At 30.5% G+C, this 48,005-nt stretch carries 41 protein-coding genes, 2 other RNA genes and 1 riboswitch; of the genes, 32 read left to right on the top strand and 11 right to left on the bottom strand.

The features are described from left to right. Nucleotides 1-539: 539 nt before the first annotated feature. A riboswitch (cyclic di-GMP riboswitch) is annotated at nt 540-623 on the top strand. Between the two features lie 118 nt (nt 624-741). Further along, nucleotides 742-945 (top strand): hypothetical protein, encoded by a 204-nt coding sequence (locus L1S46_RS22255; protein ID WP_012058142.1) that lies wholly within the window; start codon nt 742-744, stop codon nt 943-945. A 211-nt stretch (nt 946-1,156) separates the two neighbouring features. Continuing rightward, nucleotides 1,157-1,330 carry a hypothetical protein gene (locus L1S46_RS22250; RefSeq protein ID WP_012058143.1) on the top strand — a complete coding sequence of 58 codons (174 nt, stop codon included), beginning with the start codon at nt 1,157-1,159 and terminating at the stop codon, nt 1,328-1,330. Nucleotides 1,331-1,420: 90 nt separating this feature from the next. Here L1S46_RS22250 and L1S46_RS22245 read toward each other — a convergent pair whose 3' ends face one another. Next, complete coding sequence (locus L1S46_RS22245; protein WP_238900994.1) at nt 1,421-1,969, bottom strand: biotin transporter BioY; 549 nt, start codon at nt 1,967-1,969, stop codon at nt 1,421-1,423. Nucleotides 1,970-2,016: 47 nt separating this feature from the next. Further along, nucleotides 2,017-2,967 (bottom strand): biotin synthase BioB, encoded by a 951-nt coding sequence (bioB, locus tag L1S46_RS22240; protein WP_238900993.1) that lies wholly within the window; start codon nt 2,965-2,967, stop codon nt 2,017-2,019. 379 nt (nt 2,968-3,346) lie between these two features. On the opposite strand from bioB, the gene L1S46_RS22235 reads away from it, so the two are divergent. After that, nucleotides 3,347-3,811, top strand: coding sequence for a hypothetical protein (locus tag L1S46_RS22235; protein WP_238900992.1), 465 nt, complete (start codon nt 3,347-3,349; stop codon nt 3,809-3,811). A gap of 134 nt (nt 3,812-3,945) precedes the next feature. Beyond that, nucleotides 3,946-4,668, top strand: coding sequence for an SIMPL domain-containing protein (locus L1S46_RS22230; RefSeq protein WP_238900991.1), 723 nt, complete (start codon nt 3,946-3,948; stop codon nt 4,666-4,668). A 104-nt stretch (nt 4,669-4,772) separates the two neighbouring features. Here L1S46_RS22230 and ssrS read toward each other — a convergent pair. Then, nucleotides 4,773-4,965: non-coding RNA, 6S RNA (gene ssrS, locus L1S46_RS22225), on the bottom strand. 379 nt (nt 4,966-5,344) lie between these two features. Between ssrS and murQ the strand changes: the two genes are divergently transcribed. The 4 genes from murQ to L1S46_RS22205 all read left to right on the top strand — a co-directional run bounded on the left by murQ (nt 5,345) and on the right by L1S46_RS22205 (nt 9,735). Then, complete coding sequence (gene murQ / locus L1S46_RS22220; protein ID WP_238900990.1) at nt 5,345-6,259, top strand: N-acetylmuramic acid 6-phosphate etherase; 915 nt, start codon at nt 5,345-5,347, stop codon at nt 6,257-6,259. Nucleotides 6,260-6,273: 14 nt separating this feature from the next. Further along, nucleotides 6,274-7,635, top strand: a complete 1,362-nt coding sequence (locus tag L1S46_RS22215; RefSeq protein ID WP_238900989.1) for a PTS transporter subunit EIIC — start codon at nt 6,274-6,276, stop codon at nt 7,633-7,635. A 142-nt stretch (nt 7,636-7,777) separates the two neighbouring features. Continuing rightward, nucleotides 7,778-8,851: a MupG family TIM beta-alpha barrel fold protein gene (locus L1S46_RS22210; protein WP_238900988.1), complete on the top strand. Its 1,074-nt coding sequence runs from the start codon at nt 7,778-7,780 to the stop codon at nt 8,849-8,851. A gap of 38 nt (nt 8,852-8,889) precedes the next feature. Further along, nucleotides 8,890-9,735, top strand: coding sequence for a MurR/RpiR family transcriptional regulator (locus L1S46_RS22205; protein WP_012058151.1), 846 nt, complete (start codon nt 8,890-8,892; stop codon nt 9,733-9,735). Between the two features lie 503 nt (nt 9,736-10,238). On the opposite strand, the gene aguB is transcribed toward L1S46_RS22205, so the two are convergent. Both aguB and L1S46_RS22195 read right to left on the bottom strand, forming a co-directional pair. Then, complete coding sequence (gene aguB, locus L1S46_RS22200; protein WP_012058152.1) at nt 10,239-11,117, bottom strand: N-carbamoylputrescine amidase; 879 nt, start codon at nt 11,115-11,117, stop codon at nt 10,239-10,241. Nucleotides 11,118-11,139: 22 nt separating this feature from the next. Further along, nucleotides 11,140-12,183: an agmatine deiminase family protein gene (locus L1S46_RS22195; RefSeq protein ID WP_238900987.1), complete on the bottom strand. Its 1,044-nt coding sequence runs from the start codon at nt 12,181-12,183 to the stop codon at nt 11,140-11,142. A 332-nt stretch (nt 12,184-12,515) separates the two neighbouring features. On the opposite strand from L1S46_RS22195, the gene L1S46_RS22190 reads away from it, so the two are divergent. Next, the gene (locus L1S46_RS22190; RefSeq protein ID WP_012058154.1) at nt 12,516-13,721 is read left to right on the top strand and encodes an MFS transporter; all 1,206 of its coding nucleotides are present in this window, start codon (nt 12,516-12,518) and stop codon (nt 13,719-13,721) included. A 275-nt stretch (nt 13,722-13,996) separates the two neighbouring features. Here the strand turns inward: L1S46_RS22190 and ffs are convergent. Beyond that, nucleotides 13,997-14,262: signal recognition particle sRNA large type (ffs, locus tag L1S46_RS22185), an RNA gene on the bottom strand. A gap of 230 nt (nt 14,263-14,492) precedes the next feature. On the opposite strand from ffs, the gene aspD reads away from it, so the two are divergent. Further along, nucleotides 14,493-16,130: an aspartate 4-decarboxylase gene (gene aspD / locus L1S46_RS22180; protein ID WP_238900986.1), complete on the top strand. Its 1,638-nt coding sequence runs from the start codon at nt 14,493-14,495 to the stop codon at nt 16,128-16,130. A 49-nt stretch (nt 16,131-16,179) separates the two neighbouring features. Here the strand turns inward: aspD and L1S46_RS22175 are convergent, their stop codons facing one another. Together L1S46_RS22175 and L1S46_RS22170 are read right to left on the bottom strand one after the other, a co-directional pair. Continuing rightward, nucleotides 16,180-16,698, bottom strand: coding sequence for a hypothetical protein (locus L1S46_RS22175; RefSeq protein WP_238900985.1), 519 nt, complete (start codon nt 16,696-16,698; stop codon nt 16,180-16,182). Between the two features lie 266 nt (nt 16,699-16,964). After that, a complete protein-coding gene (locus L1S46_RS22170; protein ID WP_238900984.1) occupies nt 16,965-17,510 on the bottom strand; it encodes a PadR family transcriptional regulator in 546 nt (181 codons plus the stop codon). Between the two features lie 209 nt (nt 17,511-17,719). Between L1S46_RS22170 and L1S46_RS22165 the strand changes: the two genes are divergently transcribed. Then, complete coding sequence (locus tag L1S46_RS22165) at nt 17,720-19,714, top strand: FAD-dependent oxidoreductase (RefSeq protein ID WP_238900983.1); 1,995 nt, start codon at nt 17,720-17,722, stop codon at nt 19,712-19,714. Nucleotides 19,715-19,987: 273 nt separating this feature from the next. After that, nucleotides 19,988-21,094 carry a DUF3810 domain-containing protein gene (locus tag L1S46_RS22160; protein ID WP_238900982.1) on the top strand — a complete coding sequence of 369 codons (1,107 nt, stop codon included), beginning with the start codon at nt 19,988-19,990 and terminating at the stop codon, nt 21,092-21,094. Between the two features lie 34 nt (nt 21,095-21,128). Here the strand turns inward: L1S46_RS22160 and pknB are convergent, their stop codons facing one another. Further along, a complete protein-coding gene (gene pknB / locus L1S46_RS22155) occupies nt 21,129-22,610 on the bottom strand; it encodes a Stk1 family PASTA domain-containing Ser/Thr kinase (protein ID WP_238900981.1) in 1,482 nt (493 codons plus the stop codon). Nucleotides 22,611-23,033: 423 nt separating this feature from the next. Between pknB and L1S46_RS22150 the strand changes: the two genes are divergently transcribed. The 15 genes from L1S46_RS22150 (at nt 23,034) to L1S46_RS22080 (ending at nt 40,017) form a co-directional block, all read left to right on the top strand. Next, nucleotides 23,034-23,402: a hypothetical protein gene (locus L1S46_RS22150; protein ID WP_012058161.1), complete on the top strand. Its 369-nt coding sequence runs from the start codon at nt 23,034-23,036 to the stop codon at nt 23,400-23,402. A gap of 166 nt (nt 23,403-23,568) precedes the next feature. Further along, entirely contained in the window at nt 23,569-24,027 is a 459-nt protein-coding gene (locus L1S46_RS22145) for a hypothetical protein (protein WP_012058162.1), read from the top strand. A 365-nt stretch (nt 24,028-24,392) separates the two neighbouring features. After that, nucleotides 24,393-25,571 carry an iron-containing alcohol dehydrogenase gene (locus L1S46_RS22140; RefSeq protein ID WP_238900980.1) on the top strand — a complete coding sequence of 393 codons (1,179 nt, stop codon included), beginning with the start codon at nt 24,393-24,395 and terminating at the stop codon, nt 25,569-25,571. Nucleotides 25,572-25,771: 200 nt separating this feature from the next. Beyond that, complete coding sequence (locus L1S46_RS22135; RefSeq protein ID WP_238900979.1) at nt 25,772-27,049, top strand: FAD-dependent oxidoreductase; 1,278 nt, start codon at nt 25,772-25,774, stop codon at nt 27,047-27,049. Between the two features lie 276 nt (nt 27,050-27,325). Beyond that, on the top strand, nt 27,326-27,685 hold the full coding sequence (locus L1S46_RS22130; RefSeq protein WP_238900978.1) for a hypothetical protein: 360 nt from the start codon (nt 27,326-27,328) through the stop codon (nt 27,683-27,685). Between the two features lie 276 nt (nt 27,686-27,961). Next, complete coding sequence (locus L1S46_RS22125) at nt 27,962-29,116, top strand: PucR family transcriptional regulator (RefSeq protein ID WP_238900977.1); 1,155 nt, start codon at nt 27,962-27,964, stop codon at nt 29,114-29,116. Between the two features lie 225 nt (nt 29,117-29,341). After that, on the top strand, nt 29,342-30,667 hold the full coding sequence (locus tag L1S46_RS22120) for an aminotransferase class III-fold pyridoxal phosphate-dependent enzyme (protein ID WP_039772922.1): 1,326 nt from the start codon (nt 29,342-29,344) through the stop codon (nt 30,665-30,667). A 13-nt stretch (nt 30,668-30,680) separates the two neighbouring features. Beyond that, complete coding sequence (locus tag L1S46_RS22115) at nt 30,681-31,832, top strand: iron-containing alcohol dehydrogenase (protein WP_238900976.1); 1,152 nt, start codon at nt 30,681-30,683, stop codon at nt 31,830-31,832. A gap of 72 nt (nt 31,833-31,904) precedes the next feature. Beyond that, nucleotides 31,905-32,738 carry an ABC transporter ATP-binding protein gene (locus L1S46_RS22110; RefSeq protein WP_238900975.1) on the top strand — a complete coding sequence of 278 codons (834 nt, stop codon included), beginning with the start codon at nt 31,905-31,907 and terminating at the stop codon, nt 32,736-32,738. Between the two features lie 2 nt (nt 32,739-32,740). Then, nucleotides 32,741-33,517 (top strand): ABC transporter permease, encoded by a 777-nt coding sequence (locus L1S46_RS22105; protein WP_012058170.1) that lies wholly within the window; start codon nt 32,741-32,743, stop codon nt 33,515-33,517. Between the two features lie 12 nt (nt 33,518-33,529). Next, a complete protein-coding gene (locus L1S46_RS22100; protein ID WP_238900974.1) occupies nt 33,530-34,297 on the top strand; it encodes an ABC transporter permease subunit in 768 nt (255 codons plus the stop codon). Nucleotides 34,298-34,452: 155 nt separating this feature from the next. Continuing rightward, nucleotides 34,453-35,514, top strand: a complete 1,062-nt coding sequence (locus L1S46_RS22095; RefSeq protein ID WP_012058172.1) for an ABC transporter substrate-binding protein — start codon at nt 34,453-34,455, stop codon at nt 35,512-35,514. 239 nt (nt 35,515-35,753) lie between these two features. Next, nucleotides 35,754-37,121, top strand: coding sequence for a dihydropyrimidinase (hydA, locus tag L1S46_RS22090; protein ID WP_238900973.1), 1,368 nt, complete (start codon nt 35,754-35,756; stop codon nt 37,119-37,121). 143 nt (nt 37,122-37,264) lie between these two features. Further along, the gene (gene preA, locus L1S46_RS22085) at nt 37,265-38,764 is read left to right on the top strand and encodes an NAD-dependent dihydropyrimidine dehydrogenase subunit PreA (RefSeq protein ID WP_026015687.1); all 1,500 of its coding nucleotides are present in this window, start codon (nt 37,265-37,267) and stop codon (nt 38,762-38,764) included. A 32-nt stretch (nt 38,765-38,796) separates the two neighbouring features. Next, nucleotides 38,797-40,017, top strand: a complete 1,221-nt coding sequence (locus L1S46_RS22080) for a Zn-dependent hydrolase (RefSeq protein WP_017209570.1) — start codon at nt 38,797-38,799, stop codon at nt 40,015-40,017. Nucleotides 40,018-40,126: 109 nt separating this feature from the next. Here the strand turns inward: L1S46_RS22080 and L1S46_RS22075 are convergent, their stop codons facing one another. Next, nucleotides 40,127-40,561 carry a CBS domain-containing protein gene (locus L1S46_RS22075; RefSeq protein ID WP_238900972.1) on the bottom strand — a complete coding sequence of 145 codons (435 nt, stop codon included), beginning with the start codon at nt 40,559-40,561 and terminating at the stop codon, nt 40,127-40,129. A 280-nt stretch (nt 40,562-40,841) separates the two neighbouring features. Here L1S46_RS22075 and L1S46_RS22070 point away from each other — a divergent pair, with 280 nt between their 5' ends. Beyond that, the gene (locus L1S46_RS22070; protein WP_238900971.1) at nt 40,842-41,798 is read left to right on the top strand and encodes an NAD(P)-dependent oxidoreductase; all 957 of its coding nucleotides are present in this window, start codon (nt 40,842-40,844) and stop codon (nt 41,796-41,798) included. Between the two features lie 156 nt (nt 41,799-41,954). On the opposite strand, the gene L1S46_RS22065 is transcribed toward L1S46_RS22070, so the two are convergent. Then, nucleotides 41,955-42,779, bottom strand: coding sequence for an MBL fold metallo-hydrolase (locus tag L1S46_RS22065; protein WP_238900970.1), 825 nt, complete (start codon nt 42,777-42,779; stop codon nt 41,955-41,957). Between the two features lie 154 nt (nt 42,780-42,933). On the opposite strand from L1S46_RS22065, the gene L1S46_RS22060 reads away from it, so the two are divergent. From L1S46_RS22060 to L1S46_RS22045, 4 genes are all read left to right on the top strand, one after another. Then, nucleotides 42,934-43,497, top strand: a complete 564-nt coding sequence (locus L1S46_RS22060; protein ID WP_238900969.1) for a GNAT family N-acetyltransferase — start codon at nt 42,934-42,936, stop codon at nt 43,495-43,497. A 492-nt stretch (nt 43,498-43,989) separates the two neighbouring features. After that, the gene (locus tag L1S46_RS22055) at nt 43,990-44,637 is read left to right on the top strand and encodes a Fe-only nitrogenase accessory AnfO family protein (RefSeq protein WP_238900968.1); all 648 of its coding nucleotides are present in this window, start codon (nt 43,990-43,992) and stop codon (nt 44,635-44,637) included. Between the two features lie 45 nt (nt 44,638-44,682). Further along, nucleotides 44,683-46,248, top strand: coding sequence for a hypothetical protein (locus L1S46_RS22050; protein WP_238900967.1), 1,566 nt, complete (start codon nt 44,683-44,685; stop codon nt 46,246-46,248). Between the two features lie 221 nt (nt 46,249-46,469). After that, a complete protein-coding gene (locus L1S46_RS22045) occupies nt 46,470-47,573 on the top strand; it encodes a PrsW family glutamic-type intramembrane protease (RefSeq protein ID WP_238900966.1) in 1,104 nt (367 codons plus the stop codon). Nucleotides 47,574-48,005: the final 432 nt, after the last annotated feature.

Below are 48,005 nucleotides of genomic sequence, written 5' to 3'. Positions count from 1 at the left end.
ATGAGCTGTTAAAGGTTCTTAGCTGTAGGTTGTTCCATTTTAGCTTGTCAAACTGAAAGTTGGAGCATGCTAAGATGGGACACAACCTGCTGCTTAGAACCTTCAGCGATATTTTCATAGCTTTTCGGAATCAAAATATTTATGATTTCAGCGATTTATATGCATAAGACCAGGTCTTAGTTAGGCTATCTATATGAGAATTATAAAATTAACAAGGGTAACTTATTACAATACGTAATAAGTTACCCATAAACGATTTTATATAGAAGGATAAATAATTAATAAGAAATTATCTTATTTCCCTATTATATCTGATAATTATTACAAAATTATAACAAATATGTTAATTCAATATAAACATTATATTAAAATAAACTTAAATATGATATTTAAGGACAGTAAAAAAAGTTTTTTATAAATTTAATAATTACCTTTAAATATGTAATAAATATTGTAAGGTAATTATTGCATTTAATGTTGATTTTTCTTATATTATTGTTATAATATATACATAGAAAGACATAAAGTAACATAAATATACAAAGATTGGGAACTATGAAGAATTCTCTGTATTTGGGCATCTTGAGAATTTAGAGTTAATGATGCAACCCACCAATCAAAACTAATTAATTTTTTTAATTAGTTTTGATTGGTTTTTTATATTTTGGAATTAAATGTAATAGAGCTAAAAGTAAATAAGATAGTTTTTTTTAAGTTAATATATATGAGAGGTGATATGCTATGAAGATACATAATGAAATCATGAAAGTTATAAATGATAATTTGGAAAAGTGTTCTAAATTCGAATTTGTTGCAGAGTTAAGAGATTTAACTTTAGCAGATATGTATTATATTGAAAAGATATCGAGTATTGATAGTATAAAAGCGAAGTTCAATTATAAAATAATAAATAACACTTATATAAAGATTAATTATTCACGTTAACTAGTATGTAGGAAGAGGAAAGACATGACACTAACTATTAAGATTAAATTAGGTAAAATAAAGAAAACAGAAGACGATGATAATAAAATAATTACAGACTTTTCTCATAAAGAGGTTTAATTAATAAGAATCATGGACATTAGAAATATTGTTTATGATTCTTATTTTTTTGTTATAATAATATAGTAGATTTGACGAGGAGAGTAATGGTATGAATAAAAAGGTATATGAGTTATTAGAAGAGATAAAATTACATTCAGAGAAAATTAGTGATTGGGAGCAAATGACAAATATATTTGCTAATGCTATTAAAAGAAAAGGATTGAATAATGAAGAGGTTGAAGAGATAAGTGAGAGAATATTTAGGGAAGTCAGAAAAAAGTAGAAGTGAATTTAATTGATTTATAATATAAAGGAGTTTCTTTAATTTTATAATATAAAGAAGCTCCTTTTTCATTAATACATATATTTTTAACTAGTATAATCCAGCGCTTTTAATTCTTTTTCTAATCTGAGGCCCTATTAGTGCTGCAACTACCATCTTTGCAAGGTCACCAGGAATAAATGGAAGAACACCAATTGCTAGAGCCTTATTAAATGGTAGATGTGCAACATATGCTAGCCATACTGTTCCGAATATGTAGGTTACTAGTGTACCTATCAGCATACCTAAAAAGCACATAAAAATTTTATTAGGAAATTTGTCAATGAATATTCCACTTATAAATGCCATAAAAGCGAAGCCAATTAAATATCCACCTGTTGGCCCTGCTAATTTAGTAAATCCCCCAGAGAATCCTGAAAAAACTGGCAATCCCAATGCACCTATGAGAAGATAAATAAGATAAGTAATTGTTCCTTCCTTTTTTCCTATTATATATATAGTAAGGTAAATCGCTAAATTTGTTAATGTAATTGGTACTATACCAATAGGAATTGAAAATGGTGCAGATGTACATATAAAAGCACTCATTATTCCGATTGTTGTCAACTGACGCGCGTTAGTTCTACGTATATTTTCCATAATTTTAAATCTCCTCTATATAGTATATTTCTTTTCTATAATTCTTTTTAAATTGAAAAACCGAGTGTTTGCAACATTATTTTATCTTGGCATGTATTGTTACCTATAGTAGTTAACATATCGCCAGTTATCGTTGCATTAGCTCCAGATTGAAAAATTTCTATTCCGCCATCTTCAAAATAAGTTCTTCCGGCAGCCATACGAATATAAGCTGTTGGATTTATGTAACGAAAAATTGCAATTGTTTTTAAGATATCGTCATTAGAAATCCTTTTTAAATTTTCTAATGGAGTACCTTTGATAGGCATTAATACATTTATTGGTATAGATATAACTCCAAGCTCTGATAAGCTTATAGCCATGTCAATTCTGTCATACCAAGTTTCACCCATTCCTATAATACCACCGGAACAAACTTTTAAACCTGCATTTTGCGCTAGTTTAATTTCTTTAATCTTGTCATCATATGAATGAGTAGTACAAATATTATGAAAGTTTCTTTTAGAAGTTTCTATGTTTGCATGGTACATTGTGACTCCTGCTTCTTTTAAAAGTACAAATTGTTCTTCGCTTAAAAAACCGTGAGATGCACATAAGTTGATAGAACATTCTTTATTCATCATTTTGTATGCTTGTACAGCTTTATCAAAATCGCTCCCAACTAAAGCTCTTCCTGCTGTAACAATAGAGTATCTATGTACACCATTAGCTTCATTTTTTTTGCAGTCTTTTAAAATTACATTAGGATCTAAAAAATCATATTCTTTAATTTCTGTTTTGTGGTGGTTTGATTGAGCACAAAACTTACAGTTCTCGCTGCATTTTCCACTGCGACCATTAATAATTGTACAAAGGTCCACGCTTTCTCCGCATAGTGTTCTACGAATTTTATTAGCACCATCACAAATTTTCTTTAAATCACAAGTTAATAAAAATTCTAAATCGTCAGATCTAGTTAATCGTCTTCCGTTAATAATTTCTTCTGCTAATTTTTCCATATAATTTTACCACGCCCCAATTTATTAAATAATTTCAAGACAAGTATATAATTAATATTTAAGATTGTCAACTCGATATGAAAATATGGTTAACAATATTGACTGTGCTTAATATATTCATATAAAACCAATGGATTAACAAAATATTTTATAAGTATATATAATATATTGAAATTAAGTTTCTATATTATGCTCTTAATTGAGCACTTGGTTTGCTAGAGATTCAAATGTTGATTTATTATTTTAATCTATATAAGAAATTGCATAGCACTAATAAAAATAAAGTTTAGTTTAATAAGAACAAATTTTAATAGAATAGAGTAATGTAATATGTAGAGTATTCGAATAGATTAAAATATGGTTATGAGTAGGTGCTAGAATGACTATTGATTTTGATAAAGTTATGCTTAATATAAAACAAGGGTATTATAAATATATTGGTTCAGGTTCTGGCAGGAAAGTATTTGATTTAGGAAATGGATATGTTTTGAAGATAGCAAAAAATAAAGCTGGAATAGCACAAAATAAAGCTGAATATATTATTTCGGATAATGATCAGACTAAGTTATTTGCAAAAGTTATACAAGTTTCAAGTGACTTTAGCTTACTTATAATGGAAAAAGCAAGCGAGATAAGTGATATTTTATATGTATGGAAGTATTTTAATGTATCGAATAAGGATGAATTTTTAAAAACTCAGGAATTGCAGAAAATGAAGAAAAATTATAGGTTGTTATTGGGGGATTTTTGTAGGAAAAGCAGTTGGGGAATGATTGATGGAAAGCCAGTCATCATTGATTATGGCTTTACAAGAGAAGTGGTGGAAAAACATTATTCTTTTTAGGATTTTGAATTCAGTAAAGTATATTTGAGCCTTAAATTTTAAATAAGTTTAAGGCTTTTTCTAAGTATAAAGCATTGTTATATTGATATATATAGTTTAGAGACATTTCAAGTGATTTATCATAATATGAATTAATGATTAATTTTTTTGAAAGGAAAAATAGGATGCATACTTTAGGGCAGGGAGGTATCTATAGTTTAAATGATTTTAACAATGATCAATGTTCACCTAATAGGCTAAAAGTTATTGGAAAAGGAACGGTAAGTGTAAAACCAGATTTAGCAGAAATAGTCGTTGGAGTTATAACTGAAGATTTGCAATTGGAAGTTGCGCAGGAGGAGAATGCTAAGATAACTCAAGAAGTTATAAATAGTATAAGAGCATTGGGAATACCTCTTAAGAATATACAAACCGAAAATTATAGCATACGGCCAAATTATGATTACATCAATGGGAAGCAGGTTTTTAGAGGATATGAAGTAATAAACAATTTGAAGATTTTAATTAGTAATATTAATAATGTAGGTGAAGTAATTGATACTGCAGTAAGCAATGGTGCAAATTCATTAACTGGGATTATTTTTATCGTCTCAGATGAAACAAAGTATTATTATGAAGCGTTAAGAAGAGCTCTACAAGATGCTCAAAATAAAGCACGAGTTGTAGCTGATCAACTTAAAGTAAAGTTGAATACTATACCAATTCAAATAAATGAACAAAATGAGACCACTAGTACACCACTAGTAATGACTCTTAAATCTACCAGTAATACTACTCCTATTGAAGCAGGAGAAAATATTATAAATGCAGATATAGAGGCTATATTCACATATGTGGATAATAAAAATAATTACTAAAAAGAGCAGATATTAATTTGAGTTCTTAAACATTTATTTTAGTTTTAATTCATGAAAATAAAAAGCCAATGCTTAATATTAAGCATTGGCATAGAATGTCCTATATAATATCCAAAATACCGGTACTCTAATTTTGACCCCTATCCTTCGATAGGTGGGTGCTCTCACAGATGATTCAATCGCCTTCAAAGCCGTAAAAGGACTCATATGAAAGTACATTTCCACATCTAGATAATTGAACTCCCGTATTTTAAGTGTAGGTTCAAAATAAGAGCTTAACGAATATTCTAGAATTTATAATCAATATATAAGCCTGCTTGAACAACTTAATATCATTTGTTCTTAGGCCGTGAAGATATAATAACATATTTAAATTTCTTATGCAAGAGGTTTTTATGATAATTTAGACTAATGTCTATAGATAATTTGTAATAGTATTTACACAAGGAATTTAAGTTGTTTTATTAAGGGGGGTTAGAATTAATATAACAATATCTTATAAAGAAACTAGTTAAACCTGCAGAAATAGAGAATATATGATACAACTAAATATTACTTTAGAAACAAAATAATATTATTTATAAAATATATTGAAACAAAATTTCAAAGGTGATATGATATATATATCAAGTGAAAACGTAGTCAAAATTAAATGTTTTATATGGAGGCGGTAATTGTGGAGAGTTTAAATTTGAAAAATCTAACAACTGAAAGTAGAAATGAGACGACAATAAATATAGATAAAGTATCAACTTTAGAAATGGTGAAAATCATGAATGATGAGGACAAAAAGGTAGCAAACGCTGTAGAAAAAGAGCTTCCTAAAATAGCAAAAGCTATAGATATGATAGCTGAAAGAATCCATAGAGGAGGAAGGTTAATTTATATAGGTGCAGGAACATCAGGAAGGCTTGGTGTATTGGATGCCTCAGAATGTCCACCAACATATGGAGTTTCGGAAGAGTTAGTGCAAGGAATTATAGCTGGGGGGAAAGAAGCTATATTTAGAGCAAAAGAGGGAGCAGAGGATTCAAAAGAATTAGCAGTGGAAGATTTAAAGAGTAAAAATATAACAGAGAATGACACAATAATAGGACTTGCAGCCTCTGGAAGAACCCCTTATGTTATAGGAGGATTAAGGTATGCTGATCAAATTGGTGCGTTAACAGTTTCAGTGACTTGTAACGAAAATTCAGATGTTGCAAAGGAAGCTTATATTTCAATTTCACCAGTAGTTGGTCCGGAAGTTGTAACAGGTTCAACAAGACTAAAGTCTGGGACAGCTCAAAAGCTAGTATTAAATATGATATCAACTGGTGTCATGATTAAGCTTGGAAAAGTATATGGAAATCTAATGGTAGATTTAAGAGCTACAAATGAAAAGCTAATTGAAAGAGCTAGAGGAATAGTTTGTAAAGCAACGGGTATAAACATGGAAGAGGCAACAGAAGCACTAAATAAAACAGATTACGATGTCAAACTAGCAATATTTATGATACTTTCAAAGCTAAATAAAGATGAGGCGAGAATTAAATTAGACAAAAATAAAGGTTATATAGCTAAAGCGTTACAAGAAATAGATAATAAGTAAAGGAGAGGAGATTTATGACAAATAAAGAGATTGCTATAAAATTAGTTGAATTAGTTGGAGGTAAAGATAACGTAAAATCAGTTACTAATTGTATGACACGCTGTAGATTTGAACTAAATAACTTTTCAAAAGCTAATGTAGAAGAAATTAAGAAATCAGAAGGGGTTCTTGGCATAGTTGAGACTAAAGAACAACTACAAGTTATTTATGGGCCAGGAAAGGTAAATAAAGTAACTGAAGAAGTAAAGAAAATTGTAGGAACAAAGGTAGTTATAGGCGAAGATGCAGTAGCTGAAACAAAGGCTAAATTGAAAGAAAAAAATGATACTAAGTTTAAAAATATTCTTAAAAAACTCGGAAATGTTTTTATTCCTTTAATTCCTTTATTTGTGGCTTGTGGCCTTGTGCTTGCAATAAATAATATTGCTGGAGTGTATTTTAAAGATGCCTATACAAAAACGACAGCTGCTCAAATTATAGGACTTATAGGAAATGGAGTATTTTCTATATTATCAGTTTTAGTTGGTGTAAATGCAGCAAAAGAGTTTGGTTCACAAATGCCAATGCTCGGTGGAGTATTAGGCGGAATTCTTTCATCAGCAACTCTTGCAAATATAACTCTTTTTGGACAAAAATTAACTCCAGGCCGTGGTGGGGTTATATCTGTAATATTAGTGGTAGTGTTAGCCTGTTTTATTGAAAAAGTATGCAGAAGAGTTGTACCAGATGTATTAGATTTGTTTGTTACTCCATTAGTTACACTTTCAGTTTCAGCATTAGCAGCATTGTTTATCCTTCAACCAGTTGGAGGCGCTATTTCAGATAGTATAGGATTCTTAGTTGCAAAAACAATAGCATCAGACAATACTTTTGTAGCAGTTATATCAGGAGCCGTATCAGGAGGTCTATTCTTACCACTAGTTATGACAGGAATGCATCAGGCATTAACTCCAATACATGCAGATTTAATAGCGAATGTTGGTTATACTGTATTATTACCTATATTAGCAACAGCTGGAATGGCACAGGTGGGGGCAACTATAGCTGTACTAAGAAAAACAAAAAATGAAAGACTAAAGAAAATTGCTAAAAATGGATTAGTACCAGGATTTTTAGGAATAGGAGAACCATTGATATATGGAATAACTTTACCACTTGGTAAACCATTTGTTGGAGCTTGCTTAGGAGCTGCAGTTGGTGGTGCAGCAATGGCTATATTTAAAGTAGGAGCAGTTGCCATGGGGGTATCAGGACTACCTTTAGCATTGTTAATTGCAAATGGGAAAATTGGAGTGTTCTTAATAGGAGTATTGGTCTCATATGCAAGTGGATATCTATTTACTAATATTTTAGGTTTTGACGACCCAATTGAATAATTTTAAAAAGACCCGAAAGGGTCTTTTTAGTTAATGAATAGCAGAATAAAATTATAGTAGCTATATAAATAAATTATCATTATATGTGAATTATAAAAAACTTTTATTTAATTTCATATAAATCTAGCAAAGGGGCATTATTATGAATTATGGATTTTCTGTTTATTTTGGATTGGATAATACTAAAGAAGAAAATATAAAATTGTTAAAGGATGCACATAATCTTAATATTACAAGGATATTTACATCCCTTCATATACCAGAGGCAAATTATGATGTTTTAAAGTTGGAAGTAATAGAATTCTTTAAGTTAGCAAAAGAATATAATATGGATATAATAAGTGATATCTCACCTAATACCTTTAAGTTCTTAGAATTAGAGAATATGGATTTAAAAGGATTGGGGAATATGGGAGTTAAGACTATTAGAATAGATTTTGGGTATACCGAAGAAGAAATAGCGAGAATGAGCAAAAATCATTATGGAATTAAAATTCAATTAAATGCATCAACAATTACTAAGAGATTTTTTGAGAGACTAGATAATTATTCACCACACTATGAGAATATAGATGCACTTCACAATTTTTATCCAAGGGTGGGAACTGGAATTTCTGAAAAATGTATGAAAGAAAAAAATACTATTTTGAGTGAGAGAGGAATTAAAGTTTCTGCTTTTGTGCAATCGAATAATAGAAGAAGAGCACCTTTAAAAGATGGATTACCAACATTAGAGGATCATAGAGGGAAAAATGTAAGAGAAGCTGCTAACCATTTATTTGCATTAGGAAATCAATGCGTTTTCATTGGAGATTCGCTTCCAAGTGAAAAAGAACTAGAAGATTTATCATCATTAGATCCTAATGCAGTTGAGCTACTAATAGGGTTAAAAGATTATAATGATATAACTCTAAAATTGCTAAAAGAAACTTATACCCACAGAATAGATGAGGCTAGAGATGCAATAAGAGCAGCTGAAAGTAGATTACTTCTTAATGGAGAAACTATAGAACCATTTAATACAATAGACAAGAATTTCGGTGATATTACATTGGACAATGTAAAATATATGAGATATATGGGAGAATTACAGATTCTTAAAACAAATCAAAAAGCTGATATTAGAACAAATGTCATAGCTTCAGTTGCGAAAGATTACTTATATCTATTGAAATATATAGATGGTGGTAAAAGATTTTATTTTAATATAAAATAATTGTAAGAGTAAAACCAAGTACGATAAGGTGTGAGATTATGAATGTATTACAGTATATTAAGCAAAATTATGACAGCTTTACAGATAGAGAAAAGTTAATAGCAGATTATTTAATAGAAACTAAGGAACGGATTATATCAATGTCTGCAAGAGATATAGCAGAGGCCACCAAAACTTCAGCTCCAACAGTAGTAAGATTTGCTAAAAAAATAGGGTTTAATACTTTAAATGAATTGAAGCTCAAATTATCTATTAATATTAGCAAAGAAGAGGAAGCAGGAGCTATACAGTTTCAATATTTAGACAACGATTTAGGAACAAAAAATATTATCTATGGAATAAAACAATCAGTAGATTCAATTATGGAACAAACGGTCAGCTTACTAGATGAAGAATGTTTAGATAAAGCAATAGAATTACTTATAAGCGCTAAAAATATCTATATTTTTAGTGTAGGGGTATCAGGGCTTGTTGGTCAGGACTTCTATTATAAACTAAGCAGGATGAATAAGAGATGTATATGTAATACAGATACTCACCTTCAAATAACTTCATCTGTATTATTAGAAGAAGGAGATGTAGCACTAGCAATATCATATTCAGGAGAGACTAAGGAAGTCATTAAGTGTGTAAAAAATGCAAGGAATAGAAAAGTTCCAGTTATAGCAATAACAAAGGCTAGTGTAAATAATACTATAGCTGATATTTCTGATATAGTAATTCGTATACCAGCTGTAGAAAAATCCATAAGAGAGGGAGCAATTAGCTCGAGAATTTCTCAATTAGCAATAATAGATATGTTATATATTGGGATGATTAGAAACAACATAAAAGAAGTAGAGGAGAAATTAATTTCTACAAGGAAAGCAGTTAAAGAACTATAGAAGTAAAGACTATATAAGAATTAAAACATATTTACATTTAAAAGTGAAAAAGTATTTAAATTTAACAATTTAAAAAGGTATAAAGAAAACAAGTTATAAAGGGAAAAATATATAATTTTAACAAGAAAACAATTTGAGAATATAACAATTTATAGGAAAAATCAGGGATATAGAGCATTTATATCGAAGAAGCAATTGCAAAACAGCAATTTATAATGCAGAATAAAAGGCTATGAAATGTAATAAGTAAGAAGATGTGTGGTAAATAGCTTATAAAAATATTAATAAAGAGGGACATAGTGAGGAGAAGGAAAATTCAAATTATAAATATCATAAGATTAAAATAAAAGCTATGGTTATAAGAGTGTTTGATATCTTATAATCATAGCTTTTAAAATAATGAATTTTTAAAAATATTTAGAGGGAAAGTTAAAATGCTTTAAAAAGTATTTAACTCTTATTATTTTTTAAAAAATTTTAGAATCTAATAATCAGAATGGTAGCTATTTAATTATTAGATCTCCATCATATGATGTAATTATTTTATATAAATCAGGACGACGATCTCTGAATATTCCCCATTCAATACGTTGTGTCTCCAATTGATCTAAATCAAATTCAGCAACTAATACTGTTTCTTCTGTACGATTAGCTTCAACAAGTTTATTTCCTTGAGGACCTGCTATAAAAGAAGAACCATAAAATGTTATTTTAGAATCTTCATCTTCTTCAACTCCAACACGGTTTGATGCAATTACAGGAACTAAATTTGCAGCAGCATGACCTAACATGCAAGCTTGCCAATGGTCTTTTGAATCAATAGAACCGTCTTGTGGCTCAGAACCAATAGCAGTAGGATAGAATATCATTTCAGCTCCCATTAAAGTCATGCATCTAGCAGCTTCAGGATACCATTGATCCCAACATATACCTACACCGATTTTTCCGTAGCGTGTATTCCATACTTTAAATCCGGTATCTCCAGGATTAAAGTAGAATTTTTCTTCATATCCAGGACCATCAGGAATGTGACTCTTTCTGTAAGTTCCAAGTATTTCACCATTAGCATCGATTATCGCTATAGCGTTATATCTAGCATAATTCTTCTTTTCATAGAAGCTGATTGGTAACACTACCTTAAGCTCTTTAGCAATTTCTTTAAAATGATTTATTGCTTTATTTTGTGCTACTTCAGTAGCATATACGTAGTAATCAGACTTCTCTTTTTGACAAAAATATGGAGTTTCAAATAATTCTTGAAGTAGAATAATTTGAGCACCTTTTCCAGCTGCTTCTCTTACGAATTTTTCTGCTTTAGAAATATTTTCATCAATATTACAAGAACAGCTCATTTGTGTAGCTGCAACTTTAACTTTTCTCATGTTATCACCTCATCTTATTTTTCTATAGTACTTTTAGGTTTCTTGGAAATGGCATTTGTTGAGTTGTGCAATGTACATTACCGCCTTCTTTAATAACAGCCATTCCATCTACAGTTCTTATTCTTCTTTTTGGGAAAGTTAAACTTAATACCTTCTCAGCCATTTTGTCTGCTTCTGATGCATTTCCACCAAAAGTAGGTAAGATAATACCATCATTAACAAAATAAAAGTTTAGATAACTTAGAGTTAGCCTTTCTCCTTTGTATTCAGCTCTAGGTGGTTGATTAATTGGGATAATTTCAAACTTTCTGCCCTTTGCGTCTGTTGAATTCTTTAAAATTTCAATATTTTCTAAAGTAGTTTTGTAATTTGCATCATTTGGATCATCACAAGTTTGAATAATTATTTTAGTAGGTTCAGCAAAGCAGGCTATATTATCAACATGGCCGTCAGTTTCATCACCATCTAGTCCGTTCTTAAGCCAAATAATTTTTTCTATGTTCAAGTATTGTTTTAAATATGTTTCAATTTGTTCTTTAGTAAGGTTGGGATTTCTATTAGGATTTAGCAAACATTCTTCAGTAGTAATTAATGTCCCCTCACCATCAGTATGAAGAGAACCTCCTTCCATAATTAAAGGAGCATCAAATTTTTTAATATTGTAATGCTCTAAAATTTGTGGAGCTACTTTATCATCTAAATCCCATGGTGCATATTTTTCACCCCAGGCATTAAACTTCCAATTTACACCTGCTCTATTTCCTTCGTCATCAATTAGAAATGTAGGGCCATTATCTCTAAGCCATGCATCACTATGTTCAATAGGGAGTAGTTCTATATTAGACTCACTAAAAAGTTTTTTTACATTATCCAATTCATATGGATTAACAATTACTGAAACTGGTTCAAATTCAGCAATTGCTTGAATATATTCTGCATATCCAGCACAAACATCTTTATAGTTATCTGGATGACACATTGAATCTTTTACTGGCCAAGATATGAATGTACGCTCATGAGCAGTCCATTCAGCAGGCATTTTATAATTAAAATCTTTTGGATACATACAATACCTCTTTTTCATGCTTATATTTTATATTTTTAATACTATATATAGTATCTATCATATAATAAACTCCACATTGCATCAATGTCAAGGCCTGAATTATAGGAAGAATATAGATGGATTTTTAACGGTTACATTTTTAAGAATAAGGTATATTTTTTACCTTGTTTATGTTTTTATGAAAATTGTAGAAATATACATCTATAAACGTTATCATAGGCCTAATACAAAATATTACACTATTTTTATAAATTAAACGTATAATTCATTGTGCTAAAATTATAGTGGTTATTATAACCATGTTTCATAGAATAAAGTATGGAGTGATTATTATGAGCTATATTCAAAAAGGTACACGTGAATTTCGCCATGCTAGTATTGCTTTATTTGCTGGCGGTTTTAATACATTTGCGATTTTATATTGTACACAACCATTAATGCCTTATTTGTCTAAGGAATTTGGTATATCACCTACAATGGCGAGTTTATCGCTGTCAGTTACAACATGTACATTGGCTGTTAGTATGTTGATTTTTGGTTCATTGTCAGAGGTTCTTGGGAGAAAGCCAATTATGTGTTTTTCTCTTTTTGCATCATCAATACTAGCAGTATTGACGGCTATTGTTCCTAATTTTAACAGTATGCTAGTAATACGATGTTTGCAAGGATTTGTCTTAGCTGGATTACCTGCAATAGCTATGGCTTATATTAGTGAGGAAATTGACAAATCAAGTTTAGGATTAGTAATGGGATTATATATAAGTGGTAATTCTATAGGCGGAATGAGTGGACGTATTATTATAGGGGTAATTAATGATTTTTTTAACTGGAGATTAGCGTTAGCAGTTATAGGTATTTTAGGACTTATTTCAAGTTTTTTGTTTTGGAGAAAGCTGCCTTTATCAAAGCATTTCGAGGCTAGATCATTTGAAATTAAAAACTTAATTAAATCAAGTTTTAATCATTTAAAGAATCCTAATCTTCTTTGCTTATATTGTATTGGATTTTTAATTATGGGAAGTTTTGTTTCTTTATATAATTTTATAGGTTTTCAATTAATTGAACGACCATACAATTTGAGCCAAACCTTAGTGAGCTTTATTTTTGTAATATATATAGTAGGAACATTTAGTTCAACATTTATGGGACGTCTAGCAGATAAACATGGACAATATATAATGTTATGCATTTCAATTTTTATAATGTTATTTGGGATAAGTATTACATTAAATGTAAGTCTTTTGCTAAAGATTATTGGAATAGCTCTTTTAACATTTGGTTTTTTTGCAGGACACTCAATAATTAGTAGTTGGATTGGCAAAATAGCAACTCATGATAAGGCTCAGGCGTCATCTCTTTATTTATTATTTTATTATGTTGGTTCAAGCGTTGGTGGAACTGCTGGAGGAACGTTTTGGTCTTTATACGGATGGGAAGGTGTTGTTATCATGATATCATGCTTTTTAGCAGTTGCATTTTTTATTCTAATTGGTTTATCATCAGTTTTAAAACTTATTAAGATAGAAAATCATGGATAGAATCTCGTTTATTTGCAAGAAATCAAAAAGCCAATGCTTAGTGTTATTAAGCATTGGCTTTAAATCTCTAAAATAAGATCCAAAATATCGGTACTCTAATTTTGACGCCTATCTCTCGATAGGTGGGTGTTTTCACAGATGCCTCAATCGCTTTTAAAACCGTAAAAGGATTCACTCAAAAGTACATTTCATCATCTAAATATTAAACTCCCGAATTTAATTTGTAGGTTCAAAATAAGAGCTTAACGAATATCTCAGAATTAATAATCAAGGAAACGTGCACTCATTGTTGACAATTAACATACTTGCGCTACTAATATAGTTAGCTCAAACTAGGTTTATCCACGGCACTCAGAAGTTATCATTTACCGCTGCTTCCTTCCAGATCTGACGGAATTCACGAGTTTCTGCTGCATGGGACCCGATTCTCAACACCACTTGTATTAGACTGACCAAATGGATTAAAGCCTATAATGAGAATTCAATCCTGCTATAGCGGATTGCAGGTTACAGGGCACCGCTAGCTCCCCATCTAGCACGAAAATTACTTATAATGACAAGCATTTTCTTGCCGTGAAATAATAATAACATCTTTAAAGCTTATATTCAAGAGACATTTTCGTGGGAATTTAAGTGCATATTTGATAATTTTTCAGTATTTGAAAAAATATTCTTCTAAAAAGTTGTATGATCAGTTAGGAATAAATTATCGTAACTTGTTGAACAATAATAACAAATATGTTCATATAACTTGAGTAAGGAGTACTATTTATGAGTATTAAAAATGTTCAGCGTCAAGAAATAGAAAAAGTTTATGGTAAAATAAGTCCATTTGAATTCAAGAATGAATTAATAAATTTAGCTGAGGGGCAAAGAAAAAAGAGCGCCCGTACGTTATTAAATGCAGGAAGAGGTAATCCTAACTGGACTGCTGCAACACCTAGGGAAGCTTTTTTCACTTTTGGAATTTTTGCAGTAGAAGAAACAAGAAGAGTTTGGAATGATGGCGATTTAGCTGGTATGCCTAAAAAAGAGGGGATAGCTGAGAGATTGTATAACTTTTTAGACAAAAACAAAGAGATGCCAGGAATAGAGCTTTTAAGAAGAATAATCGATTATGGTATTAAAAATCAAGGTTTTGATGCAGACTCATGGATATTTGAGCTCACAGACTCTATTATAGGAGATAATTATCCAGTACCAGATAGGATGCTAATACATATTGAAAAAATTGTTCATGAGTATCTTGTCTCAGAGCTTTGTTATAACAAACCACCTGTAGGAAGATTTAATATTTTTGCTGTTGAGGGAGCAACAGCAGCAATGTGCTATATATTCGATAGCTTAATTGCAAACGAATTGTTGGCTCCTGGAGATAAAATAGGACTAATGGTTCCAGTTTTTACGCCTTATTTAGAAATACCACATTTGCCACGTTATAACTTTGAAATTGTACATATTGAAGCGACAGAATTGACTGGGGATGGAACTCATACTTGGCAGTACCCAGAATCAGAGCTTAATAAGCTTAAAGATTCTAGTATTAAAGCTCTATTTGTTGTTAATCCAAGCAATCCCCCTTCAGTAGCAATTAAACCAGAGAGCGTTAAGCAGTTAATAGATATAGTAGAAAATTATAACCCTAATTTAATGATTATTTCAGATGATGTCTACAGTACTTTTGTAAATAATTATAGATCTCTAATGGCAGACTTGCCATATAATACGATAGGTGTTTATTCTTTTTCAAAATATTTTGGAGTAACTGGATGGAGACTTGGAACAATATCACTTTATTCAGAGAATGTCTTTGATAAATTATTAAAGAATTTACCAGAAGATAAAAAGGCCGAGTTGAGGCAGCGGTATGGAGATCTTTCAACAACTCCAGATGATATAAAATTTATAGATAGAATTGTAGCAGACAGCCGACAAGTAGCTCTTAATCATACGGCAGGATTATCAACTCCACAGCAAGTCCAAATGGCCTTCTTTTGTACGTTTGCTCTATTAGACGAAGAAAACATATATAAGAAACAAACCAAAGATATTTGCAAACGAAGACAAAAACTTTTGTTTAAGGGTTTAGGATTAGATTTAAGAGAAGATCCGTATGATGCTGCATATTATACTGAATTTGATTTATTAGAATGGGCTACTTGCTATTATGGAAGTGAATTTGGCGAATATCTTCAAATTAACTATAAGCCGGTAGATATTTTATATAAATTAGCTGAGGAATCAGCCATAGTTCTATTAAGTGGTGGAGGTTTTAAAGGACCAGAGTGGTCAATTAGAATATCTCTGGCTAATCTTAATGATGATGCATATTCAAGGATTGGAGAGGCACTTCATAAAATTTTAGATGAATATGTTAATTCATGGAGAAATAAAGGAAATAAGTCATAAAAAAGCTAAGAAGATAACTAGTATTAATTTAGTTATCTTCTTAGCTTTTTTACTGTTTCTTTAACTCAAAAAGTGCTCCACCTAATAAAGCATAGACTTTTTCATCATCTGTAATAAAAAGAGTTGCAGAATGATTTGTCTTTTCAGGCTCAGTTATTTTTATATATTTAATTTTATCACCTGAAATACCAAGATTTTTGAAAGTATCATTATAAGTGTTATAAAATTCTGTAGCTGTAATTGTTCCTTCATTAATAGTTAGATCAGATACAGCTCCGTAAATTGAGGAAATCTTATCTTTCTCTATAGTAAATTTTTGACCTATACATAGAGAAAGAGTAGACTCACTTAAAGTAGTTTTTATATTGGAAGGTATATGCTGTTCAATAGTCCAAGTACCATATAGACTTTCATAATATGAAGAGTCTTGGCCTTCATTATTTGATAAATCACTATTGCCCTTGGGTGGATTGCTATTGGAATATCTGAAAAAAGAAAAAGCAGATATGATTACTATAAACAATATTATTACCAATATATATAAGCTTTTTGATTTAGAGTTTTTCATTTTTGTGATCCTCCTTACGATAGTTTATTGTATAGTTTTTTTCACATTAAAAAAATAATTCTAATTTATTGATAAAAATAATTTAAATTTCTAATTTATTTTTGTAAAGAGGATACAACCTACTGCTTAGAACATTCAGCGATATTTCCATAGCTTTTCGGAATCAAAATATATATGATTTCCATAAGTTATCACATAAATCTAGTTTCAAACTTGTTTATCTATATCTAAGCAGTTAAAGATTAATTTACCAAGAAAATTGTATACTATAAATGCATCTTTTTTAAACAATCTTCTAGCCATTCTATGTATGATTTTTCCCTCATGATGGCCCCGTTCAATATTATATAGCCCCCGAAATCTGAAGAGGATACTGTTAAAATGTCTTTTGTCTTTAAAAGCTCATCCATTGAATTTTCAAGGTATTCCAATCTTTCAATGTGTTTGGTTAGTGCATTTTTAAACTGCCTTACTAAAGTATCGTGATCCATCTCATCACAAAAATAAGCTTTAAGTTTAAAAATATCTTTTGGGGTTGGCTCTAAAGGATCGTCTTTTGAAAGCCATTTCTGCAATGACTTCCGCCCTTTTTCAGTTATAGTATATAACTTTTTTTCTAACTTTTCTCCTTGTATAACAGTCTCGTATGAAATTAACCCCTCATCGGTTAATTTCTTTAATTCAGGATATATTTGACTATGCTTAGCATACCAAAATTCAACTAATCCAGAGTTAAATTCCTTTGTTATATCATATCCGGTTAAAGGATTTCTATTAATAAGTCCTAAAATAGCATACTTTAAAGTTCTCATACATGCACCTCTAATATTTCTGTAGCTTATTTGCTTGAGTTTATCCAATGACAATTTTAGCATAGTAAAATATAAAGTGAAATAGAAAAATATTAACTGTTAAACATGTAAATATTGACATGTTTATTTTTGCGGTATTATAATATAGTTGAATAAAGGAATTAGGATAATCAGATAATTAAACGTTTAAACATTATGGGAGGAAATTTATGAATAAATATAAAAAGCTATTTGAACCTATTAAAATTGGTAACTGTGAGATAAAAAATCGTTTTGCATTAGCGCCAATGGGACCACTTGGACTAGCTGATAGCGAAGGTGGATTTAATCAAAGGGGAATTGACTACTATACTGAAAGAGCTAAAGGTGGGACAGGCCTAATTATCACTGGAGTTACTTTTGTAGATAATGAAGTGGAAGAACATGGTATGCCAAGTACTCCATGTCCTACACATAATCCAGTACATTTTGTTAGAACAAGCAAAGAAATGACTGAAAGGATACATGCATATAATGCAAAAGTATTTTTACAAATGTCAGGTGGATTTGGAAGGGTTACAATTCCTACTAATCTTGGAGAATATCCACCAGTTGCACCATCAGCAATTCAACATAGATGGCTTGATAAAATATGTCGTGAACTTACAATAGATGAAATTAAATCTATAGTTAAAAAGTTTGGAGATGGGGCTTATAACGCAAAGAGAGCAGGATTTGATGGTGTGCAAATTCATGCTGTACATGAAGGTTATTTAATAGATCAATTTGCTATTTCATTATTTAATCATAGAACTGATGAATATGGTGGAAGCCTAGAAAATAGACTTAGATTTGCACGTGAAATAGTAGAAGAAATTAAAGATAGATGTGGAGAGGATTTCCCTGTAACTCTTAGATATTCTCCAAAGAGTTTTATTAAAGATTTAAGAGATGGAGCACTTCCAGGAGAAGAATTTATTGAAAAAGGAAGAGATTTAGAAGAAGGTATTGAAGCTGCTAAGTTACTTGTATCCTATGGATATGATTCATTAGATATAGACGTTGGATCTTATGATTCATGGTGGTGGAGTCACCCACCAATGTATCAAGAAAAGGGGTTATACAGACCATATGCTAAATTAATGAAAGAAACTGTTGATGTTCCAGTAATATGTGCTGGAAGAATGGACAATCCTGATATGGCTATTGAGGCAATTGAAAATGGAACTTGTGATATTGTGAGTCTTGGAAGGCCACTTCTTGCAGATCCTGATTATGTAAATAAATTAAGGGCAAATAAGTGTAATTCAATTAGACCTTGTATATCATGTCAAGAAGGATGTATGGGACGTCTTCAAAATTATGCTATGCTTAACTGTGCAGTAAATCCACAAGCATGTAAAGAAAAGGACAATGCATTAACGCCTATATTAGGAAAGAAAAAAGTACTTATAGTTGGTGGTGGAGTTGCAGGTTGTGAAGTTGCAAGAGTTTTAGCTCTTAGAGGGCATGAACCAGTACTTTATGAAAAGACTGATAGATTAGGTGGAAATCTTATACCAGGAGGTTCGCCAGACTTTAAAGAAGATGATATTGCATTAGCGAACTGGTATGCAAACACATTGAAGGAACTAAATGTGGAAGTTAATTTAAATAGTGAAATTACAAAAGAACAAATACTAAGTTATAAAGCAGATTCTGTGATAATAGCAACAGGATCTACTCCTAAAGTATTTTCATTGGGAGATGATGAGAAAGTATTTGCAGCAGCAGATGTATTATTAGGAAAGAAAGAGTCAGGTAATAATACTGTAGTAGTTGGTGGTGGATTAGTTGGCTGTGAATTAGCACTTGATCTAGCTAAGAAGGGTAAGAAAGTTACTATAGTAGAAGCATTGCATAAGATTCTTGCACTAAATGGTCCTTTGTGTTCTGCAAACAGTGAAATGCTTGAAAGATTAATACCATTTAACGGTATTGAAGTAAAAGTAAATTCAAAAGTTAAAGCTTATAAGGATGGAAATCTTGAGATAGAAACAGAAAATGGAGTAGAAAAAATTAAATGTGATTCAGTAATACTTTCAGTAGGATATAAAGAGGAAAATTCTTTATATAGAGAATTGGAATTTGAGATTCCAGAAATCTATCTTTTAGGAGATGCACGTAAGGTTTCAAATATTATGTATGCTATCTGGGATGCATATGAAGTCGCAAATCATATATAATTGATTTAATGTCGGTAAAGTGTCATATAAGCTACTTATATGGCACTTTATATTTAGAAGGTTTTTTATATAGTATTTCAGGAGTAAATTTTATTTACAAAATTAATATTGTAAGATATGTATAGGAATTATAAAAAGACAGTGAATTTGTGTTTATAAATTTACTGCCTTTTTTAGTATAGAATGTAAAAATAAAAAGTGATATTATAATGATATTGGAACTGATTTACAATATTAGAAGGTTAGTTTCTTAGTAAGAAAGGAATATTGAGAATGGGAAATTTACTAAAAAGAAAAAAGAATATATCAATTAAAACTAAGTTTATAACAAGTGGATTACTACTTGGATTCAGCATCCTTTTATTTGCAATGGCACGATATATATATGGATTTTCAAATTTCTATTACAAGTATATTTATTCAATATTGGTAAATACGCTTTCAAGATGTTTGTCATTAATACCATTTTCAGTATACGAAATAATATTATATGCTTTCCTTATATATATTCTTGTAAGAATAGTAAGTTATACATATTTACTTTTTTCAAAACAACTTTCATTAAAAAAAATAATAATCAGAGTAACTTCAAATGTGCTTATATATATATCAGCATTTGTATTTTTAAATATAATGACTCTAGGGATAAACTCATTCAGATCAAATTTTGTTGAATTAACTGGATTAAAAGTGCAGGATAATTCAGAAGAAAAACTAATAGAACTTTGTGATTATCTAAAAGTTAGACTAAATGAATTAGATGGAAAGATAAAAAGGGGTGAAGATGGACTATTAAAGCTAGATTATGATGCAAGAAAAGAAGGAATAATCAGTATGGAACGTATAGGAGAAATTTATCCATCTTTGCAAGGTTTTTATCCAAATCCAAAGCCAGTTGTTTTTTCAAAACTTATGTCATATCAATTGTTGGAGGGAGAAACAACTTTTACCCTTGAAGCTAATTATAATAATGATATGCCCAGATGGAATGTTCCAAGTACAATTTGTCATGAATTGAGCCATGTAAGAGGTTTTAATAGTGAAGATGAGGCAAATTATATAAGTTTTCTAGCATGCGCTAACTCTAAAAATTATGAATACCAATATAGTGGATACCTTATGGCGTATTCTTACTGTATGAATGACTTATATTATTTCAATCAAGAGGCTTTTAAAAGAATAAATAATGAACTTTCAGATAATGTAAAATTAGAATTAAAAAATGATTCACTATACTGGAACAATTACAGAGGTAAAATATCAAAGCTGTATGATAATGTATATGATAAGATACTAAAAGCTGGTGGCCAAACAGAAGGAATTAAAAGTTATAACGCTGTCGTGAAACTACTAATATCAGGATATAAAGTACAATTTTAATAAAAAATGACCAAGGAGATAAACTTTCCTTTGGTCATTTATTTTTTTGCTTTTTCTCTTTTTCTTTTCCATTTCCATTACCATTGCCATTATTATTGCTATTATTTTTTTTCGTTTCTGGTGCAGGTTGAGTAACTTTTTGTCCTTGGCTTATAATCAAATCTATCTTTCCACTTTTTTCATAAGATGTACCAACAGTAGGAGATTGACTTATAACTAGGCCGCTTGATACATTATCGCTGTATTCATAACTGATATTTCCAAGTAAAAATTCATTATTATTTATAATAGATTCAGCAGTATCTTGAGATTTTCCAACTAATAGTGGTACTTGCCTTTTTTCACTTGGTTGCAACTTGTCATTATTCTCTTTACTAGTGGTTCCTAAAGTATTTTCTTCAATGCTGCTATTTATAGGAGAATCCTTATATCCTGTATTTTTAGATAATCCTCCATAGAAATACTTACCTAAGGCAAAGGCAGCAATACAAAAAGCAATTACCCCAATTGGTAAAATAACTTTTTTGGATTTACTTTTTAGGTTGTTTATATGTAACTTATTAGTGACGCTCTTTAATAGCACAGTTTCTTGTATTGGCTCTTTGCTCATAACCACAGTGGGATCAATTTCTTTATGTGTATCAATCATGACAGTTGAATCATCTATTAATGTGTTATTAAAGTCTATTTTTAAGTTAGGATTTTCTTTTAGTGAACTTAAAACATTAGCGAATTCTTTGGCTGATTTAAATCTATCGGCTGGATTTTTTTCTAAGGCTTTTAGAATTACTAAATTAATGTTTTCAGGTATATCTGCAATAAAATTCTTTGGCGGAATAACAGGTTCTTGTATATGCATAATCGCTACTGAAATAGACGTTTTTCCATTAAAAGGAACATTTCCAGTAATCATTTCATACATGACAATACCAAGAGCATAGATGTCAGTTCTGAAATCAACATATCCTCCCTTAGCCTGTTCTGGTGAAAAGTAGTGTACTGAGCCTATAATTTTATTTGAATTTGTTATTGTTGAAGAATTTGGAAGTTTTGCAATTCCGAAGTCTGTTAATTTTGCAATGTTATCATTTGAAATTAAAATATTATCGCACTTTATATCTCTATGAATTATATTATTTTTATGAGCGTATATTAAAGCTTCAGCCATTTGTAAAGATATATTTAAGGTAGTATCAGGGCTGAGTCGTACATTATCCCTTAATACTTGTTTTAATGTTTTACCATTAATATATTCCATAACAATAAAATTAATATTATTCTCTGAGCCAATATCATAAATATTTACTATATTTGGATGTGATAAACTTGCAATTGAATTTGCCTCTCTCTTAAATCTGAGAATAAATTCTTCATTATTGCTTAATTCTGATTTTAATATTTTTACAGCTACAAATCTATTTAATAAATGGCATTTTGCTTTATAGACAATTCCCATGCCACCTTCACCTATTTTTTCAAGCAACTCATACCTGTTTATAAGTAATGTTCCAATCATATATGTCCCCCTAAAACAGTTGTATATCTATTATATCATAACTAATTTTATATTTGTTTTCAAATAATAGCAAAGAAAAAAGAAGATTATTACAGGGAATATCATTTTATTTTAATTGATGATTTTATTTTATAGGAAAAAATGTCGTTTTCTTTCACATAAATATTTATTAGAGAATATATTATAAACATAGGAAGCGCATTAAATATTTTCATTGAAAATTCGTTGCTGATAAAGCATTGCATATGTGCATTAAAAGCGTTTTAAAGATACTCATTTGATTTTGGAGAACATATATCAACTTATTCTTTATGTTGAAGATATATTTTAATGATATATGTAACTATAAAAAATTTAAAATGACCAAGTCAATATAAGTAACTTTTATTTCATTTTGAGTTTATATGCAAGGAGTTGTATAGAATGGAAAGATATGAAAATAAATGTAAGTGTACTAAGCATGACTGCGAATTATGTAGTACAATCAAATCAAAACCAGTTAATTTGGAAAAGCATGGTGCAAAATTAGTAACAGTAAAAATAAAAGTCAATAATGTTTGCTTAGGCAAAAAAGTAGCTATTGCAGCTATTTTATATGATGATTGTGATAGAATACTTGCATTCAAAGGATTTGTAACAATGGCACAGGAAGATCCTTGTGATCGTGATGCATGTGGAACTATCGAACGTAAAATAGTGTTCGTAATTCCAGATCATGAAGAATGTGATCCAGAAAGATTGAGAGTTCGTACCATAGGAAATTATATATATCCATGTGAACCCAATAAATAGGTAATTATAAAAAAGCAATTGTGGGATAAGTAAATGAAGCAACCCTGCAGTTGCTTTTTAGTATAAAGATTTAAAAAAGATATTTAGATATTCAAGATTTAGGAATAATAGTTTAAACATAGTGAAAAAATACCACTGAATAAAATTATAAAAGGAGGTATTTTTTATGAAGATAGAAGGTTACTTTAGTGGTATAAAAGCTGCTAATCAAGCTGTAGAAGCATTAAATAAAATAGGTATAAAAGATGCTGTGGCAGATATAAATGATCATTATACAAATGATAATCCAGGGCAAAACAGGCCAGGCACTGAAAGCAGTACAAATAGTTTGGCAAATTTAATACTATCTAACGACAATCCTACGGTTGATTCGGGTTACGGGCCAATGGCAGCTGCAAATCCAATGGTAAGCGGTATGGGCGGTTTTGAAGAAATAGCTGATGTAAATTATAAGGTGATTGTAAATACAGATGAAAATAATGCCGAAAGAGCAAAACAAATTATAGCTAAAGCTGGTGGAGAGTTAGACGATCCTAATTTTATAGTTCCTAGTGGGCTAGAGAATATAGGAATGGATGATCTAGTCACCAATATGATAAATGAAATGAATAACATCACACTCTAAAGGTTCTTACATAGAAAGATAAAAATCTAAAACTTAGAATGTTGGTAATATTTTAAATAATATCATTTATTTTAATATAAAACTTTAAGAGTGTATTTTTTATAATGCAATATCTTAAATTTAGTTTAGTAATATAATTTTAACTTATATGTGTTCAGTAATAAATTTTTATTTGAAGCCGTGATAGGTTACGTATTCAATTGATACTAACTTCTTGTAAGATGAATTTACTCTTGCAATCAAGAAGTTAGTTTTTCATTTTACAATTTTATTCATATATTTCTCTTGACTTAGAGCTGTCTCGAAGGAGTAATATATTATTAAAGAACTTAATACTAAATTAGAAATAAGGAAGTGCATTAATAATGAAGAATTTTGAATTTTATGCTCCTACGAGAGTGATTTTTGGAAAGGATTCAGAAAAACAGATCGGCACTATTATAAAGAATCAAAATTGTAAGAAAGTCCTAGTTCATTTTGGTGGAAGCAGTGCGAAAAAGTCTGGGCTTTTGGATAAAATTTTTGAATCTTTAAAGAAAGCTGAAATCGATTATGTTAGCTTAGGTGGAGTTGTACCTAATCCTAGACTTTCAAAAGTATATGAAGGAATCAATTTGTGCAAAAAGGAAAAGGTAGATTTTATATTAGCTGTTGGAGGAGGCAGTGTTATTGATTCAGCAAAAGCAATAGGATATGGCATAGCTAATGAGTGTGATGTATGGGATATATATAGTAAAAAAGTTATTCCAACTGGCTGCTTACCTGTTGGGGCAGTTTTAACTATTGCAGCTGCAGGAAGTGAAATGAGCAATTCATCAGTTATTACAAATGAAGAAGGATGGCTGAAAAGAGGATGTAATTCTGAGTATGCACGTTGTAAATTTGCAATTATGAATCCGGAACTTACTTATACATTACCTAAATATCAGACTGCCAGTGGGGCTACTGATATATTAATGCATACTATGGAACGTTATTTTACAAAAGAACAGAGCATGGAGATAACAGATAGAATTAGCGAAGGATTAATGAGAACAGTGATTCATAATGTAAAAATATTAATGAAAAATCCAAAAGATTATAATGCACGTGCTGAAGTAATGTGGGCAGGAAGTCTTTCGCATAATGATTTAACTGGATGTGGTTCAGTTGGCGATTGGTCATGTCATCAATTAGAACATGAACTTGGAGGTGTGTTTGATGTTGCCCACGGAGCTGGTTTGGCAGCAGTTTGGGGAAGCTGGGCTAGGTATGTGTATAAAAGTAATATAAGCCGTTTTGTACAATTTTCTGTAAACGTAATGGGAATAACCAATGACTTTTATAATCCGGAAAAAGTTGTATTAGAGGGAATAGGAGCAATGGAAAGTTTTTATCATTCTATTGATATGCCAATATCAATAAAAGAACTTGGAGTTAATTTGACAGATGATCAAATTGATGAACTAGCTTATAAATGTAGCTTCAAAGATACTAGAACCATAGGGGAATTCCAAAAACTTAATATGGAAGACATGAAAAAAATTTATATAATGGCTAGATAAAAATTATTTCAGGAATTATAGTCAGTGTTATAAATTTTTAAAGAGCCAAAAAGTAGACAAGATCAGCTTTTTGGCTCTTTTATATGTTAATAGGTGGTGATAAATTTTTAGAGAATTTGATCAGTAAACATGATAAGACTCAACTTAGACAAAAAATTGAATACAATATATAACAGATAACTATTTTAAAGGAGAATAAAATGAAGGTTATAATTATAGGTGGAGGATGGGCAGGGTGCTCTGCCGCATTAGAAGCAGTAAAATTAGGTGCAGAAGTTGAGTTATATGAGAGAACTGACTTGCTACTTGGAGTAGGAAATGTTGGTGGGATAATGAGGAATAATGGAAGATATACTGCTGCAGAAGAGCTGATAAATCTTGGTGCAGGTGATTTCATAAGAATTATGGATTCAATAGCAATTCATAAGAATATAGATTTCCCAGAACACAAACATGCATGGCTATGTGATATAGGTAAAGCTGAACCAATTGTCCGAAGATATTTAATAGAATGTGGAGTTAAAATATTTTTGCAAAGTAGAATAACAGATGTAAATATGGAAGGCAATAAAATAAAATCATTGGTATTATTTAATAAAGATATTATAACTGGAGATGTATTTGTAGAAACTACAGGCTCAACAGGATCAATGCCTAATTGTGTGAAGTATGGAAATGGATGCGTCATGTGTACATTAAGATGTCCTAGCTTTGGAGCAAGAGTTAGTATAAGCAGTAGAGCAGGAGTAAATGACTTAGTAGGAGAAAGAGCAAATGGAATGAAGGGTGCAATGAGCGGGTCTTGTGAATTTCCTAGAGAATCTTTATCAAAAGACATAATAAAAGAATTAGAGAAAAATGGAGTTGTAGTTATTCCTATACCTAAGGAAGATGTACATTTAGAAAAGTTAGAACAAAAGGTATGTCAGCAATATGCGACTTTAGAATTTGCAGAGAATATTATATTATTAGATACAGGACGCGTAAAGCTTATGACATCTCACTATCCACTAGATAAATTAAGGAAAATAAAAGGATTGGAAAATGTAGTTTATATAGATCCACTAGTTGGAGGTAATGGTAATTCAATTAGATATTTATGTGCTGCGCCTAGAAATAATTCAATGCAAGTAAATGGCGTTGAAAATTTATTTTGTGGAGGTGAAAAAAGTGGATTCTTTGTAGGTCATACTGAGGCTATGACTACAGGGGCTTTAGCAGGTTATAATGCAGTTCAATATTTGGAGAAAAAGCCTTTATTAGAATTGCCAAGAGAGCTTGCTACAGGTGATATTATTGCATATGCAAATGACAAAGTTAAGGAAGGAAAAATGAGTGAAAGATATACATTTTCAGGAGCAGAATATTTTGAAAGGATGAAAGATTTAGGATTGTATAGCATAGATAATGATGAAATAAGATCAAGAGTTAAAAAACTAAATCTAACAAATGTATTTTCAAAGCAATGTAAAAACTAAGTTTCTATAATTAAAAATATTAAATTTGGGGAGCTTTTATTAGCTTCCCAATAATTATGAATGAAAATAAGAATATAAATTCTATGAATTCATGTTATAATAAATATAAAATATGGTAATGTACATAAAGATTTATTTTTAAGGAATAATAACGCAATATTAAGTAAAAATAAATAAGGAATTATTAATGATAATTACGTCCTAAATAAAGAGAGATAACTTATTTAATTAAAACGTTATATCTAATTGGTTTAATACATTGTTATGGAGGATATTATGAAAAGTGTAGAAAAAGGAAAAAAGCTATTTTTATCCATGGTAATAGCAATATTAGCTGTAAGTATAGTTACAACTGCATTTAGCTATTTTATGCAAGGAAACATCGGAATAATTTCAGGACTAACTAGGACTGTAGTAGAAGCTATTCTCTTATATTTTGTATTTAAAGGAAAAGCATGGGCTAAGATTATAATGATAATTTTGCTTATAATTGTCATTCTAGCGGCAGTTGCAGCAATTATGATTTCGCCTAATATAATGATTACTATTTTAATGATAGTGTATATCTTTAGCGTATATATTATAGGAATATCGCCAAGTGTTAAAGAATATTTAAAGTCAATTAATAATAAGTAAAGCAATAAAATAAGGAGGTATTTTGATTTTTATCAAAGTGCCTCTTTATTTATTGCTTTAAGTAATATGGCTAGAATTTTTTTATGCAGAATACATCCGAATCATTTTATAGTAAATAGTACTAATTGTAAAACCAACTTAACTTTATTAAGTTTCTGTTTATAAATAAATAATATAAATAAGTTTTTGTATTATTTAATAAAATTTAATTAAAATAAAATTATGATATAATGGGCATAAAACTCTTATAGTTTTATATAAAATTGGGGTGATAATATGTCAATTACTGTAGGGAAATTATTTGGAAATGGGGCTGTTTTGTATCAAATGAAACTACTAGCAGGACAGAAAGGTCTTAATAATCTAGTGGAATGGGTACATATTATTGAAAATGATGAGGTGAGTGAATTTCTTCATGGAAATGAAGTTGTTCTTACCTCAGGCATTCTAAATGATGGTGATGGATGGTTGTTAGAATATACAAAAAAGCTATATGCTGCTCGGGCAAGCGCTTTTGTTGTAAATATTGGGCCATACACCAAGTCAATACCTAACGATGTTATAGAGTATTGTAACCAAGTAAAAATGCCTCTTTATACTATTCCATGGGAAACAAGAATGGTAGATTTAACACGGAATATATGCTATCGAATAATGCAAAGTGAGCAAGTAGAAATAAGTATAGCAAGTACGATTAAGAATATTATATTTAAAACAGGTGATATAGAAACATTAATTTTACAGATGGAGAGATATGGATATTTGAGAGACAGTCATTTTTGCTTTATAGTCATGTCCTTTGAACATAAAGAAGACAATCAATTAGAATTTGATATGAATAAAATTAAAATGTATTCAGAAAGATTAGCTAGAAGTATTCATGAATTATATATTTCATTTTCATATAAAGATTCTTGGGTACTGGCTCTTGTGAATTATGGAAATTACGATGTCACTAATTTTGTTGATACTTTTTTTAAGAATTGGAATGAATCTTCATGGAAGGTTCGTATGGGAATAAGTGAAAATAAAGCAGGTATTAAAATGCAGGCAGAGAATTTTAATAATGCTTTCACAGCAATGACGATGGCCCAAAAACAAGGCAAAGAAATGGTGTTTTATGATAAATTAGATATTCATAAATTGCTTTTAAATGCTAAGGATAAAGAAGTGCTTAAAGAATATTACAAGGATACTCTAGGTAAGCTAGAAAAATATGATAAGGAAAATAACACTGATTTAATGAGCTTCTTATATATGTTTTTACAGAACAACGGTAGTCAAAGCCTTGTTGCTGAGAAACAATATATTCATAGGAATACAGTAAATAATCAGCTTAAAAAGATTGAAAAGATTACTGGATATAATCCATCAAATTTAGAAGAAAAACTACGATTTTATTTAGGTTTTTTTGTGAAGGATGTTATGTAGGGCAACTTGGGACTTGTTATTTATATTCATGTGCTTAAATGTGCAGTTGCACAAATAAACTTAGTCACTTATTCATTGATATAACAGTTTTACTAGTATATAATAAAAACAACTTAAAGAAAAAACGAATTTAATAGAGATAACAGCAACGGAGCTTGTTCACTTGAATAAGTTCCGTTTTTTATTTGAGGAAAATATTAAATGTATATAGGGGAGTGTATAAAGATGAATGGTGAAGAAATTAGGAGTACTTTAAAAGAATATAATTTACAATCGTGGAGCAAACAAAGAAATTTAAATCCAATTTCAGTTGAAAAAGCTGATGGTATTTACTTTTGGGATTATGATGGAAATAGATATTCAGATATGTCGTCACAACTTGTTAATATGAATTTAGGTTTTGGAAATAAAGCGATTGGAGATGCAATAAAAGAACAAGTAGACAAATATTGTTTTGTAGGGCCATCTTATGGAGCCGAATCTAGAGCCAAGCTTGCAAAGAAGATCATTGAATTAATGCCTGATAATATGGGAAAGGTATTTTTCACAAATGCAGGTGCAGAATCAAATGAGAATGCTGTAAAGATAGCAAGAATGTTCACAGGTAAGACAAAGGTGTTCAGCCGTTATAGAAGTTATCACGGATCTTCGTTTGGTGCTGGTAATTTAACAGGTGAACCTAGAAGATATCAATTAGAACCTGGTATTCCAGGATTCGTAAAATTCTTTGATCCATATATTTATAGAGAACCAATAGAATTCGAATCAGAAGAAGCTGCAACAAAATATTACTTGGCCAAGCTGAGAGAACAAATAATTTATGAAGGACCTGATAGTGTGGCTGCAATAGTTTTAGAGACTATAACAGGTTCAAATGGAGTTATCATTCCGCCAAGAGGATATCTTCCAGGAGTTAGAGCTTTATGTGATGAATTTAAAATCTTAATGATTTGTGATGAAGTTATGACAGGCTGGGGCAGAACAGGTAGAATGTTTGGATTTGAGAATTTTGATGTAAAACCAGATATAGTAACTTTTGCAAAAGGTGTTACTTGTGGATATGTTCAACTTGGTGGAGTTGTAGTAAGTAAAGAAATAGCAGCTTACTTTGATGATAATTTATTATCTTGCGGACTAACTTATAGTGGACATCCCCTAGCTTGTGCAGCAGGTGTAGCGTGTATAAACTATTATGAAGAAGCAGGTATACTAAAAAATGTTAACGAAGTAGGTAGTGTACTTGGTGAAAAACTAGAAGAGATGAAAGCTTCTCACCCATCAGTTGGGGATGTGAGATATATTGGATTATTTTCAGCAGTAGAATTAGTAAAGGATAAAGGAAGCAAGGAACCCCTAGTACCATATGGAAAGGATCCGGAAGGAGTTATGGGGAAAATTCTAGGATTATTAAAGGAAAGAAAGTTTATGACATATACTCATGAGAACATGATACTTGTTGCTCCTCCATTAATAATTACAAAGGAGCAGTTAGAAGAGGAACTAGCTAAATTAGACGAAGTACTTGGAATTGTAGACAAACAATTTATCTAGATGAGGTGAGAAAATGGCATATGAATTTAGTTTACCAGGACGTACGATTATTGGAGATAATGCATTAGAATCAAGTGAAAATTTGATAAAATCCTTTGGAAAAAAAGCATTTATTGTATCTGGAAAAAATGTAACTAGAATTGGAACAGTTAAAGTTTTGACAGACTGTTTAAATAATTGGGGAATTGGATATGAAATTTTCAATGATATCATTGGAGAGCCTACTGATATAATGATTGAAAGTGGCGTAAAAGTTTATAAAAATGCTGAATGTGATTTCTGTATTGCCATCGGAGGAGGGAGTCCATTAGATAGCGGTAAAGCAATTGCTGCTATGACAAAATTAGAAGGTTCAATATCTGATTACATGGGAAAAACAATTGAAGGAGATTTTCCACCATTGGTTTTGATTCCAACTACAGCAGGGACAGGTTCAGAAGCTACCAAATTTACGGTTATTACAGATTCAAAGAGGAATATAAAAATGCTTCTAAAGGGAGAAGCATTACTACCTGATTTGGCAGTGATTGATTCCAAATTATCAATGACATCACCTAAAAGCGTAACAGCGGCAACAGGAATGGATGCCCTAACTCATGCGGTAGAAGCTTATACATCAAGAAAAGCAAATTCCTTAACAGATACCTTTGCATTATCTGCAATCAAAAGAATTTTTGAGTTTTTGCCATTGGTTTATAAAGATGGTGAAAATAAAAAGGCTAGAGAAGAAATGGCTATTGCTGCATATGAAGCTGGCGTATGTATAAATAATTCTTCAGTTACCTTGGTACATGGCATGAGCAGACCAATTGGAGCTAATTTTCATGTTGCTCACGGAATTTCAAATGCTATGCTTATAAAGGAATGCTTATCTTATGTTTTAGATGGAAGCTATGAACGTTTTGGTGCAATAGGTAGAGCAATTAATGCAACAAATGATAAGAAAAGTGATAAGGAAGCAGCAGAAGCTTTTCTAGAAAAATTAACAGAGTTATGTAACATATGTGAAATACCAACTTTAAAAGAGTATGGAATTAATAAAGAAGAATTCAATAAAGTCGTAGATAAGATGGCGCAAGATGCTATGAACAGTGGAAGTCCATCAAATACTATAAAAGAAGTTAAAAAGGAAGACTTATTAATTATATACAGTAAGTTATGGTGAATATGAAGTGATTGCAACGGTGCAAAACAAATAGTTTTGTACCGTTTTTTGTTTAAAAGGAGGCGTAAATCAATGAGTATGTTAAATGAAATAGATACAGAATTTGAAAGCAGAAATGCTTTTAGAAAGAAAGAAGAAAAAGTAGAAATTAAAATTGAAGATTTAAGTATGGTTTACCAAGATAAGAATGGTGGAGAACCAGTAACAGCGCTTAAGAATGTTAATTTAGAAATCAAAGAAGGAGAATTTATTTCATTACTAGGTCCTTCTGGTTGTGGAAAGACAACATTACTTCGTATTATAGCTGATCTATTGCAACCTTCTTCGGGAAAAGTGATAGTACGAGGACAAAGCCCAAGAGAAATAAGACTTCAAAAGAAATATGGCATAGTATTTCAGAATCCAGTTCTATACGATTGGAGAACAGTAAGAAGAAATGTTTGTATGCCAATGGAGCTTCTAGGAATGAAGAAGCGGGATCGTACTTCAAGAGTTACGGAAATGCTTGATCTAGTTGGACTTACTAACTTTGGTACGCATTATCCTTATGAATTAAGTGGAGGGATGCAGCAAAGGGTTGGTATAGCAAGAGCATTAGCCATTAATCCGGAAATACTTCTTATGGATGAACCATTCTCAGCTTTAGATGAATTTACACGTGAAAAGCTTCATGAAGATCTTTTAGAAATATGGACAAAGACCAAAAAGACAGTAGTTTTTGTAACCCATAATATTTCAGAAGCAGTATTTTTATCGGATAAAGTTGTGGTTTTATCTCCACATCCAGGACGTGTTTCTGCTGTGATTGATATTGACATACCAAGACCAAGAAATATGGAGTCAAAACAGTCAAAACAATTTTATGATTATATAACCAAAATAAGAAATAGCTTTGAGGGGGTATGATTATGATTAGCAGGAAAGAGAAATATAAAGTTAATCTAGTTTGGGCTATAGGAATTTTTATAGCTTGGGAATTAGTAGCTTTCTTTCTAGAACAAGTGATGCATGATCCAATGGCTGGAGCAAAACTTCCTTATCCACATAGTGTCATCATATCAATAGCAGAAAATTTCACTGATTTAATGAGCGCGGCTGGACTTACTTTTTCAAGAGCTGTATTTGGTTTTGCACTTGGAGCTGCAATAGGATTTGTTTTAGCAATAATTATGAGTTTATCGAAAATAGCAGAAAAAATATCATTACCTTATTTAATAATATCACAAATGATACCTGTTTTAGGGTTAGCTCCTATAATCTTTACTTTAGTCAGGGATATGAATACTTCTAGGATAGTAATTGCAGCATATATCACATTTTTCCCAGTTTCAGTAAATATGCTTAGCGGATTAAATAGTGTAGAAAGCGATAAAAAAGAATTGCTATACTCATATGCTGCAAAAAAGAAAAGCATATATTATAAGCTTATGATTCCATATTCAATGCCATATTTATTTGCTGGTTTAAAAATAGCGGCACCAATGTCAATAACAGCATCTATATTAGTTGACATGTTAGGTTCAAGCGGCGGAATTGGAGTGAAACTTTTATACTCGTTATACTCAGGAACAAAAGATGTATTCTGGGGATCAGTAGTTACCAGCGCTTTAATGGGGATTTTGAGTTATTTTATAGTAATACTATTCGAAAAAATTTGTATGCCTTGGAGAAAGCAGACTACATAGGGAGGTAATTTTATGAATGAAAAAATTAAAAATGTTTTATGGCCTTTAGGTTTTGGGATATTAATAATAATCGCATGGCAAGTTGGTATCATTCATGATGCATTAGGTTTTAAGCCCTTTCAATTACCAGTACCATCACAAATTATTAAAACTTTAAGTGACAATTTTTCTAAAGCTCTAACTGACACGATGATTACAGTTTCAGGGGCATTGGTAGGACTTGCTTTAGGATGCATAATTGGATTTATTGTCGCAGTGATAGCTACGCAGTTTCCAAAGTGGGGATATACAGGACTTAGTGTAATAGCAGCATTTAATGCAATTCCAATAGTTGCATTATCGCCCATTATGAATCGTTGGTTTACAAGTGGTTTTGCACAAAAAGTTGGTGTTGTAACGGTTGTATGTATGGCAGCTATGGCAATTAACTCCTATAGGGGATTAAATGATTTAAAACCATTTGCAAAAGATTTATTAGAGTCATATGCAGCACCAGAAAAAATTATATTTTTCAAGCTTCGTTTACCTAATTGTCTTCCGAGTGTTTTAACTGCATTAAAAATTAATGTGGCAGCAGCAATAATGGCGGCTATGATAAGTGAATACTTTGCAGCATCAACTTCAGGTATTGGTTTTGGAATTAAAGATAATTTAAGAAAAGGAATGATGGCCATGGGTTGGTCCTATATAGTAATGGCAGCATTAGTTGGGATTGTTTTATACTTAATTATTTTATTAATAGAACGTAGAACCATAAAATGGCATGTGTCACAAAGATAATACCAACTTTAAAATAGAAAAGTTTAGTTCAACCTAATATACTATTTGCTTTATAAGCAAAGTTGAAAGTCACCGATATCTCTTAGAACTTCAAGAGAACACACAGATGGCATGTATAAGATAAATAATATTTATTTAATAAGGAGGAATTTATTATGAAAAAGAAGTTATTAGCTTTAGGGTTAGCTGTATTAATGATGGGGACGATGCTTATAGGATGTGGATCAAAAACATCAGAAACAACAGCGAAAGATGCAACTAAATCAGAGGATACTACAAAGAAGGATGGGGAGTTAGAAAAAGTAACACTTCAATTAAAATGGCTTCCGCAATCACAATTTATGGGATATTACGTAGCAGCAGCAAAAGGGTACTATAAAGATGAAGGAATAGATATTCAAATTCTTCCAGGAGGAAGTGACATTATTCCAGAACAAAATGTTTATAATGGTGTAGCCAATATAGGGGTAACTTGGGTTTCAAGTTTAATGACTTACCAAGCTCAAGGGTATGATTTACAAGAAATCGCTCAAGTATTTCAAAAATCAGGTATGTTATTAGTATCTAAAAAAGAAAAAGGTATTAATTCGCCAAAAGATTTAGCTGGTAAGAAAGTAGGTAACTGGTTTGGTGGCAATGAATATGAACTTCTTGCACTACTTTCAAAATACAATTTAGATAAAGAAAAAGACCTAAAACTTGTACAACAAGACTTTACAATGGATCAATTAAAAGAAGGATCAGTTGATGCAGCATCAGCGATGACTTATAACGAATTTGGTTTATTACTTGAAGGCGGCATGAAGAAAGAGGATTTAAATGTAATTGATATGAACAATGAAAGTGTTGCAATGATGGAAGATTGTTTATTTGTAAACTCTGAATGGGCAGGTAAGAATAAAGATTTATTAGTTCGTTTCTTAAAGGCATCTATAAAGGGGTGGAAAGATGCAGTCCAAGATCCAGAAGCAGCAGGAAAAACAGTTTATGATGTAGATAAATCAGTTTCATTAGATCACCAAGTTTATATGGCGAAAGAAGTTGCTAAACTTGTAGCACCTCAAGGATTTGATACTTCAAAAATTGGACAAATAGATATGAATGCAATTAAGCAAACAGGGGATTTCTTAAAACTTTATAATAAAGATTTAGCTAAAACTCCAGTGGTAGACGATACAACATTCACTTCAAAGTATTGGGAAGAAGCAACAAAATAATATGATAAAAATTGATTCATGTGTGGTTAAATCCACACAGAATCATCTTAAAATTTATATAACAAAAATTTTATTTAAGAAAGTAATTTATCACAAAAGAAATAATTTGTTAAAAATCCAAATACATTAATAGGCTTAAGTCAAAAGTACAACAAAAAGCAGAAGTATGAAAGAGAAAATTATTAACTAAATTAGTTATTTAGATATTAAGGATATATATAAATGGGAGGAGAATACTTATGGATTTAATTATTAAGAATGGAACTATTGTAACACCATTAGAATCTTATGCAGCTGACCTTGCTGTAAAAGATGGAAAGATTGTAGCGATTGGAACAGGTTTTTCAGAAGAAGGTGCAAGTGTTGTAGATGCTAAAGGTAAGTTAATATTACCAGGGGCCATAGACGCACATACTCATTTAGCTATGCCGTTTGGAGGGACTGTTTCAGCTGATAGCTATCTTGCCGGAACACGGGCAGCTGCTTGCGGAGGTGTTACAACAGTATTTGATTATCCAATGCAAAGAAAAGGCAACGGAATAATTGAAACTATTGAAACAAGAAAAGAAATGTGTGATCCAGAGGCGTGCGTAGATTATGCATTTCATTGTATCATAACTGATTTAAATGAAGGAACTATCTTAGATGAATTTGAAGATGCAGTTGAATATGGAGTACCTAGTTTTAAATGTTTCTTAGTTTATAAAAAAGAAGGCATGATGGTAGATGATGCGACTTTAGTGAAAATAATGTTAAAGGCTAAAGAAACTGGGGCCATGACAAACATCCATGCTGAAAATCCAGATTTGATTGATTTAAATATTGAAAACTTCTTAAAAGAAGGAAAAACTTCAGCATGGTATCACTACTTAAGCAGACCAGAATTTGTTGAAGCTGAGGCAGATAAAAGAGCAGTTCATTTAGCTAAATCTATAGGAGCGCCACTATATTTAGTTCATATGGCAGATAAGGAAGGATTAGAAGCAGCTATTGAAGCCAAAAGAGAAGGTCATGATATATATGTTGAAACATGTCCACAATATTTGGAATTTACGTGCGATGTTTATAAAAGAGAAGATGGCAGAAATTTTGTATGTTCACCACCAATGAAAGGGCAAGAAAGTCAAGATGCACTTTGGAAAGCTATTAAATCGGGAGATATTGATACTGTAGCTACAGACCACTGCCCATTCCAAAGCCATGAAAAGGACTGGGGGAAAGATGATTTTACGAAGATTCCAAATGGGTGTGCAGGCGTAGAAAATTTATATCCATATATGCTTTCAGCAGCAAATGAAGGAAAAATAACTTTTAATAGAGCTGTAGAATTATGTTCATTTAATCCAGCTAAAATATTTGGATGTACAGAAAAAGGTTCTCTAACAGTTGGAAAAGATGCAGACATTGTAATTTATGATCCAAATAAAGACTTCACAATTTCGGTAGAGAATATGCATTCAGATTATGATCATACAATTTGGGAAGGCAAAACTCTTCATGGATATCCAGTTCAAACCTATGTGCGTGGGAATTTAGTTTATGATAATGGTGAATTCGTTGGAAAAGCAGGATTTGGACAATTTGTGAAACGAGTAGGAAGAAAGTAAATAGGAACTTGGCTTAGGTGATATTTAGTGCTTGGACTGTAGTTCAAGTTATCTAGGATTATGATACTGTTATCTACAGATTAAGAATAATGAGAGTTATAGTGGCTAAACATCAGATAAGCGATAATTTAGGAGGAATGGAAATGAGTAGTTTATTTTATAAAGATATTTCAACAAATGAATATGTGTCAGGGTGTTTGTTGTGTGATGAAGCACCTTGTCGCAAAGCTTGTCCCCACTCCCTTGAAGTGGATACTATTATCCGTTCTTTAAGGTTTGAAAATAAGGCTGGGGCAGTAAATAAACTGCCCAATCTACTTCCTTGTGACACATGTGAAGAAAAGCCATGTAAGGAGGCTTGCTTAAAAGGAAAAATTAATGAATCAGTACCAATTGACAAAGTTATGAAAGCAATATCAACTGAATCTAGAGTTAAAGAAAATGAAGTTGATTTAGAAATAGACTTCTGTGGGGTGAAGTGTGAAAATCCATTTTTCCTTTCATCATCAGTAGTTGGAAGTAATTACGAAATGGTAGCTAAAGCATTTGAAATGGGCTGGGCAGGGGTAGCATTTAAGACTATTGGCATGTTTGTACCAAAGGAGGTTTCACCAAGGTTTACTGCTTTAAGTAAAGAAAGTGTTCCATTTGTTGGTTTTAAAAATATAGAGCAGATTTCGGATCACACATTGGAAGAGAATATAGGATTTTTAAAAAGATTGAAAAAAGACTATCCAAGCAAAATTATTGTTGCATCAATCATGGGGCAAAACGAAGAAGAATGGACTAAATTGGCCAAGCTAATGACAGAGGCAGGAGCAGACATTATTGAATGTAATTTCTCATGCCCGCATATGACAAGTAAAGGCGTAGGTTCAGATGTTGGACAAAATCCAGATTTGGTAGCACTATATACTAAAGCTACTAGAAAGGGAACAAATTTACCTATACTTGCAAAGATGACACCTAATATTGGAAATATGGAAATACCAGCAATGGCTGCAATGGAGGCAGGAGCAACAGGTATTGCAGCAATTAATACAATTAAGAGTATTATGAATCTAAACCTAGAAAACTTTGAATCGGAACCTAATGTTGAAGGTAAGACTAGTGTAGGAGGATACTCAGGAAAAGCAGTAAAACCAATTGCTTTACGCTTTATTCATGATATGAAAGCTTGTGAAGAACTAAAAGATGCGCCAATAAGTGGGATGGGCGGTATAGAAACATGGAAAGATGCAGCTGAATTTATGGCCTTAGGATGTGAAAATTTGCAAATAACAACGTCTGTAATGCAATATGGCTATAGAATTATCGATGATTTAATTAATGGGATGAAATTGTACTTAAGTTCACAAGGCTATAAAAATATATCTGAAATTGTTGGTAGTGCTTTACCTAATATTGTGCCAACAGATAAACTTGATAGAGACAGTATTTGTTATCCAAGGTTTGATAGGCAAAAGTGCATAGGATGTGGACGATGTTACTTATCATGTTATGATGGTGGGCATCAAGCAATTAAGGTGGACATAAATACAAGAATGCCAATCTTGTTAGTAGATAAATGTGTAGGCTGTCAATTATGCAGTACTGTATGTCCTGTAAGAGCAGTAGAACCAGGAAAGAGAGTGAAAAAATAATTACTATACTAAATTTAAAGGGGGATATTCATATGTTAACTTGTAATAAAGAAAGGCTTCAAGACAAAATCACAACATTTAGTAAATTCGGAGATACAGGTAAAGGAGGAATCACAAGGTTGTCTTTATCACCTGCTGCTTTAGAAGCAAGAGAAGAATTTTGCAAAAGATGTAAAGCACTTGGTATGGAAATAAAAACCGACGATATGGCGAACATATACGCAACCATTCCTGGAGAGGAAAAGTTACCTGCTATTATGATGGGATCTCATGCTGATTCAGTTAAACAAGGTGGTAATTATGATGGTATTTTGGGAGTTCTTACTGGATTAGAAGTTGCAGAAACTATAGTAACTGAAAAAATAGCTCATAAACATCCAATCACAGTTGTTATATGGACTAATGAAGAAGGGGCACGCTTTGAACCAGCAATGATGTCATCAGGTGTTATTACAGGAAAATTTGATAAAGATGTTATGTTAGCATCTAAGGATACTGAAGGAGTTACATTTAAGGAAGCATTAGAAGCTAGTGGATATATGGGAAAAATAGAAAATCGAATGAATCCAGAAAAATACAGGGCACTAGTTGAATTACATGTTGAACAAGGACCTGTTTTAGAAGATGAAAAAATTGATATAGGGGTAGTTGAAGGTGTTTGTGGAATGATAAATTATGAATTTACATTTAAAGGTCAAGCAGATCATGCTGGAACAACTCCAATGAAATATAGAAAAGATGCTCTATATGCGGCTGTAAAAACTATTCAATATCTTCATGATGAACTAGACAAGCTTGATAGTAAGCTAGTATATACAACAGGAAAGATTTCAGCTCATCCAAATATCCATACAGTAATTCCTGATTATGTTAAATTCACTTTGGATGCAAGGCATCAAGATCCAGAAGTAATTAATCAAGTTCTTGAAATAATTAAGGCTATTCCTAAAGTTGTTGAAAAATGTGAAACAAGTTATGAAAAAGCTTGGTCAAGAAATACAGTTCATTTTTATTCTGACTTTGTAGATTATGTTGAAAAAAATGCAAAAGAATTTGGATATTCAACAAAAAGAATGTATAGTGGTCCGGGACATGATGCACAATTTATTACAGATATCATTCCAACTACAATGATCTTTGTTCCAAGTGAAAAGGGGCACAGTCATTGCGAAAAAGAATTTACACCACTTGAAAACTGTTTAAAGGGTGCAAATGTTTTGTTGAAGACAATATTAGATATTGATAATAATTAATTTTTATAACATTAAATAAAAACAATTTCATGGCATAAACATCATGAAATTGTTTTTATATTTACAATTAAAAAAAGTATAATTGTACTATTTTTTACTGATATAACATTTATATATGATTGTTTGTTCCAGGTTCTGAAATATTTTTAAGAGCAACCTCAGCATTATCCTGTAGATTTGGTTCTTGTGAAATATCACCAAGAGAAACGATACCGATAACACTGTTATTTTCTACAATAGGTAATCTTCTTATTTGATGTCTGCTCATTAGTCTTACTGCATCATGAACATCCATATCAGGACTTCCTGTAACAGGATTTGAAGTCATATAATCACATATCTTTTGTTGGCCTGCACTTGCACCTGATGCTACACAATCCAAAGCAATATCTCTATCTGTAATCATTCCAACTAATTTGTTTGAGTTATCACAAACAGGTATTGCGCCCACGTCAAATTGTCTCATCATTTGAGCAGCTCTTTCAATAGAATCTTCTGAATTTAAACTCACTATATCTTTTGACATTACATCTTTTATTTGCATAATGATCACCTCCAAAAATATATTTCCCTATGAATATGTTTTTTATTATTAAAAGTTCTTAGCTAATAAAAATTTAGAATGAATAGATTTATCGAAATATTTATGTTAATTCTTGAAATAAAAAACGCAGAAAAAACATCTATTTTTTAAGAGAGATGAAATATTATTAAATTTTAATTAATAGGATAAAGTTAACATTTAAAATGTTATAATATTGTAGAGTAATATTACTTAATACTTTCACGCTATAAAAAGTGAAAAAGAGAAGTAGGAGGATAAAATGAATAAAATTGTGTTTCTTAATGCAAGCAGAATAAACTTTGATGGACAACTTGATTTTTCATCGCTAGATAATTTAGGTAAAGTGACTAAATATGAAGATAGCAGCAATGATGAAATCTTAGAACGGGTAAAAGAACAAAATATTGTAATTACAAAGGAACTTACAATTAACAAGGAGTTAATAGAAAAGTTTCCATCCAGTGTTAAATTAATTTGTGAGGCTGGTACTGGATATAATAATATTGACATTATAGCAGCAAGAGAAAAAGGTATATCTGTATGCAATGTACCAGGATACAGCAGCGAAGCGGTTGCACAACTAGTAATTACATTTATTCTAAATTTAAGTTCATCATTAGCGCAGCAGCAAAGAATGATTGAAAATAAAAATTACAGTAATTTTACTAAATATCTTAAGGTTCCTCATATAGAAATACAAAATAAAACACTTGGAATTATAGGTGCTGGATCTATAGGAATACAAGTCATGAATGTGGCTAAAGCATTGGGGATGAAAATACTTGTATACAGTAGAAGCTATAAAGATTTAGGAGATTCAAATATCAAATTTGTCAGTCTTGAAGAACTTTTAAAAGAAAGTGATTTTGTTACAATACATTGTCCGCTTACAACAGAAACAAGGTATCTTATTGATAAGTCTAGATTAGATCTTATGAAACCGTCATCATTTGTTATAAATACATCTAGAGGAGCCATTATAAAGGAAACTGATTTAATTGAAGCTTTGAATAATAAAAAGATTGCAGGTGCAGCACTTGACGTTCAAGATCCAGAACCTCCAGAATTAAATAATCCACTTTTTAACATGGAAAATGTCATTCTTACTCCACATATAGGTTGGAAATGTTTTGAGTCTAGGCAAAGGCTTATAAATTTATTAGCAAATAATATAGAAGCTTTTATTAAGAACGAACCTGTTAATATTATTGTTTAAGATTAAGTATGAAGTAATAAGGATATTTTTGAATTTACAATAGATTCACTAGGTTTTATATGACAAAAAATTATATCCCAGCAATTAATTAATAATAATTGTTGGGATATATACTAATTGTTTATCGCTATTTAGAAAATTAGTGAGGCTATTTGCTCATCTATTTGCTTTACTTATTTTAACCATCTCACCATGGTCTCCAATCCAGCATTTAATTCCAGGATATTTTGCATTAAGATAATCATAGAACAATATAGGATTTTCGCTATTATCATCAAACATTTCATAGTGCCCTGGAACGACCAAATTAGGCTTAATAGTTCCAGCTAAATCAACTGCTTCTTGATAAGTTATATTTCCTATTAAATTTTCCCTATATCTTTTAGCATCTCGCCCATTGATAGGAAGAAACATAATGTCAAAGTTATCCCACTGCCTTAATTTTGAGAAGATACCATCATACATACAGGTATCACCAGAATGGTATACAGTACATCCATTTCCCTCAATTATATAACCTAAGTATGGATAATGCCCAGACGAATCTTGATCTAAGAACTCATGAGCTGAAGGAATTGCGGATATTTTTAAATCTTTTTCTGAAAAGGATAATCCATCATCCAGACCTATAAATCTATTTTTAGGTATTTTTAAGTCATCTGAAAGCTCAGTGATAAGAAGCTTTGGAACTACAAATTTTGCGTTGGGCGAACTAATAGATAATTGGTGCCATACATCTCGATCAATATGGTCAGAATGATCATGAGTGCCAATTATAAAATCTGCATTTACAATTTCCTCTGGCTTTAATAGTGGAGGAATATTTCTATTAGGCCAATCAGATAGAAATGCATCTAAATAGATAGTAGTTTCAGCTATCTTAATAGCATATCCCAACTGTCCAAGCCACCAGAACGCAACATCTCCCTTTTCTAAAATACATTCATCAATATCTTTTATCAATTCAATTCCAGTTTTCATAATAACACCATCCTTTTTGAAATAATTATATATTACCACAAGTGGTTCATATTGTAATTATTTTTTTGAATAGTAAGAATTTGAGAATAGAAAAAATATGTTATAATTAGAGAAATAGTTTTGAGAAAATAAGATAATGATAGGATGAACGAAAATGAATCTAAAAGAACTAAATAATGAAGATATTGAAATTATCTATAATGAACATATGATAAAAGATTTTCCGTATGGGGAATTAAAGCCTCTTGATGTAATACAGAAACTTAATAAAAGAAAAAATTACATATGTATAGGTTTGTATAATAATAATGAACTTCTAGCATACGCACTTTTAGCTTCATCAAAATCATATTTGTTAATTGATTACTATGCGGTATGTAAAGAACATAGAGATGAAGGAATTGGAAGTGAATTTTTAAATATACTACAGGAGCATTTTAGAAATTATGATGGAATTATAGTAGAAGTAGAGAGAGTAGAATGCGGACCTAATGAAAGCGAGAAAATTATTAGAAAAAGAAGAATTGACTTTTATAAAAAAAACGGGATGAGAATGACAGATATTTATTGTAAATTATTTGATATAGATTATTGCATTATGTGTTTATGTAATGTAGATCTTGATGATTTGGCAATTTATTCAGGATTAAAGGATATATATAAAGAAATAATTCCAGGAAGCTTATATTCAAAATATGTTGAATTGAGTTATGTATAGTTTAAATCCTTAAAATATAAAAGGTCTATTTTTACTAGATTAAATAATAGCAAAGGCTTATTGAAAAATGTAATTTTAAAATATATAATAATGTTATTAAACAGCTATCTAAATCAAAGCTGTAAAAAATAAAGATAAATTAATTCTTTCAAAATGGCTATGAAGTCTAATTTTTATACTAAAAAAGTATATGAATTAGACTTTTTTTATTCTTTGAGAAAATTATATTCCAATAAAATTTGTGGATAACTTAAAAAAAGTTGATTGATTAGTTCTTGTATTTTAAAAAGAATAAAAAAGAAATCTTATTCGCCTGCCAAATTTTTCTCACATGCGTTCGAAAAGGCAGATACGTGAAAAAATCTCAGGCTCCACAGTCGCCTGCGATTTTGTTCTTTCTGTTAATTAAAAAGATCAAATTCTTTTGTAACTAAAAATAAAATTTATTACAAAAGAATTTACAGAAATCAAGTTATAAATATGGAGGTATTTATGGTTAATGAAATAGCAGTTTGTGTAAATGATTTTGGAGAGGTTACTGAATATGAGAAAACCAAATTTATTAAGGTTTTTTCAAAGCAGGGAAATGAATGGAGAGTGGTTAAAAAATTAGTATTTGAATTTTGTTATACAAAGGATAGTAAAGAAATTTATTTAGAAGTTTTAAATATTGCGCAGGAACTAGGAAAATGCAAAGTTTTCGTTGCTAAGAATTTTTCGGATTTTGTGCATACTACATTAGATAAAATGGGGTTGAGTTTGTGGAATATGGATGGAAATCCAATATGTTTTTTGGAGTATATATTAGAACAAGAAAAAGAGGCGGAGAAAGTAAGTAAATTTATAAATCATTCAGATATAAGTAATAATAGGCAATTTATTATCTCATTAGGTAATGGGGAATGTGGGCGTTATATATTAAATCTTAAGAATTTGCAGAAGGATAATATAGGTATTACGTCTAAGCAAGCTTTGAAGCCATTTCTAAATAGAAAAATTTTTAATGAGCTAATAATAGCCTGCAGTCATATTCCAAATTGGTTAGAGGAAGATTTAACAAAATTGAATCTTAATTTTCAGTTTTCAAAGATTGGAGAAAGTGATTATATTGTTGTAATAAATAATTATGATGGGTATTAGAATTTAGATTCTAGATTCAGTATTAAATGCAAGGAGGAAAAAATAGTGGATATTGAAGTGCGTAATAATAGAAAAATAAATGTAAGTTCTTTTTCAAAAATTATTTCTGAACATTTAAATATTGATAGTAACATTATAAGAAATTATATATTTGCTAATATAAGTATAAGCCTAACGAGAAGCAAAGAAATGAAAAAAGATATTGATAAAATATATTATGAGGATAGACTGAAATATTATAATGCGGCTATAAATGACACTTGTATAAATTATACTACTATAAAGCAAGCAAATATTGAACAAGAAATATATTCACGTAGGATTGTTGGGGTACTTATAGAAGGGGAAACGGATAGTATGCTAAGAAGCAAAATTATTAAAGTTCTTAGAAAGTATTATCCAATTATATATAATGCTGTAAAGAAGCATGATAAGAAAATATTGAAAAATAGGTACATGAAAATGGATTTAATAACTAGAAATATAGAAGCAAAATTTGATGCGGCAGTATATCTATATTTTGCTATTTATATTTCACCAGAAATAGTAGATCAAGGGTTCATAATTTCTATTCTAAACGATATTGAGGAGTTTGAATCTAAAAATTTTATAAATCGAAATATTGAAATGGAGATTGAAAATTATAAGAATAAAATAAAGGAAGTTAAGTTGCTAATAAAGCAAAAGTTTGGGAAGATATATAATTTTAAAGATATCTTGAGACATAATAATGAAGATGTTAGAAAGTTAGGCGAAATTTTAGAGGATTTGTTTATAATGAATGGGATTAATATAGAGAGTATGTTTGAAGACTCGCAATTTATTTGTATTGAGAAAATTATACTGCCTTATGTGAGGATAGTGAAAAATGAAGACTCAGACATAATTTTATTTTCTATTATTAGTGGAATATTTATGCAATCACTTATTAATGAGTATAAGAAGGCAAGAAACTTATATTTTAATAATATGGAGGAGTCAAGTAGCTATAAATTAAGCATATTAGAGGAGCAGATGATTGAAGTTAAAAAAGAGAACATTAGCTTAAAAAATAAACTTGATTATTTTAACAAGGAAAAGTTAATGTATGAAAAGAGATTGAAGTCTGAATTAAGCAAGCTAGATAGCATATATAAATTAGAAATAAAGAAGAAGGAAGATCAAATTAGAATTCTTGAGAACAAATTAAATGAAGAAAAGATCTTAAAATTGGATTTGGAATATTTAAAAGAATATGAGTTTAATTCTGATACTAATCACAGAATTTCGGATTCTAACAAAAGATTAGAGAAATATACTATCAGCAAAAAAATTATTATAATTGGCGGAGATAAGGAATGGAGAAGGCGATTTAGAATAAAATATCCAGAAATAAGAATGTTAAATGGTTTCAACGAAAATTTTGATATAAGAATTTTAAATACAGCTGATTACATATTTTTTTATACCCAATATATGAATCATTCGACGTTTCATAGAGCTATGGATTTTATTAAGCTTAATAAATGTAAATTTGGATATATAGGAAAGACGAATATAGATCTTGTAGAGGGAGAAATTATCGAAAAAATAGTTACATGCGAAGGAAATAATGAAGAGTATATATACTAGAAATAATTAAATTTTTATGTAACAAAGAATTTATGGGTGAGTTATAAATTAATTCATAAAAAAATGAATTAATTAATTTATGATATTTAGTAAGTGTTAAAGGATGTAGAAATTATTTTTATACTTATTAGGGGATAGGTTGGGTATGTAATCAGAAAATTTGAATTACAAAAAAAATATTGGGAAAAATAATTAGAACCAGATTGAAGGAGGATAGATGTATGGAAAAAAACACTAAGGAATGTCCAAATTGCAAGAAAAAAACTGCTAATAATTCAAAGTCTTGTAGTTCATGCGGACTAGATCTTGATAGTGATGAAAATTATATAAGAGCTAAAGAAGAAACTAATAATGGAAATGATAGTTTTTTGAGCGAGTTAAACAAAATAGCGGGAGGAAGCGGGAAAGTAGAATTAAGATTAAGAGATCTAGTTGTTAATGTATTTAAAAAGCACACACCAGAAGAGAGAGAAAATACATTTATTTGCGGAACAGCAAAAACATCTCCTAAGGAAGGCGAGATATGTTCAAAGTGGCCTAAGCCTTGGCTGTTTTCAAGAGTTTTTTTTCTATTTGCAATAACTTTTGCTGGATTAGTAGCGCTGTTAAAAATTTTCGAGAATATATTAGCTTATCCAGGAATTATATTTATAGGTGCTTTGATAATTCCATTTTCATTACTTATTTTCTTTTGGGAGGTAAATGCTCCTAGAAATATTAATATATTTGATGTAGTAAAAATATTTTTTTTTGGAGGTGTTTTTTCTTTGTTAATAACAATGATTCTAAGTAGAGTAGTGTATGTTAGAAATGTAGATTACATTGGATCAATAATGATAGGAATCATTGAAGAATCTGCTAAATTCATTGTTGTTGCGTATTTTTTAAGAGGAAGTAAGGAAAAATATATTTTAAATGGGCTTTTGCTAGGTGCAGCAGTGGGGGCAGGATTTGCAGTTTTTGAAACGGCTGGATATGCGTTTGCTTATGGATTTCAAATACCTACAATGATGAGGATAATATATACTAGAGGAATTTTAGCATTTGGAGGTCATATTGTCTGGGCAGCAATGTATGGCGCTGCCTTAGTTATGGTAAAGGAAGATAATAGGCTAAAATTTAAATATATAACGAATATAAAATTTCTTAAATATTTTATTATTGCTGTTGCGTTACATGCGGTTTGGGATATGCCAATAAGTAATACGAGTAATCTTCCGATAATACAAGGAATTCTTACAATAATTGCATGGATTGTTATATTAATATTAATCAGTACGGGGTTAAAACAAATTTCAAGTTTAAGTTATAGTAATAGAATCTAATTCCATCAGATCATAGTTTATGGAAATAAAATTTCAATATATTAGCTTTTAAAGTTGCAAGCGATGTTGTTTATAAACTAAAATGTTATTTGTTATATAATTTATGAAGACGTCTTTCAGGATATAAAGTTTAGTATGGCTATTTCAATCATGTAACAACTGAGACTAGTGTATCAATATAGGTAAAAATTAGTATACTCAAGTATGATAGCGAAAAGTATAAATAATTTTATAAAATTGGGGAATAATTTAAAAAGTAAGTTAAATTAAAGATGTTAAGATAAAACACGTCGCTAAGACATATAAGCAAAAACAACTCAAGTTTATAAGATACTTGAATTGTAAAATTATAAGTTTTGTGAAAAATGTTGACAATATTAAATAGCGATGGTATGATTTAATTCGTTGCTGAAGATTATAAAATTCAATAAC

The sequence above is a fragment of the Clostridium sp. YIM B02500 genome, from assembly GCF_022324665.1.
Taxonomy (GTDB): Bacteria; Bacillota; Clostridia; order Clostridiales; family Clostridiaceae; genus Clostridium; species Clostridium beijerinckii.
The sequence above is the reverse complement of the archived record's forward strand: the minus strand, read 5'-3'. Positions and strand labels throughout refer to the sequence as shown.

What these genes read in the sequence shown, in the direction of transcription:
- L1S46_RS22125 (WP_238900977.1), top strand. Translation starts at nt 27,962, where the DNA reads ATGTCAATTACTGTAGGGAAATTATTTGGAAATGGGGCTGTTTTGTAT.
- L1S46_RS22165 (WP_238900983.1), top strand. Translation starts at nt 17,720, where the DNA reads ATGAATAAATATAAAAAGCTATTTGAACCTATTAAAATTGGTAACTGT.
- L1S46_RS22120 (WP_039772922.1), top strand. Translation starts at nt 29,342, where the DNA reads ATGAATGGTGAAGAAATTAGGAGTACTTTAAAAGAATATAATTTACAA.
- L1S46_RS22110 (WP_238900975.1), top strand. Translation starts at nt 31,905, where the DNA reads ATGAGTATGTTAAATGAAATAGATACAGAATTTGAAAGCAGAAATGCT.
- aspD (WP_238900986.1), top strand. Translation starts at nt 14,493, where the DNA reads ATGAGTATTAAAAATGTTCAGCGTCAAGAAATAGAAAAAGTTTATGGT.
- L1S46_RS22140 (WP_238900980.1), top strand. Translation starts at nt 24,393, where the DNA reads ATGAAGAATTTTGAATTTTATGCTCCTACGAGAGTGATTTTTGGAAAG.
- aguB (WP_012058152.1), bottom strand. Translation starts at nt 11,117, where the DNA reads ATGAGAAAAGTTAAAGTTGCAGCTACACAAATGAGCTGTTCTTGTAAT.
- bioB (WP_238900993.1), bottom strand. Translation starts at nt 2,967, where the DNA reads ATGGAAAAATTAGCAGAAGAAATTATTAACGGAAGACGATTAACTAGA.
- preA (WP_026015687.1), top strand. Translation starts at nt 37,265, where the DNA reads ATGAGTAGTTTATTTTATAAAGATATTTCAACAAATGAATATGTGTCA.
- L1S46_RS22160 (WP_238900982.1), top strand. Translation starts at nt 19,988, where the DNA reads ATGGGAAATTTACTAAAAAGAAAAAAGAATATATCAATTAAAACTAAG.
- L1S46_RS22255 (WP_012058142.1), top strand. Translation starts at nt 742, where the DNA reads ATGAAGATACATAATGAAATCATGAAAGTTATAAATGATAATTTGGAA.
- L1S46_RS22105 (WP_012058170.1), top strand. Translation starts at nt 32,741, where the DNA reads ATGATTAGCAGGAAAGAGAAATATAAAGTTAATCTAGTTTGGGCTATA.
- L1S46_RS22060 (WP_238900969.1), top strand. Translation starts at nt 42,934, where the DNA reads ATGAATCTAAAAGAACTAAATAATGAAGATATTGAAATTATCTATAAT.
- L1S46_RS22095 (WP_012058172.1), top strand. Translation starts at nt 34,453, where the DNA reads ATGAAAAAGAAGTTATTAGCTTTAGGGTTAGCTGTATTAATGATGGGG.
- L1S46_RS22055 (WP_238900968.1), top strand. Translation starts at nt 43,990, where the DNA reads ATGGTTAATGAAATAGCAGTTTGTGTAAATGATTTTGGAGAGGTTACT.
- L1S46_RS22205 (WP_012058151.1), top strand. Translation starts at nt 8,890, where the DNA reads ATGAATGTATTACAGTATATTAAGCAAAATTATGACAGCTTTACAGAT.
- L1S46_RS22230 (WP_238900991.1), top strand. Translation starts at nt 3,946, where the DNA reads ATGATTAATTTTTTTGAAAGGAAAAATAGGATGCATACTTTAGGGCAG.
- L1S46_RS22080 (WP_017209570.1), top strand. Translation starts at nt 38,797, where the DNA reads ATGTTAACTTGTAATAAAGAAAGGCTTCAAGACAAAATCACAACATTT.
- L1S46_RS22070 (WP_238900971.1), top strand. Translation starts at nt 40,842, where the DNA reads ATGAATAAAATTGTGTTTCTTAATGCAAGCAGAATAAACTTTGATGGA.
- L1S46_RS22150 (WP_012058161.1), top strand. Translation starts at nt 23,034, where the DNA reads ATGGAAAGATATGAAAATAAATGTAAGTGTACTAAGCATGACTGCGAA.
- L1S46_RS22195 (WP_238900987.1), bottom strand. Translation starts at nt 12,183, where the DNA reads ATGTATCCAAAAGATTTTAATTATAAAATGCCTGCTGAATGGACTGCT.
- L1S46_RS22210 (WP_238900988.1), top strand. Translation starts at nt 7,778, where the DNA reads ATGAATTATGGATTTTCTGTTTATTTTGGATTGGATAATACTAAAGAA.
- L1S46_RS22235 (WP_238900992.1), top strand. Translation starts at nt 3,347, where the DNA reads ATGACTATTGATTTTGATAAAGTTATGCTTAATATAAAACAAGGGTAT.
- L1S46_RS22170 (WP_238900984.1), bottom strand. Translation starts at nt 17,510, where the DNA reads ATGAGAACTTTAAAGTATGCTATTTTAGGACTTATTAATAGAAATCCT.
- L1S46_RS22065 (WP_238900970.1), bottom strand. Translation starts at nt 42,779, where the DNA reads ATGAAAACTGGAATTGAATTGATAAAAGATATTGATGAATGTATTTTA.
- pknB (WP_238900981.1), bottom strand. Translation starts at nt 22,610, where the DNA reads ATGATTGGAACATTACTTATAAACAGGTATGAGTTGCTTGAAAAAATA.
- L1S46_RS22190 (WP_012058154.1), top strand. Translation starts at nt 12,516, where the DNA reads ATGAGCTATATTCAAAAAGGTACACGTGAATTTCGCCATGCTAGTATT.
- L1S46_RS22245 (WP_238900994.1), bottom strand. Translation starts at nt 1,969, where the DNA reads ATGGAAAATATACGTAGAACTAACGCGCGTCAGTTGACAACAATCGGA.
- hydA (WP_238900973.1), top strand. Translation starts at nt 35,754, where the DNA reads ATGGATTTAATTATTAAGAATGGAACTATTGTAACACCATTAGAATCT.
- L1S46_RS22250 (WP_012058143.1), top strand. Translation starts at nt 1,157, where the DNA reads ATGAATAAAAAGGTATATGAGTTATTAGAAGAGATAAAATTACATTCA.
- L1S46_RS22135 (WP_238900979.1), top strand. Translation starts at nt 25,772, where the DNA reads ATGAAGGTTATAATTATAGGTGGAGGATGGGCAGGGTGCTCTGCCGCA.
- L1S46_RS22215 (WP_238900989.1), top strand. Translation starts at nt 6,274, where the DNA reads ATGACAAATAAAGAGATTGCTATAAAATTAGTTGAATTAGTTGGAGGT.
- L1S46_RS22130 (WP_238900978.1), top strand. Translation starts at nt 27,326, where the DNA reads ATGAAAAGTGTAGAAAAAGGAAAAAAGCTATTTTTATCCATGGTAATA.
- L1S46_RS22175 (WP_238900985.1), bottom strand. Translation starts at nt 16,698, where the DNA reads ATGAAAAACTCTAAATCAAAAAGCTTATATATATTGGTAATAATATTG.
- L1S46_RS22145 (WP_012058162.1), top strand. Translation starts at nt 23,569, where the DNA reads ATGAAGATAGAAGGTTACTTTAGTGGTATAAAAGCTGCTAATCAAGCT.
- L1S46_RS22100 (WP_238900974.1), top strand. Translation starts at nt 33,530, where the DNA reads ATGAATGAAAAAATTAAAAATGTTTTATGGCCTTTAGGTTTTGGGATA.
- L1S46_RS22075 (WP_238900972.1), bottom strand. Translation starts at nt 40,561, where the DNA reads ATGCAAATAAAAGATGTAATGTCAAAAGATATAGTGAGTTTAAATTCA.
- L1S46_RS22115 (WP_238900976.1), top strand. Translation starts at nt 30,681, where the DNA reads ATGGCATATGAATTTAGTTTACCAGGACGTACGATTATTGGAGATAAT.
- L1S46_RS22045 (WP_238900966.1), top strand. Translation starts at nt 46,470, where the DNA reads ATGGAAAAAAACACTAAGGAATGTCCAAATTGCAAGAAAAAAACTGCT.